This window comes from Parendozoicomonas callyspongiae (genome assembly GCF_023502345.1).
Taxonomy (GTDB): Bacteria; Pseudomonadota; Gammaproteobacteria; order Pseudomonadales; family Endozoicomonadaceae; genus Sansalvadorimonas; species Sansalvadorimonas callyspongiae.
The window spans coordinates 115,343-173,013 of sequence record NZ_JAMFLX010000007.1 but is presented as its reverse complement, the minus strand read 5'-3'; the positions used below and the strand labels follow the sequence as shown (position 1 = coordinate 173,013).

The 57,671-nt window shown below is 47.8% G+C and carries 56 protein-coding genes and 1 pseudogene (2 of these 57 running past the window's edge); 28 read left to right on the top strand and 29 right to left on the bottom strand.

Annotation, left to right across the window (positions count from 1 at the left end):
* From M3P05_RS07370 to M3P05_RS07350, 5 genes are all read left to right on the top strand, one after another.
* Nucleotides 1-871, top strand: partial view of a dihydrolipoamide acetyltransferase family protein gene (locus M3P05_RS07370; RefSeq protein ID WP_249698841.1) — the 3' portion only. The gene continues 185 nt to the left of window position 1, outside the view; 871 of the gene's 1,056 nt are visible here — the last part of the coding sequence; the start codon falls outside the window, past its left edge; the stop codon is at nt 869-871.
* Nucleotides 872-1,039: 168 nt separating this feature from the next.
* Nucleotides 1,040-2,962, top strand: a complete 1,923-nt coding sequence (locus tag M3P05_RS07365) for a PrkA family serine protein kinase (RefSeq protein ID WP_249698840.1) — start codon at nt 1,040-1,042, stop codon at nt 2,960-2,962.
* 201 nt (nt 2,963-3,163) lie between these two features.
* Nucleotides 3,164-4,438: a YeaH/YhbH family protein gene (locus M3P05_RS07360; RefSeq protein WP_249698839.1), complete on the top strand. Its 1,275-nt coding sequence runs from the start codon at nt 3,164-3,166 to the stop codon at nt 4,436-4,438.
* Nucleotides 4,438-5,991 (top strand): SpoVR family protein, encoded by a 1,554-nt coding sequence (locus M3P05_RS07355; protein ID WP_249698838.1) that lies wholly within the window; start codon nt 4,438-4,440, stop codon nt 5,989-5,991. Before M3P05_RS07360 ends, M3P05_RS07355 begins: the two co-directional genes overlap by 1 nt.
* A gap of 217 nt (nt 5,992-6,208) precedes the next feature.
* A complete protein-coding gene (locus M3P05_RS07350; protein WP_249698837.1) occupies nt 6,209-6,628 on the top strand; it encodes an H-NS family histone-like protein in 420 nt (139 codons plus the stop codon).
* 154 nt (nt 6,629-6,782) lie between these two features.
* Here the strand turns inward: M3P05_RS07350 and phoR are convergent, their stop codons facing one another.
* The 6 genes and pseudogenes from phoR to M3P05_RS07325 all read right to left on the bottom strand — a co-directional run bounded on the left by phoR (nt 6,783) and on the right by M3P05_RS07325 (nt 11,062).
* On the bottom strand, nt 6,783-8,111 hold the full coding sequence (gene phoR / locus M3P05_RS07345; RefSeq protein WP_249698836.1) for a phosphate regulon sensor histidine kinase PhoR: 1,329 nt from the start codon (nt 8,109-8,111) through the stop codon (nt 6,783-6,785).
* Nucleotides 8,112-8,193: 82 nt separating this feature from the next.
* Nucleotides 8,194-8,889: a phosphate regulon transcriptional regulator PhoB gene (gene phoB / locus M3P05_RS07340; protein ID WP_249698834.1), complete on the bottom strand. Its 696-nt coding sequence runs from the start codon at nt 8,887-8,889 to the stop codon at nt 8,194-8,196.
* Between the two features lie 97 nt (nt 8,890-8,986).
* Nucleotides 8,987-9,268: a hypothetical protein gene (locus tag M3P05_RS07335; RefSeq protein ID WP_249698833.1), complete on the bottom strand. Its 282-nt coding sequence runs from the start codon at nt 9,266-9,268 to the stop codon at nt 8,987-8,989.
* Nucleotides 9,269-9,304: 36 nt separating this feature from the next.
* Nucleotides 9,305-9,598: pseudogene (locus M3P05_RS21220) on the bottom strand (SprT-like domain-containing protein); the annotation flags it as partial.
* Between the two features lie 30 nt (nt 9,599-9,628).
* On the bottom strand, nt 9,629-10,516 hold the full coding sequence (gene ubiA, locus M3P05_RS07330; RefSeq protein WP_249698832.1) for a 4-hydroxybenzoate octaprenyltransferase: 888 nt from the start codon (nt 10,514-10,516) through the stop codon (nt 9,629-9,631).
* A 12-nt stretch (nt 10,517-10,528) separates the two neighbouring features.
* On the bottom strand, nt 10,529-11,062 hold the full coding sequence (locus tag M3P05_RS07325) for a chorismate--pyruvate lyase family protein (protein ID WP_249698830.1): 534 nt from the start codon (nt 11,060-11,062) through the stop codon (nt 10,529-10,531).
* Nucleotides 11,063-11,555: 493 nt separating this feature from the next.
* Between M3P05_RS07325 and M3P05_RS07320 the strand changes: the two genes are divergently transcribed.
* Both M3P05_RS07320 and M3P05_RS07315 read left to right on the top strand, forming a co-directional pair.
* Entirely contained in the window at nt 11,556-11,831 is a 276-nt protein-coding gene (locus M3P05_RS07320; protein ID WP_249698829.1) for an HU family DNA-binding protein, read from the top strand.
* A 214-nt stretch (nt 11,832-12,045) separates the two neighbouring features.
* Nucleotides 12,046-12,447, top strand: a complete 402-nt coding sequence (locus M3P05_RS07315) for a helicase (protein ID WP_249698828.1) — start codon at nt 12,046-12,048, stop codon at nt 12,445-12,447.
* Between the two features lie 81 nt (nt 12,448-12,528).
* Here M3P05_RS07315 and M3P05_RS07310 read toward each other — a convergent pair whose 3' ends face one another.
* From M3P05_RS07310 to M3P05_RS07295, 4 genes are all read right to left on the bottom strand, one after another.
* Nucleotides 12,529-13,308 (bottom strand): phytochelatin synthase family protein, encoded by a 780-nt coding sequence (locus M3P05_RS07310; protein WP_249698827.1) that lies wholly within the window; start codon nt 13,306-13,308, stop codon nt 12,529-12,531.
* A 22-nt stretch (nt 13,309-13,330) separates the two neighbouring features.
* On the bottom strand, nt 13,331-14,491 hold the full coding sequence (locus tag M3P05_RS07305; protein WP_249698826.1) for an amidohydrolase: 1,161 nt from the start codon (nt 14,489-14,491) through the stop codon (nt 13,331-13,333).
* A gap of 77 nt (nt 14,492-14,568) precedes the next feature.
* Nucleotides 14,569-15,891, bottom strand: coding sequence for an APC family permease (locus tag M3P05_RS07300; RefSeq protein WP_249698825.1), 1,323 nt, complete (start codon nt 15,889-15,891; stop codon nt 14,569-14,571).
* A 405-nt stretch (nt 15,892-16,296) separates the two neighbouring features.
* A complete protein-coding gene (locus M3P05_RS07295) occupies nt 16,297-17,583 on the bottom strand; it encodes an L-cysteine desulfidase family protein (RefSeq protein WP_249698824.1) in 1,287 nt (428 codons plus the stop codon).
* A gap of 456 nt (nt 17,584-18,039) precedes the next feature.
* Between M3P05_RS07295 and M3P05_RS07290 the strand changes: the two genes are divergently transcribed.
* Nucleotides 18,040-18,492: an Lrp/AsnC family transcriptional regulator gene (locus tag M3P05_RS07290; protein ID WP_249698823.1), complete on the top strand. Its 453-nt coding sequence runs from the start codon at nt 18,040-18,042 to the stop codon at nt 18,490-18,492.
* 179 nt (nt 18,493-18,671) lie between these two features.
* Entirely contained in the window at nt 18,672-20,342 is a 1,671-nt protein-coding gene (locus tag M3P05_RS07285; RefSeq protein WP_249698822.1) for an NAD-dependent malic enzyme, read from the top strand.
* 37 nt (nt 20,343-20,379) lie between these two features.
* Here the strand turns inward: M3P05_RS07285 and recG are convergent, their stop codons facing one another.
* Both recG and M3P05_RS07275 read right to left on the bottom strand, forming a co-directional pair.
* Nucleotides 20,380-22,464: an ATP-dependent DNA helicase RecG gene (gene recG, locus M3P05_RS07280; protein ID WP_249698821.1), complete on the bottom strand. Its 2,085-nt coding sequence runs from the start codon at nt 22,462-22,464 to the stop codon at nt 20,380-20,382.
* 14 nt (nt 22,465-22,478) lie between these two features.
* On the bottom strand, nt 22,479-23,411 hold the full coding sequence (locus M3P05_RS07275; RefSeq protein ID WP_249698820.1) for a hydrogen peroxide-inducible genes activator: 933 nt from the start codon (nt 23,409-23,411) through the stop codon (nt 22,479-22,481).
* Between the two features lie 163 nt (nt 23,412-23,574).
* Here M3P05_RS07275 and M3P05_RS07270 point away from each other — a divergent pair, with 163 nt between their 5' ends.
* Complete coding sequence (locus tag M3P05_RS07270) at nt 23,575-24,447, top strand: SDR family oxidoreductase (protein WP_249698819.1); 873 nt, start codon at nt 23,575-23,577, stop codon at nt 24,445-24,447.
* Between the two features lie 2 nt (nt 24,448-24,449).
* On the opposite strand, the gene M3P05_RS07265 is transcribed toward M3P05_RS07270, so the two are convergent.
* Nucleotides 24,450-26,171 (bottom strand): multicopper oxidase family protein, encoded by a 1,722-nt coding sequence (locus M3P05_RS07265; RefSeq protein ID WP_249698818.1) that lies wholly within the window; start codon nt 26,169-26,171, stop codon nt 24,450-24,452.
* 191 nt (nt 26,172-26,362) lie between these two features.
* On the opposite strand from M3P05_RS07265, the gene M3P05_RS07260 reads away from it, so the two are divergent.
* The 4 genes from M3P05_RS07260 (at nt 26,363) to M3P05_RS07245 (ending at nt 29,502) form a co-directional block, all read left to right on the top strand.
* Nucleotides 26,363-27,133, top strand: a complete 771-nt coding sequence (locus M3P05_RS07260) for an ABC transporter ATP-binding protein (protein ID WP_249698816.1) — start codon at nt 26,363-26,365, stop codon at nt 27,131-27,133.
* Nucleotides 27,134-27,184: 51 nt separating this feature from the next.
* Nucleotides 27,185-28,006, top strand: coding sequence for an ABC transporter substrate-binding protein (locus M3P05_RS07255; RefSeq protein ID WP_249698815.1), 822 nt, complete (start codon nt 27,185-27,187; stop codon nt 28,004-28,006).
* A gap of 73 nt (nt 28,007-28,079) precedes the next feature.
* Entirely contained in the window at nt 28,080-28,808 is a 729-nt protein-coding gene (locus M3P05_RS07250; protein ID WP_249698813.1) for an ABC transporter permease, read from the top strand.
* Nucleotides 28,809-28,812: 4 nt separating this feature from the next.
* Nucleotides 28,813-29,502, top strand: a complete 690-nt coding sequence (locus M3P05_RS07245; protein ID WP_249698812.1) for an ABC transporter permease — start codon at nt 28,813-28,815, stop codon at nt 29,500-29,502.
* A 35-nt stretch (nt 29,503-29,537) separates the two neighbouring features.
* On the opposite strand, the gene M3P05_RS07240 is transcribed toward M3P05_RS07245, so the two are convergent.
* From M3P05_RS07240 to M3P05_RS07220, 5 genes are all read right to left on the bottom strand, one after another.
* Entirely contained in the window at nt 29,538-29,930 is a 393-nt protein-coding gene (locus M3P05_RS07240; protein ID WP_249698811.1) for a RidA family protein, read from the bottom strand.
* Between the two features lie 229 nt (nt 29,931-30,159).
* Nucleotides 30,160-32,283: a bifunctional GTP diphosphokinase/guanosine-3',5'-bis pyrophosphate 3'-pyrophosphohydrolase gene (spoT, locus tag M3P05_RS07235; RefSeq protein WP_249698810.1), complete on the bottom strand. Its 2,124-nt coding sequence runs from the start codon at nt 32,281-32,283 to the stop codon at nt 30,160-30,162.
* 93 nt (nt 32,284-32,376) lie between these two features.
* Nucleotides 32,377-32,628 carry a DNA-directed RNA polymerase subunit omega gene (gene rpoZ / locus M3P05_RS07230; RefSeq protein WP_249698809.1) on the bottom strand — a complete coding sequence of 84 codons (252 nt, stop codon included), beginning with the start codon at nt 32,626-32,628 and terminating at the stop codon, nt 32,377-32,379.
* A gap of 316 nt (nt 32,629-32,944) precedes the next feature.
* On the bottom strand, nt 32,945-33,559 hold the full coding sequence (gmk, locus tag M3P05_RS07225; protein ID WP_249698808.1) for a guanylate kinase: 615 nt from the start codon (nt 33,557-33,559) through the stop codon (nt 32,945-32,947).
* A gap of 32 nt (nt 33,560-33,591) precedes the next feature.
* A complete protein-coding gene (locus tag M3P05_RS07220) occupies nt 33,592-34,455 on the bottom strand; it encodes a YicC/YloC family endoribonuclease (protein ID WP_249698807.1) in 864 nt (287 codons plus the stop codon).
* A gap of 240 nt (nt 34,456-34,695) precedes the next feature.
* Here M3P05_RS07220 and M3P05_RS07215 point away from each other — a divergent pair, with 240 nt between their 5' ends.
* On the top strand, nt 34,696-35,781 hold the full coding sequence (locus tag M3P05_RS07215; protein ID WP_249698806.1) for a protein kinase domain-containing protein: 1,086 nt from the start codon (nt 34,696-34,698) through the stop codon (nt 35,779-35,781).
* Between the two features lie 79 nt (nt 35,782-35,860).
* Complete coding sequence (gene rph / locus M3P05_RS07210; protein ID WP_249698805.1) at nt 35,861-36,580, top strand: ribonuclease PH; 720 nt, start codon at nt 35,861-35,863, stop codon at nt 36,578-36,580.
* Nucleotides 36,581-36,657: 77 nt separating this feature from the next.
* Here rph and M3P05_RS07205 read toward each other — a convergent pair whose 3' ends face one another.
* Entirely contained in the window at nt 36,658-37,443 is a 786-nt protein-coding gene (locus M3P05_RS07205; protein WP_249698803.1) for an exodeoxyribonuclease III, read from the bottom strand.
* 397 nt (nt 37,444-37,840) lie between these two features.
* Here M3P05_RS07205 and pyrE point away from each other — a divergent pair, with 397 nt between their 5' ends.
* A complete protein-coding gene (pyrE, locus tag M3P05_RS07200; RefSeq protein WP_249698802.1) occupies nt 37,841-38,485 on the top strand; it encodes an orotate phosphoribosyltransferase in 645 nt (214 codons plus the stop codon).
* A complete protein-coding gene (locus M3P05_RS07195) occupies nt 38,472-39,464 on the top strand; it encodes a hypothetical protein (RefSeq protein ID WP_249698800.1) in 993 nt (330 codons plus the stop codon). Before pyrE ends, M3P05_RS07195 begins: the two co-directional genes overlap by 14 nt.
* Before the next feature lie 91 nt (nt 39,465-39,555).
* Here the strand turns inward: M3P05_RS07195 and slmA are convergent, their stop codons facing one another.
* The 5 genes from slmA to coaBC form a co-directional block, all read right to left on the bottom strand.
* Complete coding sequence (gene slmA / locus M3P05_RS07190) at nt 39,556-40,188, bottom strand: nucleoid occlusion factor SlmA (protein WP_249698799.1); 633 nt, start codon at nt 40,186-40,188, stop codon at nt 39,556-39,558.
* 6 nt (nt 40,189-40,194) lie between these two features.
* Nucleotides 40,195-41,121 carry an acetylglutamate kinase gene (argB, locus tag M3P05_RS07185; protein ID WP_249698798.1) on the bottom strand — a complete coding sequence of 309 codons (927 nt, stop codon included), beginning with the start codon at nt 41,119-41,121 and terminating at the stop codon, nt 40,195-40,197.
* Between the two features lie 36 nt (nt 41,122-41,157).
* Complete coding sequence (locus tag M3P05_RS20955) at nt 41,158-43,836, bottom strand: phosphomannomutase/phosphoglucomutase (RefSeq protein ID WP_283777714.1); 2,679 nt, start codon at nt 43,834-43,836, stop codon at nt 41,158-41,160.
* Between the two features lie 128 nt (nt 43,837-43,964).
* Nucleotides 43,965-44,417 (bottom strand): dUTP diphosphatase, encoded by a 453-nt coding sequence (dut, locus tag M3P05_RS07175; protein WP_249698797.1) that lies wholly within the window; start codon nt 44,415-44,417, stop codon nt 43,965-43,967.
* A gap of 1 nt (nt 44,418) precedes the next feature.
* A complete protein-coding gene (gene coaBC / locus M3P05_RS07170; protein WP_249698796.1) occupies nt 44,419-45,681 on the bottom strand; it encodes a bifunctional phosphopantothenoylcysteine decarboxylase/phosphopantothenate--cysteine ligase CoaBC in 1,263 nt (420 codons plus the stop codon).
* Nucleotides 45,682-45,837: 156 nt separating this feature from the next.
* Between coaBC and radC the strand changes: the two genes are divergently transcribed.
* The 4 genes from radC (at nt 45,838) to trhP (ending at nt 48,852) form a co-directional block, all read left to right on the top strand.
* Nucleotides 45,838-46,512 (top strand): RadC family protein, encoded by a 675-nt coding sequence (radC, locus tag M3P05_RS07165; RefSeq protein WP_249698795.1) that lies wholly within the window; start codon nt 45,838-45,840, stop codon nt 46,510-46,512.
* Between the two features lie 273 nt (nt 46,513-46,785).
* Nucleotides 46,786-47,022 (top strand): 50S ribosomal protein L28, encoded by a 237-nt coding sequence (gene rpmB, locus M3P05_RS07160; RefSeq protein WP_249698794.1) that lies wholly within the window; start codon nt 46,786-46,788, stop codon nt 47,020-47,022.
* Between the two features lie 27 nt (nt 47,023-47,049).
* Nucleotides 47,050-47,217: a 50S ribosomal protein L33 gene (gene rpmG / locus M3P05_RS07155; protein WP_155160589.1), complete on the top strand. Its 168-nt coding sequence runs from the start codon at nt 47,050-47,052 to the stop codon at nt 47,215-47,217.
* Between the two features lie 303 nt (nt 47,218-47,520).
* Entirely contained in the window at nt 47,521-48,852 is a 1,332-nt protein-coding gene (gene trhP, locus M3P05_RS07150; protein WP_249698793.1) for a prephenate-dependent tRNA uridine(34) hydroxylase TrhP, read from the top strand.
* 69 nt (nt 48,853-48,921) lie between these two features.
* Here trhP and M3P05_RS07145 read toward each other — a convergent pair whose 3' ends face one another.
* Nucleotides 48,922-49,347 (bottom strand): H-NS family histone-like protein, encoded by a 426-nt coding sequence (locus tag M3P05_RS07145; RefSeq protein WP_249698791.1) that lies wholly within the window; start codon nt 49,345-49,347, stop codon nt 48,922-48,924.
* Between the two features lie 511 nt (nt 49,348-49,858).
* Between M3P05_RS07145 and M3P05_RS07140 the strand changes: the two genes are divergently transcribed.
* From M3P05_RS07140 to M3P05_RS07125, 4 genes are read left to right on the top strand one after another with little or no spacing between them, the layout of a single operon-like run.
* Nucleotides 49,859-50,446 carry a DedA family protein gene (locus M3P05_RS07140; protein ID WP_249698789.1) on the top strand — a complete coding sequence of 196 codons (588 nt, stop codon included), beginning with the start codon at nt 49,859-49,861 and terminating at the stop codon, nt 50,444-50,446.
* Nucleotides 50,436-51,602 (top strand): ATP-grasp domain-containing protein, encoded by a 1,167-nt coding sequence (locus M3P05_RS07135; RefSeq protein ID WP_249698788.1) that lies wholly within the window; start codon nt 50,436-50,438, stop codon nt 51,600-51,602. Before M3P05_RS07140 ends, M3P05_RS07135 begins: the two co-directional genes overlap by 11 nt.
* 43 nt (nt 51,603-51,645) lie before the next feature.
* Entirely contained in the window at nt 51,646-52,071 is a 426-nt protein-coding gene (locus M3P05_RS07130) for a hypothetical protein (RefSeq protein ID WP_249698787.1), read from the top strand.
* 41 nt (nt 52,072-52,112) lie between these two features.
* Nucleotides 52,113-53,891, top strand: coding sequence for a lysophospholipid acyltransferase family protein (locus M3P05_RS07125; RefSeq protein WP_249698786.1), 1,779 nt, complete (start codon nt 52,113-52,115; stop codon nt 53,889-53,891).
* A gap of 15 nt (nt 53,892-53,906) precedes the next feature.
* Here M3P05_RS07125 and M3P05_RS07120 read toward each other — a convergent pair whose 3' ends face one another.
* The gene (locus tag M3P05_RS07120) at nt 53,907-54,431 is read right to left on the bottom strand and encodes a hypothetical protein (protein ID WP_249698785.1); all 525 of its coding nucleotides are present in this window, start codon (nt 54,429-54,431) and stop codon (nt 53,907-53,909) included.
* 370 nt (nt 54,432-54,801) lie between these two features.
* Between M3P05_RS07120 and M3P05_RS07115 the strand changes: the two genes are divergently transcribed.
* Both M3P05_RS07115 and M3P05_RS07110 read left to right on the top strand, forming a co-directional pair.
* Nucleotides 54,802-55,728, top strand: a complete 927-nt coding sequence (locus tag M3P05_RS07115) for an SPFH domain-containing protein (protein WP_249698784.1) — start codon at nt 54,802-54,804, stop codon at nt 55,726-55,728.
* Between the two features lie 15 nt (nt 55,729-55,743).
* Nucleotides 55,744-56,199 (top strand): NfeD family protein, encoded by a 456-nt coding sequence (locus M3P05_RS07110; protein WP_249698783.1) that lies wholly within the window; start codon nt 55,744-55,746, stop codon nt 56,197-56,199.
* Nucleotides 56,200-56,243: 44 nt separating this feature from the next.
* Here M3P05_RS07110 and M3P05_RS07105 read toward each other — a convergent pair whose 3' ends face one another.
* The 3 genes from M3P05_RS07105 to M3P05_RS07095 form a co-directional block, all read right to left on the bottom strand.
* Complete coding sequence (locus M3P05_RS07105; protein ID WP_332842003.1) at nt 56,244-56,606, bottom strand: hypothetical protein; 363 nt, start codon at nt 56,604-56,606, stop codon at nt 56,244-56,246.
* Nucleotides 56,607-56,776: 170 nt separating this feature from the next.
* Nucleotides 56,777-57,031, bottom strand: a complete 255-nt coding sequence (locus M3P05_RS07100; RefSeq protein ID WP_249698782.1) for a translation initiation factor eIF-2B alpha/beta/delta subunit family protein — start codon at nt 57,029-57,031, stop codon at nt 56,777-56,779.
* A gap of 109 nt (nt 57,032-57,140) precedes the next feature.
* Nucleotides 57,141-57,671 carry the 3' end of an iron-containing alcohol dehydrogenase gene (locus tag M3P05_RS07095; RefSeq protein ID WP_249698781.1) on the bottom strand. Its footprint extends 657 nt past the window's final position, so the window shows 531 of its 1,188 coding nt (coding positions 658-1,188); its start codon lies beyond the right edge, outside the window; its stop codon occupies nt 57,141-57,143.

Genomic DNA, 57,671 nt, shown 5'->3' with positions numbered 1-57,671 from the left:
AGGTGATCTGATCCATACCGGTGAACCGCTGGTGGAGTTTGAAGGTGATGATACAGATACCGGCACAGTGGTCGGTTCTATCACCGAAGCTTCAGCTGCGGAACAGGATGATGAAGAGCATTTCTTTATCGGGGCGTCACCTTCCACCAGTAAGGTGCAACAGATGGTTCGCCCAGCTATTAACCATCTGGTTCGAAATCTCCAAGAGTCAGCATCAAACATAAGTCTGGAAAATGGTGAGCCATTAAAAGGCGTGCGTCGGGAAATGGCAAGAAGCATGACTCGTTCTGGTCATGAGGTTGTATCGGTAACTCTGTTTGCAGACGCGGATATTCATGAATGGCAAAACCAAAGTGATCTTACAGTTAAGGTACTGATGGCAGTTGTTGATGCATGTCGACAGGAGCCCGCCCTGAATGCATGGTTTGATGGCCCCGGTGAAAAACGGCAGTTGATGGATGATGTCAATGTGGGTTTGGCGGTGGACTCACCCCATGGTCTCCTGGTCCCGGTATTAGAGAGAGCACAAAGTTTTTCTCCAGATTTGCTCAGAACTGAAATCAACAGGTTGAAAAATGGGGTTATGAATAGAGAGCTGGCTCTAGAAAGCTTTCAGGGTGCGACGATTTCTGTGAGCAATTTTGGTGCGCTGGGAACAGGGCGTTACGCAACACCTGTTGTAGTTCCCCCTGCAGTTGCCATTCTGGGGGTTGGATCTGTTGGTGATCAGGTTGTTGCATGTAACGGGCAAGCGGTAGTGCACAGGGTAATGAGTCTGTCGTTGTCGTTTGATCATCGAGCTGTAACAGGAGGTGAAGCCTCGCGATTTTTAAGGGCGGTGGTACAGCATATTGAAAAAAAGCAGGCATGAGCAGTGTAGAAAGTTGTTAATTCGGTTGCAGGGATGACGAATTAGTTTTAAAAAAATAGTAAGAGAATAAAAAACAGTTTTACCCAATAAAAAGTAAACAGGGGCAGAAGACGCTGTCGCTCCCAAAGCAGTACACATTGAACATGCTTAAGGGCCAGGTAGGAAAATATGGAAATTTTCAATAATTACCAACAGCGTTATAAGTTAAAAGAGCAGGAAGAGATGTCGCTCCAGGAGTATCTGCAAAGGTGCAAGGAGGATCCATCTGCTTACGCCAATGCAGCAGAGCGAATGCTTATGGCTATTGGTGAACCGGAAATTATTGATACTTCCCGAGACTCCCGTATGTCTCGTATCTTCTCTAACAAGCTGATTAAGCGTTACAAGGGTTTTGAAGACTTCTATGGAATGGAGGATGCGATTCAGCAGATCGTGTCTTATTTCCGCCACGCTGCGCAGGGACTGGAAGAGAAAAAGCAGATTCTTTACCTCCTGGGGCCTGTCGGTGGTGGTAAATCTTCTCTGGCAGAAAAGCTCAAAAGCCTAATTGAGAAGGTTCCTTTCTATGCCATCAAAGGTTCTCCGGTTTTTGAATCCCCCCTTGGCCTGTTTAACCCTACTGAAGATGCAGCCATTCTTCATGATGAATATGGTATTCCCAATCGTTATGTAAAAGGCATTATGTCGCCCTGGGCTGTGAAGCGGCTCCATGAGTTTGGGGGGGATATCAGTCAGTTCAGAGTTGTTAAGCTCTTCCCAAGTATTCTTGATCAGGTTGCGGTCGCTAAAACTGAACCTGGCGATGAGAACAACCAGGATATCTCCAGCCTTGTTGGTAAGGTGGATATTCGCCAGCTGGAAGAGTATTCCCAGAATGATCCGGATGCTTACAGCTTCTCCGGGGCATTGTGCCGTGCCAATCAGGGCATGATGGAATTTGTGGAAATGTTTAAAGCACCTATCAAGGTTTTGCATCCACTTCTGACAGCGACTCAGGAAGGAAACTACAACAGCACCGAAGGAATGAGCGCGATTCCTTATGATGGAATTATTCTTGCCCACTCCAACGAATCAGAATGGCAAACATTCCGTAACAACAAGACTAATGAAGCCTTTATTGACCGGGTTAATATAGTAAAAGTGCCTTACTGTACGCGTGTTAGTGAAGAAATCAGGATCTACAGTAAACTGTTATTGAACAGCTCTCTCAAGGACGCGCCCTGTGCTCCTGACACTTTGAAGATGCTGGCACAGTTCACCACGCTTTCTCGTATCAAAGAACCTGAGAACTCCAATATGTTCTCCAAGATGCGTGTCTATGATGGTGAGAATCTGAAAGACACCGATCCACAGGCCAAGCCTCTGCAGGAGTACAAAGATGCTGCCGGCGTGGATGAAGGTATGGAAGGTTTGTCTACCCGTTTTGCGTTTAAGATACTTTCCAAGGTATTCAACTTTGATCCTTCTGAAGTTGCAGCTAACCCTGTGCATCTTCTTTATGTACTTGAAAGAGAGATTGAACAGCAGCAGTTCCCCCAGGAGACACATGAACGCTACCTGCGTTATGTGAAAGAGTTCCTGGCTCCTAAATATATCGAGTTCCTCGGCAAAGAAATCCAGACTGCATATCTGGAGTCTTATTCCGAGTACGGTCAGAACATATTTGATCGATATATCACTTATGCAGACTTCTGGATTCAGGATCAGGAATACCGTGACCCTGAGACTGGCGACATTCTCGACCGCGGTGCCATCAATGATGAGCTGGAGAAGATTGAAAAAGCGGCCAGTATTGCCAACCCTAAAGATTTCCGGAATGAGGTAGTGAACTTTGTACTTCGTGCACGAGCCGGAAATGAAGGCAAGAACCCAAGCTGGCTCAGTTACGAGAAGATGCGGACGGTGATTGAGAAGAAGATGTTCTCCAACACAGAAGACCTGCTGCCGGTTATCAGCTTTAACGCCAAGGGCAGCCAGGAAGAACAGCGTAAGCATTCTGAGTTTGTGAAGAGGATGGTGGAGCGTGGTTATACCGAGAAGCAGGTGAGACTGCTGTCTGAATGGTACATCCGGGTTCGCAAGTCTCAGTGATTTATACTGAAGCAGCCATGAGCGAAGTATCTTTTTCATCACCTTAAGGTGATGAAAAAGATACTTCTATAGTTAAAAGTGTAGATGTAGTACGAGGTAGTAGGCGCAAGAGGCGAGGCGATCACCAAGGATGTGAGCTGCAGCACCAAGGATGGTACTGCACTTCGCCTCGGGCGCTTCATTGCAACACAGGGAGTGTGTATGAGTATTGTTATCGACAGACGGCTAAACGGTAAAAACAAAAGTACCGTCAACCGTCAGCGTTTTATGAACCGGTATCGGAAGCATATTAAAAAGGCTGTTTCCGAAGCGGTGAATAAACGCAGTATTACCGATGTCGAAAGTGGCAGTAGCATTACCATTCCCCGCCGCGACCTTTCTGAGCCGACTTTCAACCACGGGCAGGGTGGGATGAACAGGCAGGTTCACCCTGGCAATAAAGAATTTATTACTGGTGATCGCATCAAGCGACCTCCCGGTGGGCAGGGCAGTGGTGGCGGTAATGGCCAGGCCAGTGATCAGGGTGAAGGTATGGATGACTTCACCTTCAATATTAATCACGATGAGTTTCTGGAGTTTATGTTCGATGACCTTGAGTTGCCGAACATGAAAGAGAAAGCCCTGCATGAGACTGTAGAGTTTCAAACCCATCAGGCCGGTTTTACCACTGATGGGCCACCTGACAGATTAAATATCGTCCGCTCATTGCGTAGTGCCCATGCCCGCAGAATTGCTCTCGGTGGTGGTACGCGTCGGGATATTCGTCAACTGAAGCGAGAGCTTCGGGAGATGGAGGTACAACCTGGAGCATACGATGAAGAGCGGGCGCAGTTTTTAAGAGATCGCATCAAGGAATTGAATGGCAAAATGAAAAAGCTGCCATTTATTGATGATATCGATCTGCGTTACAACAATTTCGTTAAGGTTCCCCGGCCTTCCAATAAGGCCGTGATGTTCTGTGTGATGGATGTCTCCGGCTCCATGACTCAGGAAATCAAGGATATGGCTAAGCGGTTCTTTATCCTGCTTTATCTGTTCCTGCAGAAAAATTACAAACAGATTGAAGTGGTGTTTATCCGTCATCACACGGCTGCCAAGGTCGTGAATGAAGAGGACTTTTTCTACTCGCGGGAAACCGGTGGAACAATCGTCTCCAGTGCTCTTGAGATGACACGGGATACGATCGTTAAAGGATATTCCCCCAACGATTGGAATATCTATGTTGCCCAGGCATCGGATGGTGATAACTGGGAAGGGGACTCTTCAGTCTGCAGCAAGATTTTGATCAATGATCTCATGCCTTTGGTTCAGTATTTTTCCTATGTGGAGATTACAGACCGGCAGCATCAGAACCTGTGGCGGGAGTATGAAGGCATTCAGGACAAATTCCCTGATTCCTTTGCCATGCAGCAGATAAAAACCGCTGCAGATATTTACCCGGTATTTCGGCGTCTGTTCGAGAAAAAGGAAGCCTAATGTCAGACGATAACAAGACCAATAAAAAAGAGCCGTTGACAACCAGTTCGGAATGGACGTTTGACCTTATCAATGCCTACGACCATGAACTCGCGCGCATTGCCAATAAATACAGGCTGGATACTTACCCTAACCAGATTGAAGTGATCAGCTCAGAGCAGATGCTGGATGCCTACGCATCGATTGGCATGCCTCTGATGTATAACCACTGGTCATTTGGTAAACACTTCCTGAGTAATCAGCAGAGATATCAAAGCGGTCAGATGGGGCTGGCCTATGAAATCGTGATTAATTCCAACCCTTGTATTGCTTACCTGATGGAAGAAAACACTATGCCCATGCAGATTCTGGTGCTGGCTCATGCCAGCTATGGGCATAACTCATTCTTCAAAGGCAATTATCTGTTCCGTACCTGGACTGATGCCGAGTCGATCATTGATTATCTGATGTTTGCCAAGAAATATATTGCCGATTGTGAAGAGAAGCATGGTGTTGAAGCTGTGGAAGAGGTTCTCGATGCCTGCCATGCCTTGATGAATCAGGGCGTGAATCGCTATAAGCGTCCACGTCCGCTGTCTGCTGGTGAAGAGAGGGAACGCCAGAAAGAGCGTGAAGAATATATTCAGCGTACGTTGAATGATATCTGGAGTACGATTCCACAGCAGGAGAGGGCTCAGGAAAAAACCAACGAGAGGTTCCCTAAGGATCCTGAAGAGAACATTCTCTATTTCATCGAAAAAAATGCTCCTTTATTAGAGACCTGGCAGCGGGAACTGGTTCGTATAGTCAGGAAAGTCGCCCAGTATTTTTATCCACAGCGTCAGACCCAGGTTATGAATGAAGGGTGGGCCACATTCTGGCACTACACCTTGATGCACCACCTCTATGATGAGGGATTAATTGATGAAGGGTATATGCTGGAGTTTCTGCACTCTCATACCAGTGTGATTTTCCAACTGGACTTTGATGATCCCCGTTACTCAGGTATCAATCCATATACATTGGGTTTCCGGATGTTTATGGATATCAAGCGAATTTGCGAAGAACCTACCGAAGAAGATCGCCGCTGGTTTCCTGAGCTGGTGGATACTGACTGGCTGGATGCGGTTCATTTCGCGATGAAGAACTTCAAGGATGAAAGCTTTATTCTGCAGTACTTATCTCCTCATGTTATGCGGGAGTTGAGGTTGTTCAGCATTGTTGATGATGAGAAAAAAGCTTACCTGGAGGTTGATGCCATTCATGATGATATTGGTTACAGGCAGGTGAGAGAGGCACTTGCAGCACAATACAATCTGGGGAATAGAGAACCCAATATTCAGATTTATAATGTGAATGTGAAGGGAGATCGATCTCTGACCTTGCGTCATTACATGCATCAGACACGACCACTGAGTGAATCAGCTGCAGAAATTGTGAAACATATTCACAGGCTCTGGAAGTTTGATGTAAGGCTTGAAAGTGTTGATGGTGAGGAAATCAAGAAGACTATTTCTTGCCCCAAACACACAGAATCACAGAAAAAGACCGGAGCAATGATAGGAATGACATAACCTGGTTTCAGGTCGAATTTTTACAAAGCGCACGTTCCAGTGCACTTTCTTCGTCTAAAGTATTACCGGGTTACAAAATAGAAGCTGCAGGCAAAATTTGATCATTTATCAGAGCCTGCGGATAAAAGTTGAAATAAAAGCATCTTTTCAAGTTGTCAGGTCAGAAAGTATTACCTATTTTTTTTGCGCCTGTTGTATGAATGCGAGGGTTTAATATATGAATATATTTGATGAAGTGATGCATCGGCTTAGTAGTAAAACACGTATGCGTGGTTTATTTCGTGATGTTCATGTTGAAGACCTTGAGCGTATTGTAACGAGGCTTCAGGATGTTCTCGAAGAAAAAAAAGCCGCAGTTGAGGAGCAGCAAGAAAAAATAAAAGCCAAGCAGAACAGTATTGAAGTCATCAAAAAAATGATGGATGAGAAAGGAATTTCAATTGAGGACTTTGGCAGTACTGCTGTTGGGGAGAAGAAAAAGCGTAATATCAAACGCTATCTATTCGAGTTTCAGGATAAAAGTGGCAGCAACCATCAGTGGGAAGGGTCATTGACCGGGCGTGCCCCAAAGGTTTTTCAGGAATACCTGCAAAGGACTGGCAAGGAACGCTCCGACTGCATTATCGAAGAAAGATAATTAAACCTCCGAACCGTTACATTTGCATATTCTTTATGGCGTTTTTCCCTTTTGTGATGTGCTCCAGATATGGTCACGTTGGTTAACCGCGTTCTGTGCAGCTCCTTGGGAGAAAATCCACGTCCATAACCATGCAATAGTAACGGTTCGGGTGTTAAGCAGCTTTTTTAACCAGTCGGCTATGAGGAAACTGACAGGTGAAGCTGCTCCCTCTACCAGGACGACTCTTGATTAGCAGAGTTGCATCATGCCTTAGCAGTACATGTTTAACTATGGCAAGGCCAAGGCCTGTGCCTCCTGTTGAGGCATGTCTGCTTTTATCAACCCTATAGAAGCGTTCTGTCAGGCGTGGGATGTGTTGTGGGTCAATACCAATACCGTCGTCTTTAACAGTCAAATAACCAGTATTGAGACTAACAGTCCAGCGTATGGAAATATTTCCACCTTCCGGTGTGTATTTCACGGCATTGAAAATAAGGTTGGAGATGGCACTGCGCAGTTCTTTCTTATTTCCGAGAATCTGATCCTCATGAGCACAGTTGAAAATAATTTTATGGTTTTTATTGCCGCTGAGGGATTTTGCGTCTTCAACAATTGTGTTGATTAAGAGCGGTAATGACACTGGCTGGATATCCTGCTGACTATCCGCTGTTTCCAGTTTTGAAAGAGTGAGTAAATCATCAATGATATTAGACATCCTGTGAGATTGGGATTGCATTTGTCCGACCGCTTTGGGCAAAACAGGCACAGGTGGCTGTGGCATTATTTCTACAGAATGCGCCAGTGTTTCGAGGTAGCCGGTAATAACGGTTAAAGGAGTACGCAGTTCATGAGAAACATTGGCTACAAAATCCTTGCTCATTTGTTCGAGATGATGAATGCGGGTGTTGTCTCTAAACAGGATTAATCGGTTATCAGGACCATACAGAGTGATTGAGCAAAGAAGAGTTCTCTGTTCAGAAACGGGTGAAGGCATATCAAGCGGGTCCTGATAAGACTTCTGTTCGAAATAAGAGACGAAACGGGGGTGGCGAATCAGATTGGTAATAAGCTGTCCATGATCATCAGGAGAGCGCAGGCCGAGAATATGTTCTGCAGCCGGATTCCACCACTCAATCAAACTGTGGCGGTTGGTCATCACCACAGCATCCTGAAGGGCTGATGTTGATTGCTGAATACGGTCGATAACAGCCTGAAGCCTGTCACGCAGCTTTTCCTGCTTACGCATCAGGCGGTAAATACTGTCGAAGATATCTCCCCAGGATCCACGACTGGTAGGTGGTTCCTGGGGATCAGAGAGAGATGAGCTGTTCTCCAGCCAGCTGCCCAGCATAAAGAGTTGCCGGAGTGTCCAGGCAAGGTAAAAAGCACAGGCCAGAAGTAGAAAAATTGTGACCTGATCAAAGATTATGCCAAAGGCAAAGCTAAGCCCCAGAACGGCTGCCAGGCGCTTAAGCACAGACGATTGCCAGTTATGGTTCACGGTGTTTTCCGGTCATTCATGAAAAATGGCAACAAGATCTATCCTTGTACAGGATGAATGCTACCTGTTGCCGTACTACTTGTCATGCCTTTGTGGAAAAGCGGTAGCCGGTTCCCCTGACGGTTTGGACGAGTTTTTCGTGACTGTTGCCCAATGCCTTACGCAATCGGCGTATATGGACATCAACTGTACGTTCTTCAACGTAAACATTTCCTCCCCAGACATGATCCAGAAGCTGGCTTCGCGTGTAGGCTCGCTCCTGGTGTGTCATAAAAAACTGGAGAAGGCGATATTCGGTCGGCCCCATTTCTTTGGGTGCACCGTCAATAGATACTCGATGACTGGCGGGGTCAAGGGTCACACCCTGGACTTCAATGGGATCACTTTGGTTGGCTGCACCGGCTCTGCGAAGAACGGCTTTCAGACGGGCAACAAGTTCCCGGGGAGAAAAAGGTTTGGTGATGTAATCATCAGCACCGGTTTCCAGTCCCTGGATTTTATTATCTTCCTCGCCTTTGGCGGTAAGCATAATAATGGGAATGTCTGCCGTCAACTCGTCCCGCTTCAGGCGTCGGGCAAGCTCCAGGCCGCTGACAGTTGGAAGCATCCAGTCCAGCAGAACAAGATCGGGCTTCTGGTCGACGATAATGGCGTGGGCTTCCTGGGCAGCTTCTGCCTCAAGACAGGTGTACCCGGCCATTTCCAAAGCCACCGTTATCATATCCCTGATAGGTGCTTCGTCATCAACAATCAGGATTTTGTTTGTTGAAGCAATCATGGTTCGTTGTACTCACCCTGAGGCAGTCATCTATTAGACCTGATGAATTACAACGGGTGAATGTTGCAGAAATATGACAAATACAAAATCACCCCTGCTAAATATGCTCTGAATGTTCTATCCGATCAACTTTGACTGTACCTAAAACACGGTAATGCCGCCCTGTTGGGTGTTCTTCACACAGCCAGTATTTGCGTAATTTTCTAATGGTTTTAAAAGACCGGCCATTGATTATGAAGAAACAGCCCGAACTCAAGTCATTTAATACAGTGCCTTCTTCATCAATGAGTAGACCTTGAAGGTGAACATCTGTAGCACTGCTGGCTCTCGGTTTACTACTGTGGCTTTTTAAAACCTGAGCTGTCTCTTGGTTCAGCACATTCAAGTCCAGAATGCTTGTTAACAGCTTACTATAGATCTGCTTCCACTCTTTTCCGTGAGGTTGCACTTTTCGGCCGTGTTTGTCCCAGTTGATTGCATGGGCAACTTCATGGGTTAACGTGATCAGGAACTGTAGAGGTTCTAGGTCTCTGTTAACACTTATCCTGTGGGGTTTGTTTAAGTGAGCTGGCCTGAAATCACCAAGTTTGGTTTTTCTGGGTGCAGATATCTTAAGCTGGATTTTTCCTTCAATTAGCCAGCGGGCACAGAGAGCCTCTGTGCCCGGACAAACAAACGGGGAAAGTTGCTGAGCCAGGGAGTGTTTCATTAGTTGAGCGTGATTTGTAGATCGGCAATATCAGAGAATACAGCGATCCAGAATAATTCCAATCAAAACTGCCAGTCCAGCCCAATGGTTGGATAAGAATGCTTTGAAACACCCATCGCGATCACGGTCTTTGGTCAGTGTATGTTGGTAGATAAAGGAACCGGACATAAAAAGCACACCAAGATAATAGGCAGTGCCAAGGCCGGTCATCATCCCTGCTGCCAGCAATGCCAGAAGAGTGAGAGCCTGAAGCAGTCCAATAATGACATTGTCTTTTTCCCCAAATAGAATTGCTGTAGATTTTATGCCAATAGTCAGGTCATCATCCCGGTCAACCATGGCGTACTGCGTATCGTAAGCAATTGTCCACAACAGGAAGGCCAGAAACAGAGCCCAGACAACAGGGTCTACAGTATTGGTCTGAGCTGCCCAGGCCATAGGGATTCCCCAGGCAAAAGCTGCACCCAGAACGGCTTGAGGCCAGTGTGTAAAGCGTTTCATAAATGGGTAGGTGGCAGCCAGCGATGCACCAGCAAATGATAAGGCAATTGTCAGAGGGTTTGTCATCAGAACCAAAAGGAAAGAAGCTAGAATTAATATGGCAAACAGGATCAGAGCTTCCTTTTCAGAAACCTTTCCTGTTGCCATGGGGCGATCTTTGGTTCTTTTTACATGGGCATCGAAGTTGCGGTCGGCAAAGTCGTTGATCACACAACCGGCCGAACGCATAAGAACAGTGCCAAGAACGAAGATGACGAACAGTTCTGGCTCAGGCCATCCGTCTGCAGCCAGCCATAATGCCCAAAGTGTGGGCCACAATAGAAGATAGATACCAATTGGCCTGTTCAGCCTGGTCAGCTGGACATAGTTGTTCAACCTGTCCTGGTTAAAGAGAGTAGGGTTAAGGATACCTTTCATACTTCTTCTAAATTATCCCATTCCTGGCAAAAAATACTCGCACACGGCCAAAGGCTTATGACCCAAAAAGAAGCACGATCTTCTTCCCCACACAGGGTTCTGCATCTGGTCATAAACACGAGTTAACTCAATAGGCCCTCTTTCCAAATCGGGCTGTGCAAATAAAAAAGCACCAAGAGGGCGATTGTTCAGCTTAAGTAGCTGTCGATTACGCCCTTCGAGGCTGGTTGCAGGAAGAATACTGCGGGCAAAGACTCGTGGGGCGTTGTTACAAACCAGGACAACTTCACGAATGCTGGCAGCTTCCCGTTCCTGCATGGAAAGAAAACGCTGTTCACTGGTTGTTGGCCGCCCCCAGTCGTGATGAAGAACCTGCACCTCAAATGAACCGGAGAAAGTATCTTTCAAGCGCTGGGTCAGAGACCCGGTATCCAGCAACCAGTGTTTTAAGTTGGCGGGAATATCCCATGGCAGAGTGTTAAGGCTGTACCACTTCTGCTCTAAAAAAATATATTGGTCCAGAGTACTGACTGGGCAAGACTGCATAAATTACTTTTACCATGGAAAAACCTTTTTCACCCTTGCGAAAGAGAAAAAGGTTTTTCCTGCTCATGGCTGTTTGAATTCTCCCGCGCATCCAATCCGGGCTGCGTTTTATCGCAGCATGCGTGATAACACCTACTGATGCAAGCTTATCCCTGCAATGTCCCTGTCAAGATCATGAATAAAGACCGAAATGCCGCTTCGGAAATACTTTCAGGTCAGAAGAATAGAAAAGATTGATAAAAATGATGCTATAAACGTCCTTAGTGAGGGAGTCTATCTCTCTGGTTTATAAGAAAGTTTGCTTCTTTTGGAAGCTCTGAAGCTAATTTATCCGATATTTGGTGTTGCCCTGTTGCTGAGGCTGTTTTAATGTTGACGGCCGTGCTGGTGCTTTTATGTGCAGCATGTTTTCGGTAGTCCAGGGCCTTGGATGGGCCACTACTGGGAAATCAATAAAAATAATAAACAGTAAAAATGGATTCGAGAGGGAGTCATGCGCAAGCCAGAACTCATCACTGCAATTGCAGACCAGGCCGATCTCAGCAAGGATAAAGCCGGTGAAGCTTTAAACGCCATTCTGGAGCAAATTTCCAAGGCACTTGAGCGTCAGGAAACCATAAGTCTTATCGGGTTTGGTTCTTTCGCTCAAAGAGCCAGAGGTGCCCGCAAAGGTAAAAACCCCCAGACCGGTGAAGAAATCGAAATCCCCGCCAGTAATACTGTTGCATTCAAGCCTGGTAAGGCTTTGAAAGACGCTGTGAACCAGTAAAACTCTGTTCTCAGAGATCTCTCCTCTGGTAAAGGGTCTCTCACAAACCAAAATGCAGCACTTTTATTCTTCAGTGCTGCATTTTTGAACCTCCCTCATCTGAATCATTTTAAGCCCAAGTACTTATTAACCACGGGTTCTGTCATCTTTGCACTGGCACAAAAGAGGAATGTTTATAGACTGGTGTCACAATTCTTTCATTGGGGGGAGCCTTGTGAAATTTAAACTGCTGCTGTTGGCTCTTGGCGTTATGATGAAACGTGCCAGCAAAAACAAGCCAGAGTTCAAAAAAGTGCTTGAAGGGAAGGATATGACCTTTGAGCTTTCCAGCGTGGAGGGTGTTTGCCGTAGTTATACCGTGAAAGAGGATAAAGTGACCTCAGCCAGCGGTAAAATTGTTGAAGACCCGGAGTTTGCTATCCGCTTTGAAACCTCAACTCTTGGATGGGACGCACTGACAAAGCCTGAAGGCCAGGCCATTTTCATGAGAGGAATTCAGGATAAAACAATCCGCATTGAAGGAAACCCCATGGAAGTTATGTGGTTTCAGAAAGCTGTGGAAAAAGCGTTGCCATCAATGCTGCAACCTAAGAAGAAAAAGAAAGCGGTTGCTTAATACCTAATCAAAAAAACAGCCCGGAAATATCCAGGCTGTTTTCTCTCTCTGCGACAGTGCACCAGGGGCGCTGACTGAATATTACAGAGTGTCGCTAACCACTACGTAACCGCGGTTTTTGTCGACATCTTTTGTGGCCAGGGCGGAGAACAGCTGGTCGCTGGAAACCCAAACCCAGTTTGCCTTATTTGGTGTTACGTCCATGATCAGGAAGGAATCAGATGCTTCATGGTATGCACCAATAGGAGAAATGTGGCCACCACCTGGCTGCTCAACACCCTTACGGGCATAGTTGATCAGCACGTACTGGTCAGCAGTATCCAGAGCGTTGATAACCTCTGCTTTCATTTCATTTAAGTTATCCAGGCTGTCAACGTGAACAGCTTTGGCATCCAACTGGTTTCCTTCAAGCATGGCTTCCAGTTCGCCTAGCTGGAAACCGTAATCCTTACGGCCACCTTCAACGGCTGGCTTACCCATTACCTGCTGAACGGATTTAGGGCTTTTCAGCATGGTGGTGTTCTGGGTGTAACGAGCATAAACAGGGCTGAAGCCGCCCTGAGGGAACCAGTCACGGTTTTCTTCAGCGACCAGAGATTCATCCAGAGGAATTTCAATCTTGTCGGCACGAACACGCAGAGCGTTAAGGACGATGGTAGTGGAAGCAACGCCGCAGTAAACTTTGTTTTCCTGGGCTTCAAAGTTGTTGGCCAGCTTGAAGAAGTCACCTTTATGCTGGGAGGTTTCCAGGCGGGAAATACCAGCTTTGGAAGTCCAGTCGACAACACTGGCGCTTACAGCTGAGCATCCCAGGGCTGAAATAATAAAAGCAGCAGCAGTTTTTTTGATCAGGTTTTTCATGGCTTTGATCTTAATAAGATTATTAATTTAAACGCTGTTGGGCAATACGGCACAGGATGGTGACCCCCATTGGGATAATGGAGTCATCAAAGTCAAAGTCACAGGTGTGCAGGTTGGTGCCTTTGCTTCCAATCATGAAATAGCAGGCACCGACGTTGTCATCTTTCTTGAAGAAAGCCATATCTTCACCACCAGGGCTGGGCTCAACATTGGTATCAACGTTGTTAGCTCCGACAGTCTGTTTGGCGATATCAACAACGCAGTCAACATGCTCGGTGGTATTGACTGTTGCCGGGCATAGAACTTCAAACTCGACTTCGGCTTCTGCGTCGTAAGCATCTGCGATACTTTGCGCAACCTGCTTCATTCGCCTCTTGAGGCAGTTACCAACTTCTTTCTCATAGAAGCGGATCGTGCCACCGGCTTCTGCAGATTCTGGAATCGAGTTAAAGACTTCACCACCCTGGATCTTGGTGACTGCCAGAACACACATCTCTGAACTGGGAATACACTCAGTCACGATGGACTGCCAGGCAGTAATAATCTTGGCTGAGATAGTGATAGGGTTAACGCACTTATGGGGAACGCTGGAGTGACCGCTTGAACCTGACACTTTAAGGCTGAACTTTTCACCAGCACCGGTGATAGGGCCATAACGGAGAGAAACAGTGTTCTCTTTCAGGCGAGGCATGTTGTGGAAACCGTAAACCTCATCAAATGGGTAGGTTTCAAACAAACCGTCTTCCATCATGGCTCGTGCGCCAGCACCAATCTCTTCCGCAGGCTGGAACAGGAACACTACCCGGCCTTTGAAATCACGGTGTTCAGAAAGGTAACGGGCTGTGGCAAGCAGCATGGCTGTATGACCGTCGTGACCACAGGCATGGGCAGCACCATCAAACTTTGATGCGTAAGGTTTACCGGTATTGTCCTGCATGGGCAGGGCATCCATATCCGCCCGGTAAGCAATCGTTCTGCCAGGACCCAGGTTACCATCCAGAATGCCGACAACACCGGTTTTTCCGAAGCTCCTGTCTACCTCAATTCCCCAGGAAATAAGCTTGTCTTCAACGAACTGAGCTGTCTGATGAAGATCAAAACCAACTTCCGGAAAGGAATGAAGATCCTGACGCCAGCTGGTGATTTCCTGATGCCATTGTTCGACGTATTCAATAGTGTTCATACCTAGCACTCCCAAGTTGCCACACCCGGAGGTGCGGCATGCCAACTTCCTTATTATTTAATCCCTATAACGACCAATCAGGCGTCAGCGAGAGCAGCAGACTGTTTAGCTTTCTTCTGAGCCATAAAGTACAGAGGAGCAATCACAACCATGGCACCCAGACCTACCATGATCTTGGTTGGGTTCTGGTCAGCCAGCAAAAACAGGCAGATAGTCACACCCAGAGCAGGCAGGGTGGGACCGAAAGGAACCTTGAAGGTTGGCTGCATGTCAGGGTTGTTGGCATAACGCTTGCGGAATACCAGAACGGCCAGACAGGTTGGGATGTACTGGGCAAATCGGGTTACCACACTCAGCATGGCCAGAGTGGTGAAAGAACCGGACAGTGCGATAGGAATAGTCACCAGAGCAGAAGCGATGATAGCTACAGTTGGTACACCGTTAGCATTCTTCTTGCCGAAGAACTCAGGAACCATCTTGTCTTCGGACAGAGGCAGCAGAGCACGTGGAATGTGGAAAGATGCTGCTACATTAATACCGGCAAGAGAAATAATGGAGCCAATGGTGATCATGTAGAAGCCCCAGTCACCAAATACAGCACGCGCAGTATCAGCAACAGGTACTTTGGAGTTTGCGATGTCTGGGCCCAGAACGCCAACACATACAGCCATAACCAGTGCGTAGAAAACCATAACGGCAACAATTACATAAACAATTGCCAGCGGCAGGTTACGCTTGGGGTTTTCCATATCTTCAGCCGCAGTACCGAAGGTTTCAAAACCGGTGTAAGCGTAGAAGCACAGAATCAAAGCAGAACCCAGAGTCTCACCAGACAGGGTGTACTCAGCAGTACCGGCAGCATCACCTGCAGGGAAAATAAATTCAGGGTTGATGGACCAGATTCCACCGGCAATCAGAATGACCAGAGGAAGCATTTTTGCCAGAGTGGAAACGTTGTTAACAATCTTGGTGGCGTTAACACCCTGCAGGTTGAGGAATGTAAGAGATGTCACAATGCCGAAGATAATCATATTTCGCAGCATTGTGTTATCTTCAAAGTGGAAAGTGTTAGCCAGGATGTTGGTCAGAGCAACAGCCATTACACCCCATGCAATGCACTGCATGATCCACTTCAGGAAACCAACTTCAAAGCCGGCAAATTGACCAAAAGCTTCTTTGGTGTAAACGTAAGCGGCACCATTCTTACTGAAATAGCCGGAAACTTCTGCAAAACTGAAAGCAATTGTTGCAACAATGCCCGCAGTAATAAGAACCAACAGGACTGACCAGTCACCAGCCAGATGATAAAGGCGGCTGGGTAATAGGAAAATACCGGATCCAATAATTGAGTTGAAGCCCAGTAATACAATACTGGCTAAGCCAAGTTTTTTCTTATCCATCATGTCCTACTTAAAAAATTCACGGGTAATGACTGGCAAACCAACATGACTTTTTTCAGGCATAAAAAAGCATCGTCATAATTTTTTATAACGACATAGACATGTTGGTTTTTATTCCAGAAAGGCGGAGAGACAGCCGGTTAAACTGGATTGTTGTATCTTTTCATTTTATTTTTCTGGGAGTGTTGATATTTGTCAAAAAGAACAAAAATCATGTTTATTAATTTTAAAATCGTCTATTTTTTAACAGTTTAATATGTGGTTGAGGCGCGCTTATTAAATTATGATATATTTTTTTAAATTAATAAAAATTAAGCCACAAGAAATCCTTCTAAATTAATAGAATTGTTTCTTGTGGCTTAATTTATTTTTGTGAGTAAATTAACTTAATTAATAAGTATCAACTCATTTCGTTGTCATGATCTTAAGGATCATTGTATCTGTTTCCGCCATTCCCTGATTTCCCAAAAGACCGATGTTATCAATGGTCTTTTCCAGGTCGTCTTCAATAATTCCTTCATGACCGGTAATTCGAATACCATCAAGGGCCATTAAAGCAGCTTTAATCGCTGCAGAAGCCGATGTTGAAACTTTTAGTGAACAACCTGTCTTGGCTCCGTCGCAGAACATACCTGTGACATCTCCAAACATGTTAAAAATGGAGTTACTCACTTCATCCAATTTACCACCCAGCAACCAGGTGATAGCAACACTTGCACCAGTTGCTGCTGTTGTTGCACCACATAGAGCAGACAAGGTGTTCAAATGAGATTTTATGTGAATAGCAGACAGGTGACTGAGAACCAGAGCGCGGATCAGTTGCTCTGTTGAGGCTTTGATCTGTTCTGCAACGGCTACAACCGGCATAGTGGCTGCAATACCCTGGTTGCCGCTGCCGGAATTGCTCATTGCTGGCAGCATGGCACCATCCATACGTGCATCAGAAGCTGCGGATGAACGCATCATGGCAAGCACAGACAGATCTTCAGTCAGATAACCACGTTCAATGTTTTTCTTGAAAGTCTTACCGATTTTCAAACCAAAATCTTCGTGCAGACCAGCTTCACTCAAAGCACAGTTCAGTTGGGCAGACTCTTCAATAAACATCAACTTATCCAGGTCTGCAGTTGTTGCAAACTCATAGATAGCTTCGATGCTCATTTCTGGGGTGCTGACTTCCTTGTCAGCAAAATGCTCAGGGTCCTGAACAGAGGCTTCCATGACCGCCTTTCCATTACGCTCCTGCAAGGTTACGTTGGTATGGCCGTCACGAATAATGACACGAGCGCTTTCATTTCCTGCCGTAGCAAGAACTTCTGAATAAAGAACAGAGGGTGTTTCAGTTACGGCGATAGAAACACGGTTGGCCTCAACCATTGCCTTGGCTGACTTTACGAAGTCCGGGGTAACGTCTGCCAGAACTTCCAGACCTTTATCAGGATTACCGCAGGTGCTACCCAGAGCTGCCGCAATTGGCAGGCCGACTTCGCCGGTACCGGGGATGCCAACACCCATACCGTTTTTCAACAGGTTTCCACTGACAAGAACTTCCAGGCGTTCGGGCTGGCAGCCGAGCAGGTGAGTGGCATAAGCAGCTGCCAGGGCCGTTGAAACAGGTTCAGTGCAGCCCAGAGCCGGTTTAACTCGATCTTTAATAATGGCTACAAAGCCGTCCCACTCCGGACGCCACATAACTTCAATCCTTGCTAATAGAAAAGTCGGTGAGAGTACGAAGTAATGATACGTGTGGTGGTATAGAAAAGTATTTTCTCTTTCGATGAAATGAATGGGCTTTTTGGAATATTTTCCCTCTCTCATTAGAGGAGGGAAAATATTTTTCTCAAGGTGTTATCTGGGGAAAATATGCCTCAATTTTGACCTGGCTTAATAAGTATCAGAGCAACTGCTTTCGTATATTCTTGCGGCGTTTTTCTTCACCCTTGCGCTGCGCTGCAACTCTGGTCACGTAGCTACGGCTACACTCCCGGCGTTGCGGCTTGATGGATGAAAAAATCAACTCCCCATAATATTCGAAAGCACGGTGAATGTTACTGAAGAATGTAAAGAAGAGTATTTTGGCTTTTATCCGAAAAACGACTTGTTATAGAATATTTTTCTCTTTTTTCCCTGCTGTTGGAATATATTTTCATGGATCAAAAAGACAGGAAAATACTCGGTTATTTGCAGGAGGATGCCTCTCTTTCGCTGAATGATCTTGCGGAGAAGGTCGACCTCTCACCAAGCCCCTGCTGGAAGCGGGTTCGTAAGCTCGAAGAAGATGGCGTTATTCGTAAACGTGTAGCACTTGTTGACCAGGACAAGCTTGGTCTGCCGCTGTCCGTATTTGTTCTCCTGAAAACCTGCAATCATAACGAAGAGTGGCTGGAACATTTTGCCGATAAGGCTTCCTCATTTGACGAAGTTGTAGAGCTCTATCGCATGGGTGGAGACTGGGACTACATGATGCGGGTTGTGGTAAAAAACATTCACGCTTATGACCAGTTCTACAAAAAGCTGATTAAAACAATCCCTGATCTCTGCAATGTTTCAGCCAGCTTTGCCATGGAACAGATTAAGTACACAACAGCTTTGCCTCTATAATCTAGACCAACTCCGGTGCGGATCAGTCAAACGTTGACCCCGGTCTACTTGTGTTGATGTCGGGAGATTTATCCTAATACGTCGCTCAGTGGTTTCAGAGTCAAGGGGACTGACAGAGAACCCGTTGAGTAGAGCCGAGCATTAACTCCTTCCCCTTATTAATTTCACTGAAGCTACAAATGAGCGAAGTCGATTCCAATTGCATTCATACCGTTTTGACAGGTCGTACCCTTCTGGAAAACTCCCTGCTGAACAAAGATACGGCCTTCTCAATGGAAGAGCGCAGCGAGCTTGAGCTGCATGGCCTGTTACCCCCGCGGGTTGAGACACTGGAAGAGCAGTGCCGTCGTGCGTACAAATCTTTTTCTGTTAAACCGACACCGATCCTGAAGCATATTTATCTGCGTCAGCTGCAGGATACCAATGAGACTCTGTATTACGCACTGATCCAGCGCCATCTGGAAGAGATGCTGCCGATTATCTACACCCCGGTGGTCGGTCAGGCCTGTCAGCGCTTCAGTGATCTCTATCGCCGACCCCGTGGTCTGTATATCTCTTATCCGGAAAGAGATCGCATTGATGCCATGCTGGCCAACTTCAAGCGCAATATTGAAGTGATAGTGGTCACTGATGGTGAGCGTGTTCTGGGTTTGGGTGACCAGGGTATTGGCGGTATGGGTATCTGTATCGGCAAGCTGTCCCTTTACACTGCGGTTGGCGGTATTGCACCAAACAAGACTCTTCCAATTACCCTGGACTGTGGCACAAATAATCAGCAGCTTCTTGATGATCCAGCTTATCTTGGCTGGAGACATAAGCGTATTGATGATGAAGAGTACTATGCGTTTGTCGACAGCTTTATCCAGGCTCTGAAACGTCGTTGGCCAAAAGCTCTTCTGCAGTTTGAAGATTTCGCTATTCATCATGCAACGCCATTGCTGGATAAATACCGCAGCGAGCTGTGCAGCTTCAATGATGATATTCAGGGAACAGCAGCCGTTGCAGCTTCCACTCTTCTGGCTGCTGCACGCACTGCAGGCAAGCCGCTGGAAGAGATGAAAATTGCATTCCTTGGCGCGGGTTCATCCGGTTGTGGTATTGCCGGCCAGATTATTCGTCTGATGGTAGAACGCGGCCAGACTGAAGAAGAGGCTCAGAAGCGTATCTATATGGTGGATCGCTTTGGTCTGCTTAATGATGAAATGGAAGGCCTGTATCCATTCCAGCAGAAGCTGACTCACAAGAAGAGTGAAATTGAAGGCTGGTCCAATACTGACGGTGTCTTCATGATGGATGTTATCCGTCATGCAAAACCCGATGCCATTATCGGTGTATCCGGTCAGCCAGGCCTGTTCACGAAAGAGATCATTGAACAGATGGCTGAGAACCATAAGCAACCAATTATTTTTGCTCTCTCCAACCCAAGCAGTCAGATTGAAGCGACTCCTGAACAAATTGTGAGCTGGAGTGGTGGACGTGCTTTGGTTGCAACTGGAAGTCCATTTGACCCGGTTGAGTTTAATGGCAAGGTTTATCCGGTCGCACAGTGCAACAATATTTATATCTTCCCAGGCCTTGGTCTGGGTGCACTGGCCTGCGGTGCCGAACAGGTTTCTGATGGCATGCTGAACGCAGCGGTTGAGACCCTTGCGATCTCTGCTCCAGAGGGAACTCTGTTACCACCAATGAATGATATTAAGCGAGTAACTGGTGAAATTGCCCGTGCAGTAGCTTTGCAGGCTCAGAAGGAAGGTTTAGCTCCTGAGTGTGAAGTCAGTGTTCTGGAAGAACGCATTCGCCAGCAGATCTGGAAGCCAGAGTACCGTCGTGTACGTGTGGCATACTGCTGAGATCTTTAGATGAGCGATAGGGTCAGAGCCTTATCGCTCAAGCATCAGCATATTGATCTCCTTGAGGTAACCAGCGATCAATTAATGGTTGTACATGTGTAGGTGCGATAGTTATCAGATGCTCTGCTGCGATTTTAATTGTGTCCAGCAGAGCTTTATCCCGCTCCAAATCTGCAACTCTGAATGACACCAGGCCCGTCTGGCGAGTCCCCAGAACCTCCCCCGGTCCTCGCAGTTCGAGATCTTTCTCGGCAATCACAAAGCCATCGCTGGATTCACGCATAACCTGCAGTCTTTCACGCCCTTGCTGGGAAAGTGGTGGGTGATACATCAGAACACAGTGGCTGGCGACGCTGCCTCGACCAACTCTTCCCCTGAGCTGGTGGAGTTGAGCAAGGCCAAGACGTTCGGGGTTTTCAATAATCATCAGGCTGGCATTGGGAACATCCACGCCAACCTCGATAACTGTTGTTGCCACCAGAAGGTGCAGATGTCCTTCTTTGAAAGCATTCATAACTTCAACTTTTTCAGCAGGCTTCATGCGACCATGGATCAGGCCGATGGAAAGGTCTGGCAATGCTTCTGTCAATTCCGCTGCGGTCACTTCTGCTGCCTGACATTGCAGAGCTTCTGACTCTTCTATCAAAGTGCAAACCCAGTAAGCCTGTCTGCCTTCCTTACAGGCAGCACGAACTCTTTCAATAACCTGGTTTCTGCGATCATCTCCAATAACGATGGTATTAACAGGTGTTCGACCGGGTGGTAGTTCATCAATAACTGAGCAGTCGAGATCGGCGTATGCGCTCATAGCCAGTGTTCGTGGAATCGGTGTAGCCGTCATGATCAGCTGATGAGGCATTGCTCCAATCTTGCGGCCTTTCTCCCTCAGTGCCAGACGCTGGTGGACACCAAAGCGGTGTTGTTCATCAATAATGGCCAGTGCAAGGTGGCGAAATTCAACTTCGTCCTGAAACAGGGCATGGGTACCAACTACAACTTCTGCTTCTCCTGTGCGAATTAACTCCAGCTGTTGTTCACGCTTTTTGCCCTTGGTTTTCCCTGTCAGCCAGGCAACGGTGATACCAAGAGGCTTCAGCCAGTTAGAGAAATTGTTGTAGTGCTGTTCAGCCAGAATTTCTGTGGGAGCCATCAAAGCTGCCTGATGTTTGCTCTCCACTGTCTGAAGTGCTGCTAATGCTGCAACAACGGTTTTCCCTGAGCCAACATCACCCTGAACCAGTCGCATCATCGGCGTAGGCTGGGAAAGATCGCTGTGGATATCTTTAAAAACCCGCTGCTGAGCACCTGTCAGTTGAAAAGGTAGGTTGCCAAGAAACTTATCCACAAGCTGGTTTGTACCGGGCAGAGCCATTCCTGTCTGTAGCCGGACACGCTGACGAATCTGCTGCAGGCTGAGGTTGTGCGCCAGAAGCTCTTCGAAAGCAAGGCGTTGCTGAGCAGGATGTACTCCTTCCGCAATGGTGGCCAGCTCTGCATCTGGTGGCGGCTTGTGAAGAAAGCGAACTGCTTCTGTCAGGGGCCAAAGGCTGTGTTGATCCCGCACAGAAGCTGGAAGCCATTCCTGAAGGGCATCGGGGTTATCAATAAACTTCAGCGCCTGTTCGCACAAACTGCGAAGGCGTGGCTGGGTTAAACCTTCCGTTGCCGGGTAAATCGGAGTCAGGGTTTCTTCAACAGGAGCCGCGCTGGAGTCACTGACAATGCGATATTCAGGATGATAAAGCTCCAGGCCATGCGCACCCCGGCGAGGCTCGCCAAAGCAGCGAATGGTCGAACCTTTCTTGAGACTGTTTTTCTGCGCGGCACTGAAATGAAAAAAACGAAGGGTGACAGTACCGGTTCCATCCTGAACCCTGCAAACCAGACTGCGTCGTCTACCCATAACGATATCGGATGCTGCAATTGTGCCCTCGATAACAGCATCCATTCCGAACTGAAGCATCCCCAAAGGTGTTATGCGGGTGCGATCCTGATAGCGCAGAGGTAAATGAAACAGCAAATCCTGCAGATTGCTGATGCCAATTTTATCCAGCTTTGTTGCCAGAGCTGCGCCGACTCCTTTCAGAGTGGTAACCGGAACCTCGTGCAGGGACTTGGACAAGGCGGTTACCTCACTTAGCTCTTCTTAGAAACATGCTCAGAAACAACAGGGCAGTGATGAATGGCTTCTACCACCGCGTCAATGGCTTTGGGGCGTGGGAAACTGGCACGCCAGGCAAGGGCAACAGTACGACCGGGAGCAGGTTGAGTGAACGGTTTAATCGCTAAAAGACCGGGTGCGTAATGATTCGCTCCGCCAGTTGCAGACATTGGCAGAACGGTGATGCCCATTCCCGAGGCAACCATATGTCGCATGGTTTCCAGGGAGGTTGCTTCTATTGTGGTTTTCTTGGGTTTGGAATCGTCTTTCTGATTCAGTGCCGGGCAGGCTTCAATAACCTGGTCACGGAAACAATGTCCCTGCCCCAGTAGCAACAGGTTTGCATCAGGCAGATCGCTAACAGGGATGGCGTCTTTTTGTGCCCAGGGGTGATCGCCAGGCATCAATACAGTGAACTGCTCATCGTAAAGAGGTTTGGTGACGACATCCGCTTCAGTAAACGGCAGTGCAATGATAATGGCATCGAGTTCACCCATACGCAGCTTTTGGCGAAGAACATGGGTGTAGTTCTCTTCAACATAGAGAGGCATTTCCGGGGCCAGTCTATGCAGTTGAGGCACCATATGAGGAAGCAGGTATGGACCAATGGTATAAATAGTGCCGATACGAAGAGGGCTGGTCAGCTGACCCTTGCCTTCACTGGCGATGGTCTTGATGCAGGAAGATTCTTCAAGAACCTTTTGGGCCTGTTCAATAATTTTATGGCCCAGCGGAGTTACACGCACAGCCGATTTGCTGCGTTCAAAAATGGCAACGCCCAGCTCATCCTCGAGCTTTTTCACACCAACACTTAATGTTGGCTGGCTAACGAAGCAGCGTTCTGCGGCCTTGCCGAAGTGGCACTCCTGAGCGAGTGCAACAATGTACTTTAATTCTGTCAGTGTCATGGCATCATGATACTGTAAATTTAGACAGTATTTATAGGCTTTATTCGCAAGAAAATCTGCAAACTCTGCCTTTCCATTTATGCTCTGTTATCAGAGGAAATATCTGACTATTGAGAATTTCTATTAAGTTGTCGCTCAATAATAAACGAAAACCGAGGCTGCTATGAATGAATCTTCCGGAAATCCTGTGGATAACAATCCTGGCCCCATAACTTTGATAGCTGGTTGCGGTGATGTGGGTTGTCGCCTGGCACTGTTGCTGATGAAAAGTGGACACAGGGTTTATGGCTTAAGAAGAGATATCAGTCAGTTGCCGGAAGGTGTTCTCCCCATAAAAGGTGAGCTGACTGATGATAGCCTTTTGGGAGATTGGCCGGAACAGATTGATTATCTTATCTATTGCGCAGCTGCCGGCAGACAGGGAGAAGACGGCTACCGGCAGACCTATCTGCACGGGTTGGAAAATGCTCTAAACCGGCTTAACACTTTGGAAAGTCCTCCCAGACGAATCTTTTTCACCTCAAGTACAGCGGTATATCACCAGAACGAGGGCGAGTGGGTTGATGAACTTTCTCCTACGCGCCCGGAAGGTTTTAACGGCAAGGTGATGCTTGAAGCAGAGGCTCTGCTGGTTTCGTCAGAACTGCCAGCAACAGTGGTTCGCTTTGGTGGAATTTATGGTCCGGGCAGAAACTTTATGCTTAATAAAGTGAAGGGGGGAGAGGTGTATGCAGATACACCTCGGTTATATGGAAACAGAATTCACTCTGATGACTGTGCAGGCATGCTTGCCTGGCTGATTAAGCTCGATCGGGCGGGCGTAGGAATTCATCCGTTGTATTTGGGTGTAGACAGTGACCCCGCTCCTCTTTCAGAAGTTACGCACTGGCTGGCTGAAGAGATGGGAGTGGTCTCTACCAAAGAAATACCAGCCTCTGGCCGGGGCAGTAAACGCTGTCGGAATGATCGAATCCTTGAATCGGGGTACCGTTTTCGCTATCCCGGGTTTCGGGCTGGGTATCAGGGACTGATTTGAGGTCAAATATCATCGAAGTTAAGCATTCGCTGGTAACCACCTCGGCTTCGGTGCCGTTTAATTACACAGTAAGTGATTCCTATCCCTACAGTTGTTAAAAATCCAGTTATCATCAAAGCTGTTGGGAGACCTATTTCTAATCCTAAGTAGGAGTTGCCGCCCTTCTTGGAAGGACAAAGCCTGGATTGTTTTTTGCTCTTTTTAACTTTGACAGTACCCATCATCCCCTGATCTTCATGGGGAAGAATATGGCAGTGCATAACGTAATCCCCATCGTATGATTCGGGCTGAAAACCTACAAGAACATGGCCTTTTTTGTCTTCTGGCAGGTCTGGAAGGAAGATGGTGTCGTGCCAGTCACCTTTCAGAAAGTAATTATCATCTTCGGAACCGCCATTTTCGAGAAGCTGGAATGGTGATACATGAATATGAAATGTATGGAAGTCGATATTGCCCAGGTCAAAATTCAGAATTGATTCCAGATCCATTTCATAGGTTGGCTGAGAGGGGTTGAAGGATTGCCCATTAATTTGAAACAAGCCTTTCTCTTCATCATCAGTCATAACGAAGCTTGTAGTGAAATCTGCTGTTGTGTTTGTCAGATCTGGTAAATAACAAGGTGTTTTGTAGTTCAGTTTTGGTAGTGGGTTGTCTCCAGATCCCGATCCAATATCTTCACTTTCCTCAACTTGCAGAGTAAGCAGTGTACCTCTCCACAGGAATTGGTTGGATGAACGTTCTTTGGTTAAGGCTGACTCCAGCTCATAAGTTCCAGTTGAATCACATCTCACAGCGATATCTGCGCGATTACCGCCGGCCAGAACGGCATGGCTGACTTCTCTTGGTGCATCATTTAGATAAATGCCATCTTTAGCTAGAAGCTGGAAATCACAGCTGGAAGGTTTCTGGATATCAAGCCAGTCCTGAACATTGGCATTAAGGATTCGAAGCCTGTGCCACTCGTTTGCTTTTATGGTCAGAGTCGGCTTCGACTGCCCATTAACAAGAATGGCATCGCTGTCATCAGCAATCTGTTGTGCTGTACAGTTTTTTGTATCCGGTTCGGCTTTCCAGAGTTTATCCCCATTGGTTTTGGCCATTGTTTCCATAAGGGGGATGTTAATTTGACCTAATACCAGGAGGTGCTCAGGAAGTGCTTTGATCTCTACAGGAACTCCGTCAGATTTATCATCGTCAATAATTAAGGCCCCAATAGCTAACCCTCCAACCTGCATTGCGGTGGAACCATGAAAGTGTGGGTGATACCAGTAAAGACCTGGGGTGTGATAGTCAGGGATATTAAAAGTGGCTGACAGGCTCTCATGACCATTGATCTCTGTTGTGAGAACATCATCCGAACCTTTCTTTGGGGAAACATGAAGCCCGTGGGTGTGAAAATTTGTCACGTTAGGCGCTCTGAAAGTGTTTGGTTCACCAAAACTTTCGACGGGCTCAAGCTTGTTAGTGAGAGTGAGATTCAAAGCATCACCCTTCTTTAGACGGAGAGTTGTTCCCGGTGATGTGGGTGTTTCTCCATTCACTTGGTAAAGGCGAGTGGTAACAGTGTGGCAAGCAGTTTGGATAGTGCCGACCGTCATAGTCATTTCAACATTAAGCTTTCCGTTAGAACTGACCAGCGTTTTGGGTTCAATTAAAGGTACTCCCGCGTAGGAGAGGGTGCTTCCAAGAAGAAGCAGGGGTACAGTCCTAAAAAATGAATACATGTCAGTTTTTCTCGCTATATGTGAATGTACAGGTAAGACATTGAAAAGAAGGGGAATACACTGACAATGCTGTTATGTTCGGAATAAATGACGAAGCAAGTGAATTTTTTATTACTGGCAGTTGAGCGCCAGTTTGGGTAATTTATGGCCGTGCATCTTGTTTGATAATAATAAAAGCAGGGCTGATAAAGATGTCTCAGGTACCCGTTGCTCTCGAAGTGAGCAATATTCATAAGCGCTATGGCGACCTGAAGGTTCTCCGGGGAATATCACTTCAAGCCCGTGATGGTGACGTCTTATCCATTATTGGTTCCAGTGGTTCTGGTAAGAGCACACTTCTTCGCTGTATTAATCTGCTTGAAAAACCCAATAAGGGAAGTATTTCGGTTAATGGCGAAGTACTGAAGCTGAAAAAGAAGAAAGGTGTTCTCTGCCCCACTGACCAAAAGCAGCTGGCAAAAATCCGCTCCCGCCTCGGGTTTGTCTTTCAGGGGTTCAATCTCTGGCAGCACAAGACTGTGCTGGAAAATATCATGGAAGCCCCGGTCAGTGTTCTCAAGAAAAATAAAAGAGAAGTTGAGGGGTTTTCAGAAAGCCTGCTTGAAAAGGTAGGGCTGGCTGATCGTCGTGACTATTTCCCATCACAACTATCCGGTGGACAGCAGCAGCGCGTGGCCATAGCGCGGGTTCTCGCCATGGAACCCCAGGTCATGCTGTTTGATGAACCAACGTCTGCACTTGATCCTGAGCTGGTGGGTGATGTGCTGGGTGTTATGCGCAGTCTGGCGGAAGAAGGCCGCACGATGCTTATCGTGACCCATGAAATGAAATTTGCCCGGGAGGTCTCTGACCGGGTCATCTTTCTCCACAACGGACGCATTGAGGAAGATGGCAAACCTGAAGAGATTTTCAAAAAGGCGAAATCAAAACGTTGTCGTAAGTTCTTGGCTACAGCCGTTTAGTAGCCGCGCTGGCAACGGTAATAAAACACAATAACGAGAAAGAGCTGAATAATGACAATAAGCAGCCGTGAGCGCGGAGAGATATTTGCCATTACTAGAGGTGAGGAAAAATATCTCTCAAAAATAAATAGATGGGTAAAAGCCGGAGTGCTGGTGGCTGGTGTTATTGCTGGCTCAGTTGCGATGGCTGGAGAAAAAATTCGTATCGCGACAGAGGGAGCCTGGGCTCCCTTTAATTTTGTAGATGAAAAAGGTCGGCTGGCAGGCTTTGATGTCGATATTGCCAACGCTCTGTGCGCCAAAATGAAAGTTGAGTGTGAGGTTGTGGCCCAGGACTGGGATGGTTTGATCCCCTCGCTCAAGGTTCGAAAGTTTGACGCGATTGTTGCCAGCATGTCCATCACCGAAGAGCGTTTGAAGCAGGTTGATTTCACTGAGCGCTATTATTCTGGTGGTCTGCGTTTTATGGGGCCGAAGAACAAGACCTTTGATACCACCAGAGAAGGGTTGAAAGGGAAGGTCGTTGGTGCCCAGCGCGGAACCATTGGCGGGCAATATCTTGAGGATAACTTCTCGGACGTTGTAACCGTAAAACTCTATGACACTCAGGAAGGTGTATACCTAGATCTTCTTGCCGGTCGCCTGGATGGCGCTCTTTCCGATGAATTGCCCACATGGAACTGGCTGAGCAGCGATAAGGGTAAGAGCTTTGAGTTTAAGGGGGAAGCTTTTGCCAAGGATGATCAGATTGGTATTGCTGTGCGCAAGAAAGATCCTCTTAAGCAGCGCCTGAACCAGGCTTTGCAGGAAATTTTGAAAGATGGAACTTACGAAAGAATCAACCAGAAGTATTTCCCGTTCTCAATTTATTAACGCGTAGTCATGATCGGGCCGGTGGAACTCTGGCCCGGTCACGGGCACTAACAAGCGAAAGCGGTAATTCGTTTTGAGTATTGAAGCGTTTTTTGATGGATTTATGGCCCAGCTTTTAGCCGGAACCATGATGACGGTCCGGGTGACACTGGCTGCTACGTTTCTTGGTATTGCTCTGGGTCTTCTGGGAGCTACGGCCAGACTGTCCAGCTTCCTTCCCTTCAGGGCAATAGGGGGAGCATATGTTGGTGTTATTCGAGGTATCCCCGAACTTCTCATTGTCTTTCTAATCTATTTCGGCTCCAGTCGATTGTTGATGGCTATCGCATCATGGTTTGGCTATCACGATTATATCGAACTGAATCCATTTATTGCCGGTGTAATCGCTCTTGGTCTGACCTTTGGAGGCTACGCAACAGAAGTATTCCGTGGAGCCTTTCTGGCTATTCATAAGGGCCAGACTGAAGCCGCCCAGGCGCTGGGTTTAAGCCGATTCCGGGTCTTTTTTGGCATTGTCCTTCCACAGGCATGGCGAATAGCACTTCCCGGTCTTGGAAATCTGATTTTGATTTTGATGAAAGATACGGCGCTGATTTCTGTTATTGGTCTGGAAGAGCTAACCCGGAAAACCTCCATGGTTGTTAACGCGACCCGTGAGCCTTTCACCTGGTACCTGACGGCAGCGGTTATGTATCTTGGCCTGACTGTTATTACCACGACGCTGCTGAGGTATATGGAAGAACAGTCGCGTAAACATGAACACCCAACGGATGCAGCCTCATCCCATTTGGTGAAGGAGTAGGGGTATGGATTGGTCTGTTGTTGCTGAATATTACCCCCGCCTGATTGATGGTGCCTGGGTGACCCTACAGCTGGTGGTTTTGTCGGGTTTTATTGGAATCATTTTGGCCATACCAATGGCTCTGGCCCGAATATCCAACAAACGTTGTATAAACCAGTTCCCCCGTCTTTACATCTTCTTCTTTCGTGGGACACCATTGCTGATTCAGATTTTTCTGATCTATTACGGCCTGTCCCAGTTTGAATGGGTTAAGAACAGTGCACTGTGGCCGTTTCTGCGAGAACCCTATTGGTGCGCAGTGATCACACTGGGCCTGCATACCACAGCCTATATTGCTGAAATTCTGCGGGGAGCCTTGCAAGCCATTCCTGCTGGTGAGGTTGAAGCCTGCCGTGTTATGGGGATGAGAAAGTTCACCATGTACAGGTGTATTCTTCTGCCCAGAGCATTTGGCATTATGCTGCCAGCTTACAGTAATGAAATTATTCTGATGCTTAAGGGAAGTGCCCTTGCCAGTACGATTACGCTTCTGGACTTAACGGGGATGGCCAGGACAATCATTGCCCGAACCTACACACCTGAGGAAATCTACATCGCAGCGGGTGCTATTTATCTGCTTATCAGCTGGATGTTTATGGCTTTCTTTAAGCTGCTGGACCGATACTTCAACAAGCACCGACTGGTGACTGTGTGAGGTAAAAGCCGGGTGTTAAAACCCGACTTTTAGTCTTACAGAGAGGAGAGAGCCAGGATAGCTTCAATCTCTACAGGAGCGCCTTTTGGCAGCTCTTTTACGCCAACTGCGGCGCGAGCTGGGTAAGGCTCCTGGATGTACTCTGCCATTACTTCGTTAACCATTGGGAAGTTGGACAGGTCAGTCATGGAGATGTTGATCTTCACGGAGTCCTGCAGGGAACCACCGGCAGCTTCTGCAATAGCTTTCAGGTTTTCAAAGCATTGACGAGCTTTGGCTTTGAAGTCACCTTCAACGATTTCCATGGTTTCCGCCAGCATAGGCAGCTGGCCGGAAATGTAAACAGTGCCACCAACCTTTACGGCCTGAGAGTAAGTACCGATAGCGGCAGGTGCTTTTTCGGAATGAATAATTTGCTTGTTGCTCATTAGAAGATTCTCGAGTTATACGAGGAGGGGACACGCAGAATGTCACCTCACCGAAAGTGAGTCCAGAGCATAAATTCGGTGGAAAAATGCAGAATTTAACCGCCCTGACTCGCATTTATTAAAGACCTGATTGACTGGTGACCAGAATAGTTGCCACAAGTTTGTTTTGAGTAGGTACCTGGTTGGAACTGCGTGCCACCTGTAATGAGACATATACAACGAGTAAGAGTTAGCTTTCTTTTGTCCGGCTTATGGAGTGAACACCACGAATGGTACGCAGGCGCTTGATGATCTGGGCAAGATGAATGCGATCCTGAACGCAGATAAGAACCTGGGCATGGGTCAGTTTCACACTGCGCTCTTCCACACCAATCTTCTCAATGCTGGCATTGGCTGCGGTAATAGCTGTTGCCATTGATGCAATCATGCCTTTCTGTGGTTCTACAACAACATTCAGTTCAACCAGGAATTCGCCCTGAACATTTTTATCCCAGTCTACTTCCAGGATTTTTTCAGGGCTGTGGCGGATTTCAGCGATATTCGGGCAGGTCTCTGTGTGAATCACCAGTCCACGACCGGAACTGACATGACCAATAACCGGATCGCCGGGAATCGGATGGCAGCAGCGGGCAAAGCTGATAATCATCCCCTCGGTACCTTTAATGGTTAAAGGCTTCTCAGGGTTGGACGTATCAAGCTGATCCGGCTCCATCAGCTGAATATCCAGCAGACGGCGGGCGATGACGTAAGCCATCCGGTTGCCCAGACCAATATCAGCCAGCAGGTCATCCAGTCTGATGCAATCGGTGTAGGCCAGTACGGCTTCAAGACTGTTCTGGGAAACCTGGTCAAGGCTGCTGCCGAGACTGACCAGTACCTTGTTCAGCAGGCGTTTACCCAGAGCAATGGACTCTGCTTCTCTCTGGTTCTTCAGATAATGACGAATATTGGACCGGGCTTTACTGGTAATAACGTAATTCAGCCAGGCTGCATTTGGACGTGCTCCCGGTGCCGTGATGATCTCGACGGTTTCACCGCTGTCCAGTGGTTGGCTGAGAGAGGCCAGCTTGCGGTCGATCCGGCAGGCTACGCAGGTATTACCAATATCTGTATGAACGGTGTAGGCAAAGTCGACGGGTGTCGCTCCGCGAGGCAGCTCCATAATGTCGCCCTGAGGCGTGAAGACGTAAACCTCATCCGGAAACAGATCGACCTTAACGTTCTCAATAAACTCCAGAGAGTTACCAGCAGTCTGTTGCAGTTCCAGCAGATTCTGAAGCCAGGAGTGAGTGCGGCTCTGGCTACCGATAAGCGCTTCATCACCACTCTTGTATAGCCAGTGGGCAGCAATCCCATTGTTGGCCATATCTTCCATTTCCTGGGTGCGGATCTGGATTTCCACAGGAATACCATGCAGACCAAACAGAGTGGTATGCAGAGACTGGTAACCGTTAGCCTTGGGAATGGCGATGTAATCTTTGAAGCGTCCGGGAATGGGTTTGAACAGGTTATGAACCAGACCAATGGTGCGGTAGCAGCTGTCGACGCTGTCCACGATGATGCGCACACCAAACACATCCATGATTTCCGAGAAGGATTTCCTTTGCTCCTTCATCTTGGAATAAATGCTGTAGAGATGTTTCTCACGCCCCATAACCCGGCCTTTCAGCCCCTCTTTCTCAAGACGGTTATTGATGCTTTCAACAACGGAGTTGACGATTTCGGAGCGGTTGCCGCGGGCTCTGCGCACAGCTTTCAGAAGAAGGTTGGCCCGCATGGGGTACATGGCTGAGAAGCCAAGATCTTCAAACTCGATCTTCATCTGGTGCATGCCCAGACGCTGGGCAATGGGGCTGTAGATATCGAGTGTTTCCTTGGCTATTCGTCGCCGCTTGTCAGGGCGGAGCACGCCAAGAGTGCGCATGTTGTGCAGGCGGTCAGCGAGTTTAACCAGAATAACCCGGATATCTCTCGCCATGGCCAGAGCCATTTTCTGGAAGTTTTCAGCCTGAGCCAGGGTTTTGTCTTCGAATTCGATATGGGTCAGCTTACTGACACCATCAACAATCTCGGCAACAGTTTCACCAAACTGTTTGGCCAGAGCTGTTTTGGGAATACCTGTGTCTTCAATAACATCATGCAGCATGGCAGCCATCAGGGACTGATGGTCCATATGCATATCTGCAAGAATGCCGGCAACAGCGAGAGGGTGCGTAACGTAAGGTTCACCCGAGCGGCGTTTCTGGCCGTCGTGGGCTTGTTCCGCGTAATAATATGCGCGGCGAACCTGATTAATTTGCGCCGACGTTAAATAGGAATTGAGTCTGTGAGCCAGGTCTGTAATTGACGACAATACCCGCTCCTCCTTTCAGGGGTTTACTGCTTCCTGATCACAAACCAAGCAGCGGGCATCGCGTCTGAATACCTGTACAGGACGGGTATGGGGTTAGCCTTCCAGGCCAGCCAGCAGCAGACCTGCTTCGTCATCTTCCTGGTCTTCGCGGTCGATGGCTTTGGGGTCGATTACGCCGTCTGCAATTTCACGCAGTGCCACAACTGTGGGCTTGTCGTTTTCCCAGGGTACCTTGGGGTCCTTTCCACCAATGGTTAACTGGCGGGCACGCTTGCTCGCGGCCATAACCAGCTCAAAACGATTGTCTACGTGTTCCAGGCAGTCTTCAACGGTTACTCGCGCCACGGGTGCTCCACTCTCTCATCAAGGACTTTACGGGGGTATCTGCGGTAATATCGGGCTACAGGCCGGTCCAGTTAGTGACCTTACCAGCGACCGCGCCAGCAGCCACACCGGCAGCTATCCGCAAACTGCCAGTTTACTTAATGATTGGCGATAATGACAAGGATTTCACCTACATTTGTGGGCATCGGGCGGGAAAAATTGCTGACTAAGTGGTTACACAGTGATCCAATCATACCAATTTAGTGAATCTGGGCTCAGGTTATGAGCGCTCGCACTATAACAGCCGGAGGCAGCCTCCGGCTAGCCATAGAGGCTTTTAGTGCAGCAGATCTTTGATCAGATCCTTGCGGTATCCCTTCTGGAAGTCCAGTCCAAGGCGCTTGCTGCGAATCACAGCCTTCAGGTCAAAGAGAGCGTCCTCGAAATCATCGTTGATGATGATGTAGTCGAACTCATTGAAGTGGGACATTTCACTCACGGCCTTGGCCATGCGGTGAGCAATAACGTTCTCATCGTCCTGTCCGCGGCCTGTCAGGCGCTTATGCAGCTCCTTCTGGGAAGGAGGCAGGATAAAGATACCCAGTACTTCCGGCATCAGGCGGCGAACCTGTTGAGCTCCCTGCCAGTCGATTTCCAGAATAACGTCAATGCCTTTTTCCAGTTGTTCCTCAACCCAGGCCTGTGAGGTTCCGTAGAAGTTGCCAAAGACCTCGGCATGTTCCAGGAAGACGCCCTGGCCGATCATATGCTGGAATTCATCAATGGAGGTGAAGTTGTAATTCACCCCATCTTTTTCACCCTCTCTCATAGGGCGAGTGGTATGGGAAACAGACACGGTAATGTACTTGGTAGTATTCACCAGCTCTGTAACCAGACTGGTTTTACCGGCACCAGATGGTGCTGCAACGATGTATAGGGTGCCCTTGCTCATAATCTCAAGTCTTTCAAAAGGTTCCGGGTTTTCTATTCGATATTGCCGATCTGTTCGCGCATCTGTTCAATCAGAACTTTCAGATTAACTGCGCTCTGGGTAACTTCCACACCGACTGCTTTTGAGCCAAGGGTGTTGGCTTCCCGGTTCAGTTCCTGCATCAGGAAGTCCAGGCGGCGACCAATCGCGCCTTTGCTGTTCAGAACGCGGGTCACTTCGTTGCAGTGAGTTTCCAGGCGGTCGAGTTCTTCATCGACATCGGCTTTCTGGGCCAGGAATACCAGTTCCTGTTCCAGTCGATTCTGGTCAATCTCTACGCCGGCATCTGCGAGGCGCTGGGTGATCTTCTCCCGCTGAGCCTGAAGCAGCTCCGGCATATGCTTGCGTACAACCTTGCATTCACTGGAAATGCTCTCCAGGCGCTGCATGATGAACTGTTTGAGTTCGGCACCCTCACGGTTGCGGGTCTCCTGGATCTGCTTCATGGCGTTTGAGAACGCCCCTAAAGCATCTTTCTGGATCTGGCTGACATCAGCAGCATCCTGATTCAGAATTCCAGGCCAGCGCAGGATCTCCATTGGGTTGGCTTTGGCTGTTCTTTCAACGGTCTCGCTGATAGCTACCAGGGCTGCATTCATATGCTTCAGGGCAGCCTGGTTGACGGAGATCTGATCGCAGCTTTCAGACAGCTGGATCTTCAGTCCACACTCCACCTTTCCCCGGCTCAGGTTCTTGCGCAGCTGTTCACGCAGTCGGGGTTCAATTTCCCGCATGCTTTCCGGAAGACGGAAGTGGGGCTCGAGATATCGGTGGTTAACAGTACGGATTTCCCACACGAGTGAGCCCCAGTCGTGGCTTGTCTCGACCCGTGCGAATGCGGTCATGCTTGCGGTCATGGTTTAGTGGTTCCAAACCGGTGAGTAAATAAATCCTGCCATTGTATAGATTTATTCACTGTTGTTATAACGATCCCACTGCTTTTTCAAAAAATAGAAGAATTATTGAGAAAGGCGCTTGTTTTTTTAAGCTCGGCTCAAAGCTTTCAAGAGTTGGGGGCTACTAAAGTCGTCTTTTGATGTGGGTTTTGTCCCGATACCTTTTCTGGAGTTTGAATGGAATCTTCAGGAGGTATAAGGATGCTCTCAGCTGTTACAGGTTATTTTTTCAACCCTTATATGAACACTGAGGAAACCAGCGAGAGCAGTCATGATTCTGGTTTTTCTGAATCCGTTGGTCCAGTTGGAAATGCCGCCATAAACGCAGGGTTTGATATTCCTGATGAACTTGTTGCCCAGCTTGGAACAAGGCAGGTCAAAAGAAGCAGATACCTTGGCAAAAGATATAGTTATGTTCAAAAAAGGCTGCAGTTGAGAAATGATGGCTCTTGTATCAGTGAGGTTCAATCTGAAACTTACAGGCGTCGTTCTGACAGAACCTCAGTAAGAGTTATTCACAAGGTTCTTTCAAGTGGAAAGGTTGTTGGTAGAAGAAAGTACCGAAGACTTGAAAATAAAGATGATCAGGCCGCTTCTGTCGGCAGGGCTCAGTCATGTTTCACCAGGGAAATCGTTAACCATCAGCATCTATCACACCCTCGGATCGTTCCCGTCATTAAAAGTGAGGAAAGAAATCACGGCGATAGCGCGGAGTGTCATATCTGGCAGCCTTATGGTGGGTTGGATTTAAATAAAGCTGATGGTGCTACTCCTGATGGCATGAATATTCATCAATGGATGCATTACCTGCTTCAGGCATTTGAAGGTGTTGAATATATGCACCAGCAGGGTTTTGTTCACAGAGATTTAAAGCCTGGAAATATTGTTGTGGATGATGAAGGGTATTCCCGCCTGATTGATTTAGGGTTTTCTGAGCAGTTAGATTTTAGTTTTCCCCTGCACAATAGGAGTGGAACATCTTATTACAGGGCTCCGGAGGTATGGCGCAGGGAAGAACAGAATGAAGCATCAGATGTTTATGCTGCAGGTATGACTGTTGTCAGGGCCCTGGAAGTATGTGGTTTGATGAAACCTCAACCGAAAGAGCGCCTGGAAAAAGCCTGTCCAGTCCAATGGAATTTGACCAAAAAAGGCATTGATGCGGGAATTGAGTACATCATACCAGTACTGCAACAAATGACGGCAGATGACCCTGCTGCCCGGCCTTCAATATCTAAAGCAAGAGAAATGCTCTCAGATGAGTGGGGCCCAATCCTGATTGATTAGAAAAAATAGCTGTCTTTATTAAATAGATAAGGATATTTGGCGTTATAATCCGTTTCAATTTGAAATATGAGGTGGAATTATGCGCCCCAGCGGTCGTGCTGCAGATGAACTGCGCGAAATCAAAATTACCCGCCACTACACCAAGCATGCCGAGGGTTCCGTACTGGTTGAGTTTGGTGATACCAAGGTGATCTGTACTGCCAGCCTTGACCGGAATGTTCCGCGATGGTTGAAAGGAACCAATCAGGGATGGGTGACGGCAGAATATGGCATGCTGCCCCGTGCTACCGGTGAACGTAACAACCGTGAAGCTTCCCGTGGCAAGCAGGGTGGACGTACACTGGAGATTCAGCGTCTTATTGGTCGCTCTCTGCGTGCTGCTGTTGACCTTAAGCGCCTGGGTGACAATACCATCACCGTTGATTGTGATGTTATTCAGGCTGATGGTGGTACACGTACAGCTTCCATTACCGGAGCTTGTGTAGCCATGATTGATTGCCTGCGTCATATGCAGCGAAACAAAATCATTCGTGATGATCCACTCAAGCAGTTGATTGCTTCTGTTTCTGTTGGCATTTACAACGGCAATGCCGTTCTTGATCTGGATTACGCCGAGGATTCAAACGCTGAAACAGATATGAATGTCGTCATGACTGAAAAAGGTGGCTTTATCGAAGTGCAGGGAACTGCTGAAGGCGCTCCTTTCGATCAGGACGAAATGGATGCCATGCTGACACTGGCTCGCAAGGGTATTAATGACCTTCTGGATATTCAGCGTAACGCGCTGGAAGCTCCCTGACTCATTGCTCTGATTCAGGCCATTGTTATCTTCTTTAAAAGACAATGGCCTGAATCAAGAATGCCAGCAAGATAAAATTAAAATGAGAGTTCCCACTCATAATCAACAATAACAGGGGCATGACGGGAGAAGATATCATGGGTATAGATACCTGAGCTCAGAACCCGATGGCGCATGCTGGGCGTTGCGATCTGGTAATCGTAACGACGGCCCTGGTTGATCTCACGGTCACCCTCGTTTGACCAGAAAGTGTATTTGCCGCCTTCGCGATCGACTTCACGATAGGTATCGACATATTCCAGACCATTAACAATCTCATCCATCCAGGCGCGCTCTGCAGGCATAAAGCCGGGAGACTCCTGATAATCACGCCAGCTGGCCAGGTCGATCTTCTTGTGTGCGACATTCCATGAGCCGCAGGTAATAAACTCACGGCGCTTACGGCGCTGCTTGTTCAGATACTGCAGGTATTCATCCATAAAGCGGTACTTCGTGTTCTGAGAAATGTCAGAAGAATCTTCTGGCTCAGGAACCATCAGACTGCCAATACTGATTTTGTCGAAGTCCGCTTGAAGGTAAAGCCCGCAAGCATCTGCTTCAGGAATATTCAGTCCGGTGATAATGGCCTTGGGAGGTACACGGGTATACAGTGCGATGCCACCCTGGCTGGCACTGGTGTCATAACCATCAAAGAAATAGCTGAAATATCCCTCTGGATTAAAGGGCGCATCAATCAGTTGGCTTTCAGAGGCTCTGATATCCTGTAAACAGATGACATCGGCGTCCTGTTCCTGAGCCCAGGAAAAAAAGCCTTTTTCAGCTGCGCTTGTTATCCCTTCACAGTTGAAGCTGATAATTCTCATGCTGGGTCCTGTACTATCCGCCTTGATCGGCACAGGTTCTGTCCGAATTTTCGCCTTCTGTTCTTATCTCTCAGAGGCTGTGGGCAGAATCAGCCTGATGGCGGGAAAAGGCACTGCGAAGCTGTAATTTGTAAAGAAGTGTTTACAAACGCACTCAAACAATGGCTTTCCGAAATGCAAATTAATATGACGGTATGATACCGAGGGTGGGAAAGTAAGACTATACGAATAGTCTAAGTACCTTTACGGGATCTTTTGGGGTGTTTACTTTCGTCTTGGAGGGTATGGCAGGTGTTCCATCCCTTGTGGTAGCGGTGTTTCTTCGATTTGCTGATAGAATAACCGGGGCAGTACGCTGTTCCATTGAATTCCAATAATCATTTCACCCAGAGACGCTATGAAACCCTATCAGCGCGACTTTATCCGCTTCGCTATCGAGTACCAGGTTCTTCAATTTGGTGAATTCACCCTGAAATCAGGGCGCCAGTCTCCCTACTTTTTTAATGCTGGCCTGTTCAACAGTGGTAAAGCATTGGCTGCTCTCGGCCGTTATTATGCAGAGGCACTGACAGATGCCGGGGTTGAATACAACGTGCTGTTTGGTCCGGCTTATAAAGGTATCCCCCTGGCTTCTGCAGCAGCAGTGGCTCTGGCTGATCATCATGACCGAGATGTTCCCTGGTGCTTTAACCGCAAGGAAGCCAAGGATCATGGGGAAGGCGGTAATCTCGTTGGAGCTCCGCTTCAGGGGAAAATTGCCATCATTGATGATGTGATTACAGCGGGAACGGCTATTCGTGAGTCAATGGATTTGATTCATCAATGCGGTGCCAGCCCAGCCTGTGTTCTGATTGCCCTTAACCGTCAGGAAAAGGGTAAAGGGGAACTTTCCGCCATTCAGGAGGTGGAAAGGGATTATAATATTCCTGTAATAAGTATTGTCAGTTTGGAGCAGGTAATGGAATACATCTGCGAAGATGATAGGCTCAATCAATTCGCTCAGGCGATTGATGACTATCGCCGGAAATATGGAATTCAATAAAAAGATAAAGGCTATTAAAAAATCTGTATTTCTGGTGCTGGCGGCGTTTGGTTATCTCAGTATTTCTGACGCCGCTGAGTACACAGGGCAGTATTTCTATCGTTATGTCGATAAAAATGGCGAAACGGTAATTGCCACACAGGTTCCCAAAGAAGCCGCCAAGCGTGGATATGAAGTCCTGACCGACACTGGACGGGTGCTTGAAACCGTTGCGCCTCAATTAAGTGATGAAGCTATCCAGATTCAGAAGTTTCAAAAGCAACTCACCCTCCAGAAGAAACTCCGTGAAAAGAAGCAGTCTGAAAGTGATGAAGAATTGCTTCGCCTTTACAGCTCTGCAGACGATGTGGAGTTTGCCTTGCGGCGGCTGCTGCAGGAGATTGATACCCGCATCCTTGTACTGACCAGTAATACCGAGCGTCTGAAACTTCAGCAGGAGCGTAAGCAGGCAGAAGCTGCCCGTCTGGAGCGCGGAGGAAAAAAGGTTCCTCAAAACCTGCTGACGGAGCTGAAAAACATTGCTGCCGAGCTATTCCGAATCCAGATCCAGGCTCAGGAGTACAACAAGGAAAAGGATAAGATGCGGGCAGAATATGCCCTCAAAGCCGAACGAGTGCGCTTCCTGGTTGAGGGGGAAGAAGTTTCCAGGAACAAGAACCTGCTGTTCACAGATAAGCAGGTGATAGGGAACTGGCGCCCTGTAGGTAAGCATCCGGGAGTAATACGCTGGAGTGCAAACCCGGAAGGGCGCTTTATTCTGCAGGTATCAAAAAGTGAGCGACTGGTCGGGAACTGGTCCTTCAGCCGGGATAAAGATATTGTCGTGGTCTATTTCCGTCAGGAAACCATCAAGAATGGCAAGGAGAGCCGTAAGCCTTTAGCGAAAGAAGAGCGCTACCCAGTTCTTGATTTCCAGGACGGTGTTCTCTCTCTGTTCTGGGGAGAAAAGTCCGAAAAATTCCAGAAAGATTCCCAGTAAATCTCTCCTCCTCTTCAATCGAACCAATAGAACAAAAAATTATGCCGACACGATGGCCGGCATAAATTGCTATTTGGAAAGGTACGAAACGCTAATTGCGAAAAACACCCTGGCTGATCGCTTTCCACTGATCATCCCAGTTTTCTGAGGGCTTGCGTCGGAACCGGCTGCGGACAAACTGATTAATCCGGCCTTCTGCCAGAGCCAGCAGCATGTTCGCTGTAGCAGTATGAGTCATCTGGGTACGTAAGCCGTCCTTGATCTCAGCATCCCGAAGAATCTGGCGAATCTGGGTCTCAAGGCGCTCAAACAGTTGAACAATACGAGTTCGCAAACGATCAGTTTCACCATTCAAGGCATCACCGGTGAGGATGCGGGTCAGCCCGGGGTTCTTTTCACAGAAGATCAGCAGCAGGGTCAGAATTCGCTGGCAGGCAACCAGGGCATGCTCTTCTTCGTTGATGATTCGGGAAACTCTGGAAAACAAAGAATCTTCAATAAAGCCAATCAGTCCTTCGAACATCTTGGCTTTACTGGGGAAGTGGCGATAGAGAGCGGCTTCAGACACGCCGACTTCCTGCGCCAGTCGGGCAGTCGTAATGCGTTCTCCAGGATTGCTCTCGAGCATATGTGCCAGAGCCTGCAAAATCTGGTCTTTGCGCGAAAGCCTGTCCTTTCGGGAGACAGTTTCCTTTTGCAAATCTTTTTGCTGTGCTTTGTCCATTCGGTGCTACGTGTTACGCGTTGATGATGAGGGTGTTGAACTGATCAAAGTACCAACGCCCTGTTCGGTGAATATTTCCAGAAGCAAAGCATGAATAACCCGGCCATCAATAATATGGGCTGCGTTAACGCCGGAGCGTACGGCATCAAGCGCACACTGAATTTTTGGAAGCATGCCACCATGTATGGTGCCATCCTTGATCAGCTCGTTAACCTGCTCCACATTTAAACCGGTTATTGTCTTGCCATTGTCATCCAGCACCCCTCGGGTGTTGGTCAGCAGAATCAATTTTTCTGCATGAAGAACCTCAGCAACCTTACCTGCCACCAGATCGGCGTTAATGTTATAGGATTTCCCATGATCATCGACACCTATCGGAGCAATAACCGGAATAAAATCCGATTTTTCGAGCATGGTAAGGATATCTGTATTAATAGCTTTTACCTCACCAACATGCCCGATGTCGATAATTTCTCGCCCCCCGGCTGAGGCTGTGTCTGAATCTGAGATTTTGTGAAGCTTCTGGGCCCAGATAAAGTCACCGTCTTTACCGGTGATACCGATTGCCCGCCCACCATTCTTATTGATAAGACTGACAATCTCTTTGTTAACCAGGCCACCCAGAACCATCTGGACAACGTCCATGGTTTCACTGTCTGTGACACGCATACCATCGACAAAACGTGTCTTAATATTAAGTCGTTCGAGTAATTCCCCAATCTGTGGTCCTCCGCCGTGTACCACAACCGGGTTTATACCCACCGCTTTCAGAAGCACAATGTCACGGGCGAAGCTGTTTTGCAGTTCCTCACTTTCCATGGCATTGCCGCCATATTTTACAACAATGGTTTTACTGGCAAACCGTTGAAGATAGGGAAGGGCTTCGGTCAGGATGTGGGCAATATCAGATTTATTGTTGTTGCTGTCTGTCATGATCTTTTGTTCCCGTTACTGCTGTGGAATAAGATCCTAGAATGGGATTTTTAGTTCCGGATCGAGGGCCAGCAGTTGTTTTTTGAACAGAGTCTTGATGCGCTCAAGTCCCTCATTGTCGTCAGCCTCGAACCTCAGGGTCAAGGCCGAGGTGGTATTTGATGCTCGTGCCAATCCCCAGCCCCAGGGGTAATCAGCGCGAATACCATCAATAGTTGTGATGCTGGCATCGCCAAACTCACCTTCTTTTTTCAATCGTTCAATCAGGCCGAATTTATTAGCTTCACTGGCAGGGATAAAAAGTTCTGAAGTGGATTCTGCGCTGGGTAGTGTTTTAAAAACCATTTCAGCTGCATCTGCTTCGTTGGCCAGAACTTCAGCAATGCGTGCCGCACTGTATATACCATCATCAAAACCGAACCAGCGCTCTTTAAAGAAAATATGTCCGCTCATTTCCCCAGCCAGGAGGGCGTTAGTTTCCACCATCTTTTGTTTGATGAAAGAGTGCCCGGATTTCCATAGAACAGGGCGTCCACCACAATTATTGATCAGTGATGACAGGCGCCGGGTCGACTTCACGTCAAATATTATATTGGCTCCGGGGTTGCGTGAAAGGACATCTCGGGAAAGCAGCATCAGTAGCTCATCAGGGTAAATAACGTTTCCTGCATTGGTGACAAACCCGACCCTGTCTCCATCCCCGTCAATTGAGAAGCCCATATCGGCTTTGTGTTCTTTTACATCTTTGATGAGTTTTTCCAGCCCCTTTGACGCTGTTTGAGATTGATCTGGGTTGTAGTGAGGAAAAGTACCGTCTGCAGTACAGTACAATGGAATGACTTCACAGCCGAGCTGCTCAAACAGTCGAGGAGCAATCTTGGCAGCAACACCATTGCCACAATCAACAACAACTTTCAGCGGGCGGGGAAGTACCACGTCATTGAGAACATGTTTCTGATACCGTGAAATCATCTCTTCTGTTGAAACACTTCCATGACCACTCATGAAGTCACTTTCAACAATTCGCCGATACAGGTCAGTTATTTCATCGCCAACCAGCCGGTGTCCACCGATCACAATTTTTAAGCCGTTATAGTCAGGAGCACTATGGCTTCCTGTGATCATGACGCCGGAATGAGCATCCAGAACATGAGTTGCAAAATAAAGCACGGGTGTCGGGACAGTTCCTATGGATATCACGTTACAGCCGGAAGCAACCAGTCCCTTGATCAAGGAGGCTTTGAGCATGGGGCTGGACAGGCGACTGTCATTTGCGACGACAATCGTTTTTTCGTTTCTGGCATGGGCTTCAGACGCAATCGCCTGACCAATAAGAGTGACTGCACTGTCGGTCAGGGTTTTCTCAACGACCCCTCGAATATCATTAGCTCGAAAGATTGAAGCTGGAATCTTCTCCGCCTCTTCAGCCTGAATCTTTTCAAGGACTCTCGCATCGAACTTCATATCTTTGCCAGGCATGGGAGGAAGTTCTGGTTGGTCATTAGACTGTTTCTGGGAGACCTTGGAGATATCAGGTAACTGGCCTGCAAAGAATTGAATGACGTTATCAACGGTGTTCTGGGCAAACCGGAAATTGAAGTTGCTGTTTTCATCTGCGATGCCTGAACTCAGATTTTTAAAAATTGTCTGAGTGAGGGAAAAATCCTCATCAGCCTTCTTGCGGATCTGGATCGTGGAATGAAATGCAGCACCAGCTATCGCTGCCAGCCCTGCGACCATTACAAGAAATAAAGGCCATATGGGACGAGAGAATTCGTCCATAAAGCTTTCTGAGGGGTTGAAAGCAATAGTCCAGGCAGTTCCGGGAAGCGTTATTTTCCAACTATGACCAGAGGCTACTGTGGGTTGCCCTGAAGAAAAGATCGGTTCGCCGGTTACCTCATGACTTTGGAATACCTTCAACTGTCCAATCGAAGGATCTGCGAGTTCGAGAGGCTCTTTGACATAAGGCAAGCCAAAGGACAACAAGACAGCTCCAATAATCTGTCCATCCTGGGACACCGGGCTGCTTGCCAAAACCTGCCATTGATTTCCTGAGTGTGCGGCTTCAACTCTTGGGGGGCTACCTTCTAGAGTACGCCGAACAACATCCAGGGCCGCAAAGCCCATGCTTGGTGTGATTTCAGGGCCAAGTTCCCGGGGATAGATCTGGATGGCTGTACTGTGAGGAGCTCCTGAGGTCAGCAGGTCTTCCAAGTTTTTGACCTTCATGCCCAGACCGAACCCTTTGTGGCTATTGAGACGGGTAATTACCTGGGGTTGTAGAGCAATGGCGTTAACGGTGCTTTGAGCATTGCTTAAGGCAAGTTGCAATTGTCTGACTGCATTCTGGCCGACTCGTTCGACTTGTTCTTCAATCTGGCTCTGGCCCGGGCTGTAGATCGTCTGGAGCAAAAGAAGAAGGCAGAAAATAACAAAGGCTCCCGCCGCTGATCCACTAATGGGAAGTTGCTCAAGAAGGAGGCTGATTGTTGTGCTTGGTTTAAGAGGCCCTTTCTTGGGCTGTTGATCATTGGTGTCTGAGGAGGTGCTTTTCTTTGGGGCGAGTTTTTCCGCCAGACTGTCCGGAATCACTTTTTCCAGATAGCTGGTGGCGAAATCAAAATACTGCTGAATCTTCTGTTGTGCTGCTTTTATAGCTGGCGGCTTTGTTTTGGCTGACGGCTTTTTGGCCGACTTCCCCGCTGATGCCATGCCTGCTCCATCGACTCTTATTCTCTGCCAGTCGTTCCTTTCCTGGCTTTTTACAGCTCTATTTCTTGTGGGATTTGGTTGTTACAGGCCGGGTCAGAAAAACTGGCCCAACCTGTTAACTATAGGAACTATTTACGGCCAGAGGAGCCAAAACCACCATCAGCGCGATCGGTTTCGTCAAAGTCTTCCACGATATCCAGTGTTGCCTGAACTACCGGGACAATAATCATCTGGGCAATACGCTCTCCCGGGTTGATGGTGAAAGTTGTATTTCCCCGGTTCCAGCAGGAGACAAACAGTTGCCCCTGGTAGTCAGAATCGATCAGGCCTGTGAGGTTACCGAGTACAATTCCATGTTTATGACCCAGCCCAGAGCGGGGCAGAATCATGGCTGCAAAGCCCTGATCTTCCAAATGAATGGCGAGGCCGGTGGGGATCAAGAGAGTCTGCCCTGGCTCCAGAGTTGTGGCTTCCTCAACCATTGCACGGAGGTCCAAACCAGCTGAACCATCAGTAGCATAGACTGGCAGCGGAAATTCACTACCCAGGCGATGATCAAGAACTTTCGTTTTCAGATGCATATTAGGCACTCTCTTCCGTGTGTTGTGTGGTTTCAGCCTGGGATTGCTGTTCTTGAGACTGGCTGTAGAACTGGGCAATCATTTCAATCAGCTGACCTGCCAGCTGGCGCTTTGAGCATTTGGGCAGGGGTTCCTCGATATCTGCACCAATCAGTGTGACGGCATTATCATCACTATTAAATCCGATGCTGGTGTCACTGACATCATTTGCCACGATCAGGTCAAGATTTTTACGCTTGCGCTTATCTTTGGCGTATTCAATAACATTACCGGTTTCTGCTGCAAAGCCAACCACAAAAGGCCGGTCTTCCTTGGCGGCAACAGAGGCCACAATATCCGGGTTGCGAACCAGGCTGACAGTCATGCCTTCGTTAGGGCTGTCAGGGTCTTTCTTGATTTTGATTTCAGCGACTGTTTCAGGACGGAAATCAGCAACAGCTGCACAGCTGATAAAGATATCACTGTCGGAAGTCTGCTGCATTGCTGCTGCGTGCATATCACGGGCGCTGGTAACATCAATACGCTCGACTCTGTCTGGAGTCGGAAGATGAACCGGGCCCGAAATTAACCTTACAGAGGCTCCGGCTTCTGCTGCTGCTTTGGCCAGGGCAAAACCCATTTTTCCGGAGCTGTGGTTGGAGATATAACGAACCGGGTCAATAGCTTCCTGGGTTGGCCCTGCTGTGATAACCACATTGCGGCCAGCCAGTGCGCCTGTGGAGAACTGCTCTGCAAGCATCTCAACCAGAGTCAACGGATCAAGCATCCGGCCAGGGCCAACGTCACCACAGGCCTGGAAGCCTTTATCCGGTCCAAACAGAGTCACGCCACGGCTTCGCAGAACCTCACAGTTGTGCTGTGTAGCGGCATCCATCCACATGCCCTGGTTCATGGCAGGCCCCAGGTAAATAGGAGCCTGGGTAACCAGGCACATGGTTGCCAGAAGGTCATCGCCCATACCTGCAGCCATGCGGGCAATAAAATCGGCGCTGGCGGGAGCAATCAGCACCGCATCTGCCCATTTGGCCAGCTCAATATGGCCCATACCTGCTTCAGCTTTCGGATCCAGCATGCTGGTGTGAACGATATTACCGGAAAGCGCCTGCATGGTCAGTGGCGTGATGAACTCGCAGGCAGCGCTGGTCATAATGACATGAACTTCAGCGCCAGCTTTTATAAGGTGGCGAACCATTTCGGCAGATTTATAAGCTGCAATACCTCCGGTAATACCTACCAGAATTCGCTTGTTATTAAGCCTGTGCATAAGTTTGTCGTTTCGTTCTTGAATCTGTAAATCTGTCCATTATATCCACCTGATGTCGTTTCGGGCGAATGCAGGACTTCCACGAGCAATAAAGGGAGTAAAGAGAATAACGATCAACTACTTTGATTGGTTTCATTATTGGGGGAGATTTGGGACTTGGCTATATCAGACTGGCCTGCAGATGAGCGGCCAAGGGAAAAGCTGTTAGCCCGGGGAGCAACCAGTCTTAGTGATGCAGAGTTGCTGGCTATTTTCCTTCGTACAGGAGTCGCGGGGTGCTCTGCGGTTGATTTAGCCAGAGAGTTGTTAACGGGGTTTGGCAGTCTGAGGGCTCTTCTCAGGGCTGACAGGGGCTCATTTTGTAGCAAGAAGGGGCTGGGTGCAGCCAAGTTTGCACAGTTGCAGGCTGTTTTGGAGATGGCTCGCCGTTATCAGGAAGAAATTTTGTTCAGAGAGAATGCGCTGACTTCTCCTGCTCATACTCGCGCTTATCTTCAGATCCATCTTCGGGATAGAAGCTCAGAATGTTTCTGCTGCCTGTTTCTGGATAATCGCCACAGGCCATTGGCATTTGAAGAGTTGTTTCAGGGAACAATTGATGGGGCGGCGGTTTATCCACGAGAAGTTGTTAAAAGGGCACTGACCCATAACGCTGCAGCACTTGTTTTGGCCCATAACCACCCCTCAGGAATTGCCGAACCTTCGGACGCAGATATACGTTTAACCAGAAGGCTGAGTGATGCCCTTGCTCTGGTCGATGTTAGGGTGCTGGATCATATGGTGGTAGGTGATGGAATGACTGTATCCCTTGCAGAACGCGGGTTGATGTAGAAATCATTCAATGGAGACGAAAGTGCAAAAAGCTGCTACCTTAGTCTGTTGCTGAATTGTAAGCATTGGGCTGTTGTCTTGCTAGGGACATGCCTTTCTGGTATAAAGCCGGGTCTTTGAGTCCGGATCACTGCTTGGTGCCCCAGAAGATTAAGCTGTCGTCTGATATGGCGACATCCGGTAAAAAAACTTGGCTGGCTGATTCTTAGGTACTTTTTACTTAGGTATTTGGTACAGGGTTGTCGGCCAGCAAGTGTTAGAGAGGCTAAATAAATGTCCAAAGTTTGCCAGGTTACCGGCAAGCGTCCAGCTGTCGGCAACAACGTTTCCCACGCAAAAAACAGAACTCGTCGTCGTTTTCTGCCTAACCTGCACTACCATAGATTTTGGGTAGAGTCCGAGAAGCGCTTCGTTCGTCTGCGCGTTTCCTCCAAAGGTATGCGCATTATCGACAAGAAGGGTATTGAAACTGTTCTGGCCGAGCTGCGCGCTCGCGGCGAACGCGTTTAATACTGTTTTTTCTGGAGGATAACGACAATGGCTAAGGCTATTCGCGAAAAGATCAAGCTGGTTTCTACCGCTGGTACTGGTTACTTCTACACCACTACCAAGAACAAGCGTAACACCCCAGACAAGCTTGTTTTCAAGAAGTACGACCCTAAGGTTCGCAAGCACGTAGATTTTAAGGAAGCCAAGATCAAGTAATGATCTGCTTCTGGGCTTGCAGCCTCTTCTGACACTCGTCAGATAAGTGAAAAAACCCGCCTGGTGCGGGTTTTTTCATATCTTAAAATAAGCACCCAGGCAGTTGCTTTCATATATTCTAGCGGCGTCTTTTTCCACCCTTGCGGCGTTGCAACTTTGGTCACGTAGCTACGGCTACGCTCCCGACGTTGCGCCTTGAAGGGTGAAAAAATCCACACGCCATAATATTCGAAAGCAACTGCCTGGGTACTTAATAGAATTCTAAGCGTACAATTCGCGCCTTCCAGATAGCACGGTGTATCTATGATTAAGCCCGAACTTCTGTCTCCTGCCGGCACTCTGCGCAATATGCGATACGCCTTCGCTTATGGCGCCGATGCGGTTTATGCCGGGCAGCCTCGTTACAGCCTGCGAGTCAGAAATAACGATTTTAAATCAGACAACCTGGCCAACGGTATCCAGTACGCGCATGACCTGGGTAAGAAGTTCTATCTCGCCAGTAATATTGCGCCCCATAACTCCAAGGTGAAAACCTATATGAGAGATATGGAGCCGGTGGTCGCCATGAAGCCAGATGCCCTGATTATGTCAGACCCAGGGTTGATGATGATGGTGCGTGAACGCTGGCCGGAAATGGAAGTACACCTGTCTGTTCAAGCTAACGTTGTTAACTTCGCCACAGTAAAGTTCTGGGCTAAACAGGGTGTCAGCCGGATTATTCTTTCCCGTGAGCTGTCTCTGGATGAGATTCAGGAAATCCATGAAGAGTGCCCGGATACTGAGCTGGAAGTATTTGTCCATGGTTCACTGTGCATTGCTTACTCAGGTCGATGCCTGCTTTCCGGTTATATGAATCGTCGTGATCCTAACCAGGGAACATGCACCAATGCCTGTCGCTGGAAGTACCAGGCTCATGATGCCAAGGAGCGTCCGGAAGGTGATGTTGTTCCGGTTGAGTTTGATCCAGCTAAACAGCCAACTCTGGGACATGGTGAACCAACAGATAAAATCGTTCTATTGCAGGAAGCCAACCGCCCGGATGAATATATGCCGGCTTTTGAAGATGAACACGGCACTTACATTATGAACTCCCGTGATCTGCGCGCAGTTCAGCATGTTCATCGTCTGACCAATATGGGCGTACACTCCCTGAAGATTGAAGGGCGTACAAAGTCCCACTATTACGTGGCCCGTACTGCGCAGGTTTATCGTAAGACTATTGATGATGCTGCTGCAGGTCGTCCGTTTGATATGAGTATGATGGATACTCTGGAGAATCTGGCCAGCCGTGGTTACACCGAAGGGTTCTATCGTCGCCATGTTCATGATGAATATCAGAACTACGACCGTGGTAACTCACAGGGTGATCTTCAGCAGTTTGTTGGTGAAGTGATTGATGCGGATGATGAGTTTGCCACCATTGACGTGAAGAATCGTTTTGAGGTTGGTGATTCAGTCGAGTTGCTCACACCTGCGGGCAACCGATCTTTTGTTTTGGAACATATCGAAAATAATCAGGGTGAAAAGGTGAGTGCGGCACCAGGCTCTGGCCATAAAGTACGGATGCCAATACCGGAAGGTATTAAGCCGGATGAGTTCTCTCTGTTGGTTAGAAACCTGCCTCAGGCCAGTTAATTGTTTTTGGCAAATATGCCAGCAATAAAAAAGGAGGCCACTGGCCTCCTTTTTCGTATTCAGGAAGAATTAAGCTTCTTCACCAATTACGCAGTCCAGACGCTTCTTGCCAGTTTCGTCCAGGTAAGCCTGGAAGTCTTTAGGCAGACGACCGGTAGTGGAACCGTACCACTGAACGGTGTCACCGGACTTGGTTACGTACTCAAAGGTGTACTTGCTAACGTTACGACGTTTCTTAGGCTGATCATCTTCAGCTACGCCCAGGTCAGACAGGGACAGACCCTTGGCTTCCAGCATTTGGCGGATCTGCTCAATGCTTTCTTCCTTCTCTTTGTTCTTAGCCTGCTCTGCTTCGTAGGAGGTACGCTTTTCTTCAGTGATGGCCTGCAGACGCTCGAGGATACGCTCCAGGTCTTCCAGATGAACATCTTTGAAGAGAGAACGGATGCGGGTCTTGCTGGACAGACGGTGCATAATTTCGTCGAAAATATTCACGGTATAACCCCTGTTCAATGGATGATAATAAGTGTTCTGAAACCGGCAGCCAGATATGTAATCAAATCGGTAACTTGAAAAACCAGATCGTAATCAAAGCGCTTAGATATATTTGAGGGCTTCATATCACACCTGAATAAGAAGCACGCTTGATAATTCTTGTACAAAACATAAATGGCTTTGTGCAGAATGGATGGTCAGATAAAAATATCATCTTGTCAATGGGAATCCCTTAAAAAATAGTCTTTTTCTTAACATTATTAAAAATAAAATTGAATTGAGTCACTTCTGTAAACAAATGTATTCAGATCTTTGAATTCTTAACAAGCCGTTTTTTCTTGGTTGGTCTAAGAACTGTAAACTTGCTCTTTACGAGGTTTCCAGAAGTGCTTTAGAGTAAGTGGTGCTTCTGGAAAGCAAATTATAAGAACAAAAACTGCCAGGGGGATCTACCTTGACCTTGAATACCTTCTTTAATTTAACGCTGCTCTACATTTCATAGGTCAATCTCGTGTTTGAGACACTCTTTTCCGGATTTGCCCATCTATCAACCTGGCATTTAGGAATACTTCTGTTTTTTGGAACTTATATCCTTGAAGATGCTGCCATTGTTTCCGGAGCATTGCTTGCTGCCGATAAGATTATTCCTCCTGAGCTGGCTTTTGTTGCTCTCCTTGCTGGAATAACCAGTGGAGACTTTCTACTGTACCTGTTTGGCCATTACGCAGGTTCAAGACCTTTTATGAGAAAGTGGCGGGAATCAAAAAGAGCATCTTCCATTGAGCATTGGCTCTCTTCAAACTTATTTATCACGATCTTTTTTGTGCGCTTTGCTCCAGGTCTTCGACTTCCCTGCTATTTGGCTAGTGGCTGGCTGGGTGTATCAGTGAAGAGTTTCTTGTGGGCTGTTTTTGTTGCCGGCGTTTTGTGGACTGGAATGGTCTTTGGCGGACTGCTCTGGTTCGGGGCTCCCCTGTGGGAGTTGTCGGGAATGGGAAACCTGTTTTTACTGCCGCTTGCCCTGTTATTCCTATACCTGCTGCAGCAAGTACTGCGAAAATATGTTAACGCTTGTCTGGAGAGTAATAATGATCAGTAATGACACCAGCCAAGAAGATAGTCAGCTGATAGAACAAGCTGTTAATTCGACGTTTCTCAGTAAAAAAGCCCACGTTGGTATGCCTCCACTTGAAAAGCGTCGTCGGGCTATCGCTTTTTTTGAATTCTGGCCTGGTTGGGTATTTTATCTGCCAGTTGCATTTCTATGGCTCTTTCAAGCGATACGGTATCGAAGTTTGACTCTTCCGCTGTGTGCCAATCCTGGTTTCTTTCTTGGGGGAATGGTTGGCGAGGCAAAATCTGACAACTTTAAACAGGCTGGAAGTTATGCCAAAGAATATATTGCACCATGGTGCACCTTTATTAACGGTAGTCAGTGCTTACCTGAATTATTGGAACATGCTAATGAATTGATTAGTCAAAATGGTTTTACCTATCCGATTATTGCAAAGCCGGATCTTGGCTGTCGGGGACAGGGGGTTCAGATAGTACGTAATGAGTATGAGTTAAAACAGTATCTTTTGTCTTTTCCGGATTCGGCGAAAGTTCTATTACAACAGTTGATTCCATGGGAAGCCGAAGCTGGTGTTTTCTATATTCGTATTCCCGGTGAAAGTTACGGGCGCATTTTTTCACTGACACTTAAGTATCAGCCGTATGTTTTTGGTAATGGGAAAGACAGTTTACGTACATTGATTGAGAAAGATAGCAGGGCCAGTCAGCTTTCCCATCTTTACCTCAAAAGGCACCAGAAAGTCCTTGATATGGTTTTAGCGTCAGGGCAACCGTTTCGGTTGGCATTTGCTGGCAGTCATTCCAGGGGAGCTATTTTCCGCATTGGCAATCATTTAATAACAGAAAGACTCACAAAAAAGTTTGATAAGTTGTGTAGTGACATAGATGGGTTCTATTACGGCAGGTTTGATGTTCGCTTTGCAGATGAAGCTTCATTTCGTAACGGAGAGAATTTCAAAGTAGTCGAGATTAACGGGGTAAGCAGTGAAGCTGCCCACATCTGGGATGCGAACTCGACTCTCGGTGAGGTGTATAAAACGTTGTTTGCCCAATACAACATGTTGTTTCGTATTGGGGCAAAAAATCGGGATAGAGGTTTTCAGCCAGGTTCTCTGGTTCAGCTTGCACAGGCTTGGATGGTAGAGCGTAAATTGGGAAAACAGTACCCTGATACTGAGTAGTCTAAGGTCAAAGGAAGACTAGAATTAGCTCACGGAGGTGGCCATGTTCAAAAAATATCTAAAGATCGGATTGTGTATCTATATTGCAGTTGTCTTCGTCCAGTCCCTGTTTTTCAAGTTTTCAGGGTCGCCAGAGACCGAGTTTATTTTCGGTACACTAGGAAAGTGGTCAGGCATTGAGCTGTTTGGTCAGTATGGAGCTTACGCTGTTGGCGTAACTGAGCTGATAGCGTCCATACTTCTGTTCACTGCTTATCGTTTTCTGGGAGCACTGGTTGCCGCCGGAACGATGAGTGGAGCGATTTTCTTCCACCTGTTCACACCGCTGGGTATCAAAATGCCAGAGTTTGATGCCTCGGGAAATATTGTTGGTGATGATGGTGGGCTTCTTTTTGTCAACGCATGTGCCGTTTTCCTGGCAGCAGTGATAGTGTTGGTATTGGAATTCAATGATCAAAAAAGCAGCTGACAAGCTTTCTGTATAAGAAAAACAATAAACAGGAAAGTCGTATGGCGAACGGGTCACCTTTTCGTCTGGAGTTCAAAGGGCACCGGGGATTATTGCTCAGATTTGCTGAGCATGTTCTGGGTCTCCGCTATCTGGATCGTATTTATGAGAAATATGTTACAGATGAGCAGGGACATGACTTTGTTCGCCTGACACTCCACAGGTTAAATATTCAGTATCGGCTCACCGGCGAGCCTATGGATAATATTCCCAAGTCCGGGCCTCTTGTCGTTATCGCCAATCACCCCTTCGGAGGAGCAGAAGGGGTTGTTCTTATGGATGCCCTTCTGAAAGTACGCCCCGATGTTAGGGTGTTGAGTAATCAGCTTCTGAACTCTATTCCTGGTTTGCAATCACTTTTTATCGGGGTTGATATTCTCAGCAATCCCTCGAAGGAGCAGCGCAGAGCAGCGAATAAGGAGGCTGTCAGTACTGCAACTCAGTGGGTAAAAGAGGGTGGAGCGCTCATTATTTTTCCTGCCGGGGAAGTCTCCGGCTGGGACTGGAAAACAAGAAAGCTGAAAGAAGCCACCTGGAGGCACACAGCAGGCAGGATATTACATGAGACCCAAGCCAATCTGCTTCCTGTTCATGTTGAAGGCCGTAACAGTTTCGTATTTTATGGGCTTGGCATCATTCACCCACTGTTAAGAACAATGAGGCTGGTTCGGGAGCTTATTAATAAGTCTGGAAAGCAAATTACCCTGAAGCTGGGTAGCGTAGAACCATGGCAGAACTTTTCTCGCTGCCCGGATGAGCAGTCTTTAACCAACGCCATGCACCTTCGAACAATATTGCTTTCGAATGGTGAATCAAAACCGTTGGAATCTATCCAGGCAAATCCAGAAAGTCCTGTGATTTCTCCTGTTGATTCGGCGCTGTTAGAGCGTGACATTGCAAAACTGCCAGAAAAGAACCTGTTGCTTCAGAGAGGATCATTTGAAGTCTGGTGCTCTTACGCCACTGGTATACCAAATATTTTGAGAGAGATTGGACGGCTGAGGGAGATTACTTTCAGAGATGCCGGTGAAGGATCAGGTCTGTCGATGGATATTGATCGGTTTGATCAGACTTACCTTCATCTCTTTTTGTGGAATAAAGAAAAGTCCGAAATTGTTGGAGCTTACCGGCTTGGCCAGGTTGATAAGCTGATCGCCAGCGGTGGTGTTGAAGCTCTTTATTCGCGCAGTTTGTTTGAGTATGACCGTCGTTTCCTCGATCAGATGGGTGGTTGTCTTGAGATGGGGCGCTCTTTTATCAGTAAAGAGTACCAAAAGAGTCTGAGTGCTTTGCAGATGCTCTGGAAGGGGATTGGTGCCTGGGTTATCCGGCATCCTCAGTATCGTGTTCTGTTTGGGCCGGTCAGTATCAGCAAGGAGTATCAAGAACTCTCCAGATACTTAATGGCTATGAGTCTTGAAGAGAACTTCCTGAACAGCAGTCTTGCAGAGTTGGTAAAGCCTAAGGAGCCCCTGCATCCATCCAGCAAGCTTCCATGGAGCAGAGATATGCTGGCTGGTCTGGGGAGTGTGGAACACATCTCAGCACTTGTACGTGTTCTTGAGAATGATCGCGGTGTACCTGTTTTGCTGCGCCAGTACCTGAAGCTCAACGGAACATTTGCCGGCTTTAATGTTGATCCCGCTTTTAATGATGCACTGGATGGGCTGATTATTGTGGACTTGCTAAAGAGTGATCGGCGGGTTCTGGAGCGTTATCTGGGAGAAGAAGGGTATCTCAGGCTGACCGGGTTCCATAACCTGGAAGCCATGTCAGCCTAAAGCAAAAGTTGTTATCTAGCTCGTAATCGCAATTTCTTCACGATACTGGAGGGTTGCTGGTGCAACACCAAACTCTCCAGGCACATCAATCGACTGAGCCTTCATCAGCATGGCGATAATTGCTTCATGGTGAACGGTATGGCTCTGCAGAAATAGAAGTTCACGTATCAGGCTGGACTCAGTTGTTGTTGAAGCGTCCTGTCTTGAGCCTGATGTGGCAGCAGTCAGTTTGAGAGAGATGTTTTCCTGCCCCGCAAGGGTCAACAGCCAGGCAGACAGATTTCGTAAGGTTTCGATGGCATCTTTGAGGGAGTGCTCAAGCAGCTGGTTGCGAACCCGTTTGTCGTAGCAGATATGTTGCTCTTCCAGCCCTGAGGCGAGTTCCTGATAGTGTTCAACAATATGACGAACATGCCCGCCGATTCCACTGTCAGTTAATGGCGTGGCTTTATCATAGATTCCCGGAGGTAAATGGGTAAGCTGATCTGCCAATGCTGTAAGCGTTTGGCAGTTTGCATGGATGACGGAGTTAAGAGACATGCTTTTCCTTATTTTTCTACCATAAAGCTGCGTGTTGACGATTCATGCGCTGCCTATGGCTGTTTGATCTGACTCCATTGTTGTCAGTCTAACATTAAATACGACACTTACCGCTTGTAGAAGACAACCGTTGTGTTCTTCGGTGCAGTAACCCCTAAGAAGCTACCTCGCTACGCACAGACTTTTCAGACAGCTTCTAACCTGCAAATCAGGCATTCTATGATTTATTACGCGTAATAAAGCGCGATGGATTCAAAACAGCATAGCCAACAAGGCAGAAATGATATGGACTGATTCCTCTCTGTTGCTGTTGTGTCACGTTAGAGCTGAGTTAAAGTGTGTAGGGTTTACCTCGTTAGGGAGAAAGGGGATGTTTGGTTTTGAGATGACGGCGATCTTCTTCGTCGTCCTAGTGGTGATTCTTGTAGGTACAGGCGTCAGAATGGTGCCGCAGGGGTATAACTACACGGTAGAACGCCTGGGTAGATATACGCGGACTTTACACCCAGGTATCAATATTTTGATTCCTTTTGTCGATCGTATTGGCTGGAAGCAGAACATGATGGAGCAGGTTCTGGATATTCCTCCACAGGAAGTTATCTCTTCAGATAATGCTCAGGTTACAACAGATGCAGTGTGTTTTTTCCAGGTTCAGGATGCAGTCAAGGCCTCCTATGAAGTTAATGATCTTCCCCGGGCCATGCAGAATCTGGTTATGACTAATATCCGTGCAGTTCTAGGATCAATGGAACTGGACGATATGCTTTCAAACCGGGATCGAATTAATGCCAACCTGTTGGTAAAAGTCGATGAAGCCACTGATCCCTGGGGACTGAAAGTCACCCGGATTGAGATCAGAGATATTTCTCCTCCTCAGGATTTGGTAGACGCAATGGCCAGACAAATGAAGGCTGAGCGGGAGAAGCGTGCCCAGATTCTCGAAGCTGAAGGTTCCCGTGAAGCTGCTATCAAGGTTGCTGAAGGTGAAAAACAGGCTCAAATCCTAAAGGCGGAAGGTGAACTGGAAGCAGCCAAACGTGAGGCTGAGGCCCGCGAGCGTCTTGCTGAAGCTGAAGCAAAAGCAACAGATGCTGTTTCCAAAGCGATAGCTGAAGGTGACCCTCGGGCAATCAACTACTTTGTTGCCCAGAAATATGTTGATGCATTGAAAGAAGTCGCGTCTGCCGATAACAATAAAGTGATCATGATGCCTCTGGAAGCTGGTAATGTGATTGGTTCTCTTGCCGGAATCAAAGAGCTGGTTGGTGAGGCAACAACAAAAAACAAGGCAGGATAAAAAGGCTGGATATAGATGGACTTTCTGACTGAACTACAGCCCTGGCACTGGGTGATTCTGACATTCCTGCTTCTGGGCCTCGAAGCTCTTGGTGCGGGAGGTTTCCTGCTGGGAGCTGTGGTCGCGTCATTGTTGCAGGCCCTGATACTGTGGCTGGCTCCTGATATGAGCTGGGCCGCACAGTTCAGCATTTTTGGCGCAGCGACACTGGTATTTACCATCTGCTGGTGGAAGTTCTTCAGAAAGTCCGGACAGAATACTGAAGAACCATTGTTGAACAACCGTGCAGCTCAGCAGGTTGGGCGGGTTTTTGTTCTTGAACATGACCTTCCAGGTGGCCATGGACGTGTGCAGCTTGGAGATACCATGTGGAAGGTTAAGGCTTCAGAAACCTTGCATGCAGGTACAACTGTCATTGTCTCAGGTGCAGAAGGTATGAGTTTGCAGCTAAATACTCATGGCCCTGTTTGATTGGATCATTTTGTGAAAAAGGGGCTTAATGCCCCTTTTTCAGTTTATTTCTCTGCAAACATTTCTTTCAGGCTTTGCTCTGAGGCTTGGCATACACCCTTCTCCGTAATCAGACCGGTGACCAGCTCTGCCGGTGTGACATCAAATGCATAATTCGCGCAGGTTGTTCCTTCAGGTGTCGTGTTGACCCAATCATGCTGCCCACTACTGTTGATTCCCTGGACATGTGACTGCTCTTTTTCCGAACGCTGCTCTATTGGGATTTCCGTCACCCCATCAACAACTGTCCAGTCAATAGTTGGCGAAAGCAATGCAACATAGAAAGGCACATTGTTGGCATTGGCTGACAGGGCTTTCAGGTAGGTTCCAATTTTATTGCAGAAATCACCTTTGGCTACTTCCCTGATTGCGATCAGGCCGTGTTGTCTGATGCTGCGATTAATCTCAACATCTTCTTCAAAAATTATCTGACATTCCAGGTGGGCTCGATCCAGACGCTCTTTCTCAGGTGTCTGCAGAAGGCAGCTTTAGGGCCCAGCGCAGATTGATCGCTGTTGGGCGTGTTTTAAATAGAACGTTATAAGTAAGCTTGTTCAATAAACTGGTCAGAAGCGCTCTCCCGCACCTGAAGGGCCATGCCGCAGGCTGCAGTTGCGCCAATCAGGGGCGCTCCTCTTACAGTCATATCTTCAATAGCTGTTGCGGCATCATTAACTGACCTGATTGGAATAACTTCGAACTGATAGGGAAGCAGCTTTTGATCGAGAGTAAGAAAATCTCCGCCCGGAGATTCCATCCATATGGACCGGTAATGTTTTCCGTTAACGTTCACGCTTTGCTCTTGGATTTTGTCCAGTGAGCAGAAAAACTAGCAGAAAAGTCCAATGTCTGAGGAGATTATCTGCGGAAGGGGTAGTCCTTCCGCAGAGATAGATGGAGGTTTATTCCCAGGCGCGCTTGAGAATATCGACAAGTTCGTCGAAATCAGACTCATTGGGATTGTAGATAATGGAGCCATCATCAATGGCAAGCTGGGCAACCTGCTCAATTTGACCAACGCTGACTTTGCCAGTCTCTTTCAGCGTTCGTGGTAGCTGACAGCTGTTATATAGCTTATCCCTAAGCTCTCGAATAAAGGCGATGGCCTTGGCTGCCCTCTGCTCCTTAGGCGTTGTAGCGTAGAGCTCAGACCCTGCCAGTGGCAGCAAAAGTTCTCCAACTTTATCTCCGTTAATATCCCTGTTGTACTCAAGGACATAAGGCAGGAACAGGCTCATGCACAGACCGTGGGGCAGATGGCAGACAGCTCCGAGAGCATGGCCAAGGGAGTGCACCAGGCCAACCATAGAGTTTGAGAAGGCAATGCCAGCCATGGTGGAGGCCTGGGCCAGCTCAAGGCGTGCATCTGCGTCCTTGGGGTCTTCCATCACCGTCATCAGGTTTTCTGAAATCTTCTTAACCGCTGAGTAAGC

Bases quoted from the DNA above. Each gene is read 5' to 3' on its own strand.
- M3P05_RS07220 (WP_249698807.1), bottom strand. From the start codon at position 34,455: ATGACCGCAAGCATGACCGCATTCGCACGGGTCGAGACAAGCCACGAC.
- rph (WP_249698805.1), top strand. From the start codon at position 35,861: ATGCGCCCCAGCGGTCGTGCTGCAGATGAACTGCGCGAAATCAAAATT.
- M3P05_RS07310 (WP_249698827.1), bottom strand. From the start codon at position 13,308: ATGAAAAACCTGATCAAAAAAACTGCTGCTGCTTTTATTATTTCAGCC.
- M3P05_RS07115 (WP_249698784.1), top strand. From the start codon at position 54,802: ATGTTTGGTTTTGAGATGACGGCGATCTTCTTCGTCGTCCTAGTGGTG.
- rpmB (WP_249698794.1), top strand. From the start codon at position 46,786: ATGTCCAAAGTTTGCCAGGTTACCGGCAAGCGTCCAGCTGTCGGCAAC.
- M3P05_RS07325 (WP_249698830.1), bottom strand. From the start codon at position 11,062: ATGCAGTCTTGCCCAGTCAGTACTCTGGACCAATATATTTTTTTAGAG.
- M3P05_RS07265 (WP_249698818.1), bottom strand. From the start codon at position 26,171: ATGTATTCATTTTTTAGGACTGTACCCCTGCTTCTTCTTGGAAGCACC.
- pyrE (WP_249698802.1), top strand. From the start codon at position 37,841: ATGAAACCCTATCAGCGCGACTTTATCCGCTTCGCTATCGAGTACCAG.
- M3P05_RS07290 (WP_249698823.1), top strand. From the start codon at position 18,040: ATGGATCAAAAAGACAGGAAAATACTCGGTTATTTGCAGGAGGATGCC.
- M3P05_RS07110 (WP_249698783.1), top strand. From the start codon at position 55,744: ATGGACTTTCTGACTGAACTACAGCCCTGGCACTGGGTGATTCTGACA.
- M3P05_RS07300 (WP_249698825.1), bottom strand. From the start codon at position 15,891: ATGGATAAGAAAAAACTTGGCTTAGCCAGTATTGTATTACTGGGCTTC.
- M3P05_RS07245 (WP_249698812.1), top strand. From the start codon at position 28,813: ATGGATTGGTCTGTTGTTGCTGAATATTACCCCCGCCTGATTGATGGT.
- dut (WP_249698797.1), bottom strand. From the start codon at position 44,417: ATGCATCTGAAAACGAAAGTTCTTGATCATCGCCTGGGTAGTGAATTT.
- M3P05_RS07260 (WP_249698816.1), top strand. From the start codon at position 26,363: ATGTCTCAGGTACCCGTTGCTCTCGAAGTGAGCAATATTCATAAGCGC.
- M3P05_RS07350 (WP_249698837.1), top strand. From the start codon at position 6,209: ATGAATATATTTGATGAAGTGATGCATCGGCTTAGTAGTAAAACACGT.
- argB (WP_249698798.1), bottom strand. From the start codon at position 41,121: ATGACAGACAGCAACAACAATAAATCTGATATTGCCCACATCCTGACC.
- M3P05_RS07365 (WP_249698840.1), top strand. From the start codon at position 1,040: ATGGAAATTTTCAATAATTACCAACAGCGTTATAAGTTAAAAGAGCAG.
- trhP (WP_249698793.1), top strand. From the start codon at position 47,521: ATGATTAAGCCCGAACTTCTGTCTCCTGCCGGCACTCTGCGCAATATG.
- phoB (WP_249698834.1), bottom strand. From the start codon at position 8,889: ATGATTGCTTCAACAAACAAAATCCTGATTGTTGATGACGAAGCACCT.
- M3P05_RS07135 (WP_249698788.1), top strand. From the start codon at position 50,436: ATGATCAGTAATGACACCAGCCAAGAAGATAGTCAGCTGATAGAACAA.
- M3P05_RS20955 (WP_283777714.1), bottom strand. From the start codon at position 43,836: ATGGCATCAGCGGGGAAGTCGGCCAAAAAGCCGTCAGCCAAAACAAAG.
- gmk (WP_249698808.1), bottom strand. From the start codon at position 33,559: ATGAGCAAGGGCACCCTATACATCGTTGCAGCACCATCTGGTGCCGGT.
- rpmG (WP_155160589.1), top strand. From the start codon at position 47,050: ATGGCTAAGGCTATTCGCGAAAAGATCAAGCTGGTTTCTACCGCTGGT.
- M3P05_RS07305 (WP_249698826.1), bottom strand. From the start codon at position 14,491: ATGAACACTATTGAATACGTCGAACAATGGCATCAGGAAATCACCAGC.
- M3P05_RS07270 (WP_249698819.1), top strand. From the start codon at position 23,575: ATGAATGAATCTTCCGGAAATCCTGTGGATAACAATCCTGGCCCCATA.
- M3P05_RS07255 (WP_249698815.1), top strand. From the start codon at position 27,185: ATGACAATAAGCAGCCGTGAGCGCGGAGAGATATTTGCCATTACTAGA.
- M3P05_RS07320 (WP_249698829.1), top strand. From the start codon at position 11,556: ATGCGCAAGCCAGAACTCATCACTGCAATTGCAGACCAGGCCGATCTC.
- M3P05_RS07215 (WP_249698806.1), top strand. From the start codon at position 34,696: ATGCTCTCAGCTGTTACAGGTTATTTTTTCAACCCTTATATGAACACT.
- M3P05_RS07205 (WP_249698803.1), bottom strand. From the start codon at position 37,443: ATGAGAATTATCAGCTTCAACTGTGAAGGGATAACAAGCGCAGCTGAA.
- M3P05_RS07355 (WP_249698838.1), top strand. From the start codon at position 4,438: ATGTCAGACGATAACAAGACCAATAAAAAAGAGCCGTTGACAACCAGT.
- M3P05_RS07295 (WP_249698824.1), bottom strand. From the start codon at position 17,583: ATGTGGCGTCCGGAGTGGGACGGCTTTGTAGCCATTATTAAAGATCGA.
- M3P05_RS07120 (WP_249698785.1), bottom strand. From the start codon at position 54,431: ATGTCTCTTAACTCCGTCATCCATGCAAACTGCCAAACGCTTACAGCA.
- M3P05_RS07240 (WP_249698811.1), bottom strand. From the start codon at position 29,930: ATGAGCAACAAGCAAATTATTCATTCCGAAAAAGCACCTGCCGCTATC.
- coaBC (WP_249698796.1), bottom strand. From the start codon at position 45,681: ATGCACAGGCTTAATAACAAGCGAATTCTGGTAGGTATTACCGGAGGT.
- M3P05_RS07125 (WP_249698786.1), top strand. From the start codon at position 52,113: ATGGCGAACGGGTCACCTTTTCGTCTGGAGTTCAAAGGGCACCGGGGA.
- M3P05_RS07360 (WP_249698839.1), top strand. From the start codon at position 3,164: ATGAGTATTGTTATCGACAGACGGCTAAACGGTAAAAACAAAAGTACC.
- slmA (WP_249698799.1), bottom strand. From the start codon at position 40,188: ATGGACAAAGCACAGCAAAAAGATTTGCAAAAGGAAACTGTCTCCCGA.
- M3P05_RS07130 (WP_249698787.1), top strand. From the start codon at position 51,646: ATGTTCAAAAAATATCTAAAGATCGGATTGTGTATCTATATTGCAGTT.
- M3P05_RS07275 (WP_249698820.1), bottom strand. From the start codon at position 23,411: ATGACACTGACAGAATTAAAGTACATTGTTGCACTCGCTCAGGAGTGC.
- ubiA (WP_249698832.1), bottom strand. From the start codon at position 10,516: ATGAAAGGTATCCTTAACCCTACTCTCTTTAACCAGGACAGGTTGAAC.
- M3P05_RS07285 (WP_249698822.1), top strand. From the start codon at position 18,672: ATGAGCGAAGTCGATTCCAATTGCATTCATACCGTTTTGACAGGTCGT.
- M3P05_RS07195 (WP_249698800.1), top strand. From the start codon at position 38,472: ATGGAATTCAATAAAAAGATAAAGGCTATTAAAAAATCTGTATTTCTG.